Origin of the sequence: Cupriavidus cauae, from assembly GCF_008632125.1 — a bacterium.
Classification (GTDB): Bacteria; Pseudomonadota; Gammaproteobacteria; order Burkholderiales; family Burkholderiaceae; genus Cupriavidus; species Cupriavidus cauae.
In genome coordinates this window covers 167,725-223,552 of record NZ_VWRN01000045.1, presented here as the reverse complement: position 1 = coordinate 223,552, position 55,828 = coordinate 167,725, and the positions used below count along the sequence as shown (strand labels likewise).

General features: G+C 68.5%; 51 protein-coding genes (1 of these 51 cut by a window edge). 25 read left to right on the top strand and 26 right to left on the bottom strand.

Annotation, left to right across the window (positions count from 1 at the left end):
• From gtdA to F1599_RS17080, 5 genes are all read left to right on the top strand, one after another.
• Positions 1-860, top strand: the 3' portion of a protein-coding gene (gene gtdA, locus F1599_RS17100; RefSeq protein WP_149316023.1) for a gentisate 1,2-dioxygenase. Its footprint begins 187 nt before the window's first position; 860 of the gene's 1,047 nt are visible here — the last part of the coding sequence; the start codon falls outside the window, past its left edge; the stop codon is at positions 858-860.
• Between the two features lie 97 nt (positions 861-957).
• Positions 958-1,659, top strand: coding sequence for a fumarylacetoacetate hydrolase family protein (locus F1599_RS17095; RefSeq protein WP_150083863.1), 702 nt, complete (start codon positions 958-960; stop codon positions 1,657-1,659).
• A gap of 13 nt (positions 1,660-1,672) precedes the next feature.
• Complete coding sequence (gene maiA, locus F1599_RS17090) at positions 1,673-2,314, top strand: maleylacetoacetate isomerase (RefSeq protein WP_150083862.1); 642 nt, start codon at positions 1,673-1,675, stop codon at positions 2,312-2,314.
• Positions 2,315-2,352: 38 nt separating this feature from the next.
• On the top strand, positions 2,353-3,570 hold the full coding sequence (locus F1599_RS17085; RefSeq protein WP_150083861.1) for a 3-hydroxybenzoate 6-monooxygenase: 1,218 nt from the start codon (positions 2,353-2,355) through the stop codon (positions 3,568-3,570).
• Positions 3,571-3,696: 126 nt separating this feature from the next.
• Positions 3,697-5,043 carry an MFS transporter gene (locus tag F1599_RS17080; protein ID WP_149316027.1) on the top strand — a complete coding sequence of 449 codons (1,347 nt, stop codon included), beginning with the start codon at positions 3,697-3,699 and terminating at the stop codon, positions 5,041-5,043.
• Here the strand turns inward: F1599_RS17080 and F1599_RS17075 are convergent.
• Together F1599_RS17075 and F1599_RS17070 are read right to left on the bottom strand one after the other, a co-directional pair.
• Positions 5,040-6,455, bottom strand: a complete 1,416-nt coding sequence (locus tag F1599_RS17075; RefSeq protein ID WP_150083860.1) for an FAD-dependent oxidoreductase — start codon at positions 6,453-6,455, stop codon at positions 5,040-5,042. The genes F1599_RS17080 and F1599_RS17075 overlap by 4 nt on opposite strands.
• Before the next feature lie 13 nt (positions 6,456-6,468).
• Positions 6,469-7,452, bottom strand: coding sequence for a Bug family tripartite tricarboxylate transporter substrate binding protein (locus tag F1599_RS17070; RefSeq protein ID WP_223819706.1), 984 nt, complete (start codon positions 7,450-7,452; stop codon positions 6,469-6,471).
• A gap of 129 nt (positions 7,453-7,581) precedes the next feature.
• Between F1599_RS17070 and F1599_RS17065 the strand changes: the two genes are divergently transcribed.
• Positions 7,582-8,466 (top strand): LysR family transcriptional regulator, encoded by an 885-nt coding sequence (locus F1599_RS17065; protein ID WP_150083859.1) that lies wholly within the window; start codon positions 7,582-7,584, stop codon positions 8,464-8,466.
• Positions 8,467-8,803: 337 nt separating this feature from the next.
• Here the strand turns inward: F1599_RS17065 and F1599_RS17060 are convergent, their stop codons facing one another.
• From F1599_RS17060 to F1599_RS17025, 8 genes are all read right to left on the bottom strand, one after another.
• Positions 8,804-9,880, bottom strand: coding sequence for a FecCD family ABC transporter permease (locus tag F1599_RS17060; protein ID WP_149316029.1), 1,077 nt, complete (start codon positions 9,878-9,880; stop codon positions 8,804-8,806).
• Positions 9,877-11,214, bottom strand: a complete 1,338-nt coding sequence (locus tag F1599_RS17055; protein WP_223819705.1) for an ABC transporter substrate-binding protein — start codon at positions 11,212-11,214, stop codon at positions 9,877-9,879. Before F1599_RS17055 ends, F1599_RS17060 begins: the two co-directional genes overlap by 4 nt.
• Positions 11,211-12,218, bottom strand: a complete 1,008-nt coding sequence (locus F1599_RS17050) for an ABC transporter ATP-binding protein (RefSeq protein ID WP_150083858.1) — start codon at positions 12,216-12,218, stop codon at positions 11,211-11,213. The genes F1599_RS17055 and F1599_RS17050 overlap by 4 nt, the downstream gene beginning before the upstream one ends.
• The gene (locus tag F1599_RS17045; RefSeq protein WP_223819704.1) at positions 12,215-14,308 is read right to left on the bottom strand and encodes a TonB-dependent siderophore receptor; all 2,094 of its coding nucleotides are present in this window, start codon (positions 14,306-14,308) and stop codon (positions 12,215-12,217) included. Before F1599_RS17045 ends, F1599_RS17050 begins: the two co-directional genes overlap by 4 nt.
• Positions 14,309-14,527: 219 nt before the next feature.
• The gene (locus tag F1599_RS17040; RefSeq protein ID WP_150083856.1) at positions 14,528-15,052 is read right to left on the bottom strand and encodes a gamma carbonic anhydrase family protein; all 525 of its coding nucleotides are present in this window, start codon (positions 15,050-15,052) and stop codon (positions 14,528-14,530) included.
• Positions 15,053-15,124: 72 nt separating this feature from the next.
• Complete coding sequence (locus F1599_RS17035; RefSeq protein WP_223819725.1) at positions 15,125-16,069, bottom strand: tripartite tricarboxylate transporter substrate binding protein; 945 nt, start codon at positions 16,067-16,069, stop codon at positions 15,125-15,127.
• A 182-nt stretch (positions 16,070-16,251) separates the two neighbouring features.
• Positions 16,252-17,403, bottom strand: a complete 1,152-nt coding sequence (locus F1599_RS17030; RefSeq protein WP_150083854.1) for a CaiB/BaiF CoA transferase family protein — start codon at positions 17,401-17,403, stop codon at positions 16,252-16,254.
• A gap of 22 nt (positions 17,404-17,425) precedes the next feature.
• The gene (locus F1599_RS17025) at positions 17,426-18,451 is read right to left on the bottom strand and encodes a hydroxymethylglutaryl-CoA lyase (protein ID WP_150083853.1); all 1,026 of its coding nucleotides are present in this window, start codon (positions 18,449-18,451) and stop codon (positions 17,426-17,428) included.
• A gap of 277 nt (positions 18,452-18,728) precedes the next feature.
• Between F1599_RS17025 and F1599_RS17020 the strand changes: the two genes are divergently transcribed.
• A complete protein-coding gene (locus F1599_RS17020; protein ID WP_149316036.1) occupies positions 18,729-19,454 on the top strand; it encodes an IclR family transcriptional regulator in 726 nt (241 codons plus the stop codon).
• Here the strand turns inward: F1599_RS17020 and F1599_RS17015 are convergent.
• Positions 19,451-20,422: an HpcH/HpaI aldolase/citrate lyase family protein gene (locus F1599_RS17015; protein ID WP_150083852.1), complete on the bottom strand. Its 972-nt coding sequence runs from the start codon at positions 20,420-20,422 to the stop codon at positions 19,451-19,453. The genes F1599_RS17020 and F1599_RS17015 overlap by 4 nt on opposite strands.
• Before the next feature lie 214 nt (positions 20,423-20,636).
• Here F1599_RS17015 and F1599_RS17010 point away from each other — a divergent pair, with 214 nt between their 5' ends.
• The 7 genes from F1599_RS17010 to F1599_RS16980 all read left to right on the top strand — a co-directional run bounded on the left by F1599_RS17010 (position 20,637) and on the right by F1599_RS16980 (position 27,544).
• A complete protein-coding gene (locus tag F1599_RS17010; RefSeq protein WP_150083851.1) occupies positions 20,637-21,989 on the top strand; it encodes an MmgE/PrpD family protein in 1,353 nt (450 codons plus the stop codon).
• A 20-nt stretch (positions 21,990-22,009) separates the two neighbouring features.
• The gene (locus tag F1599_RS17005; protein WP_149316039.1) at positions 22,010-22,501 is read left to right on the top strand and encodes a MaoC family dehydratase; all 492 of its coding nucleotides are present in this window, start codon (positions 22,010-22,012) and stop codon (positions 22,499-22,501) included.
• Entirely contained in the window at positions 22,498-23,742 is a 1,245-nt protein-coding gene (locus F1599_RS17000; RefSeq protein WP_149316040.1) for an acyl-CoA dehydrogenase family protein, read from the top strand. Before F1599_RS17005 ends, F1599_RS17000 begins: the two co-directional genes overlap by 4 nt.
• Complete coding sequence (locus tag F1599_RS16995) at positions 23,739-24,230, top strand: MaoC family dehydratase (protein ID WP_150083850.1); 492 nt, start codon at positions 23,739-23,741, stop codon at positions 24,228-24,230. Before F1599_RS17000 ends, F1599_RS16995 begins: the two co-directional genes overlap by 4 nt.
• Before the next feature lie 13 nt (positions 24,231-24,243).
• Complete coding sequence (locus F1599_RS16990; RefSeq protein ID WP_150083985.1) at positions 24,244-25,470, top strand: CaiB/BaiF CoA transferase family protein; 1,227 nt, start codon at positions 24,244-24,246, stop codon at positions 25,468-25,470.
• A 61-nt stretch (positions 25,471-25,531) separates the two neighbouring features.
• Positions 25,532-26,455 (top strand): HpcH/HpaI aldolase/citrate lyase family protein, encoded by a 924-nt coding sequence (locus F1599_RS16985; protein ID WP_150083849.1) that lies wholly within the window; start codon positions 25,532-25,534, stop codon positions 26,453-26,455.
• Between the two features lie 69 nt (positions 26,456-26,524).
• The gene (locus tag F1599_RS16980; protein ID WP_150083848.1) at positions 26,525-27,544 is read left to right on the top strand and encodes a Bug family tripartite tricarboxylate transporter substrate binding protein; all 1,020 of its coding nucleotides are present in this window, start codon (positions 26,525-26,527) and stop codon (positions 27,542-27,544) included.
• A gap of 83 nt (positions 27,545-27,627) precedes the next feature.
• Here F1599_RS16980 and F1599_RS16975 read toward each other — a convergent pair whose 3' ends face one another.
• Positions 27,628-28,269, bottom strand: a complete 642-nt coding sequence (locus F1599_RS16975; RefSeq protein ID WP_149316045.1) for an HD domain-containing protein — start codon at positions 28,267-28,269, stop codon at positions 27,628-27,630.
• A gap of 271 nt (positions 28,270-28,540) precedes the next feature.
• On the opposite strand from F1599_RS16975, the gene F1599_RS16970 reads away from it, so the two are divergent.
• The gene (locus F1599_RS16970; RefSeq protein ID WP_223819724.1) at positions 28,541-29,497 is read left to right on the top strand and encodes a GlxA family transcriptional regulator; all 957 of its coding nucleotides are present in this window, start codon (positions 28,541-28,543) and stop codon (positions 29,495-29,497) included.
• A gap of 21 nt (positions 29,498-29,518) precedes the next feature.
• On the opposite strand, the gene F1599_RS16965 is transcribed toward F1599_RS16970, so the two are convergent.
• Positions 29,519-30,304 carry an SDR family oxidoreductase gene (locus tag F1599_RS16965; RefSeq protein WP_150083846.1) on the bottom strand — a complete coding sequence of 262 codons (786 nt, stop codon included), beginning with the start codon at positions 30,302-30,304 and terminating at the stop codon, positions 29,519-29,521.
• A gap of 171 nt (positions 30,305-30,475) precedes the next feature.
• Positions 30,476-31,069, bottom strand: coding sequence for a TetR/AcrR family transcriptional regulator (locus F1599_RS16960; protein ID WP_150083845.1), 594 nt, complete (start codon positions 31,067-31,069; stop codon positions 30,476-30,478).
• A 184-nt stretch (positions 31,070-31,253) separates the two neighbouring features.
• Between F1599_RS16960 and F1599_RS16955 the strand changes: the two genes are divergently transcribed.
• The gene (locus tag F1599_RS16955) at positions 31,254-32,489 is read left to right on the top strand and encodes a YbfB/YjiJ family MFS transporter (RefSeq protein WP_150083844.1); all 1,236 of its coding nucleotides are present in this window, start codon (positions 31,254-31,256) and stop codon (positions 32,487-32,489) included.
• A gap of 7 nt (positions 32,490-32,496) precedes the next feature.
• Here F1599_RS16955 and F1599_RS16950 read toward each other — a convergent pair whose 3' ends face one another.
• Both F1599_RS16950 and F1599_RS16945 read right to left on the bottom strand, forming a co-directional pair.
• Complete coding sequence (locus tag F1599_RS16950) at positions 32,497-33,357, bottom strand: alpha/beta hydrolase (RefSeq protein WP_150083843.1); 861 nt, start codon at positions 33,355-33,357, stop codon at positions 32,497-32,499.
• A gap of 83 nt (positions 33,358-33,440) precedes the next feature.
• Positions 33,441-34,061 carry a TetR/AcrR family transcriptional regulator gene (locus F1599_RS16945; RefSeq protein ID WP_150083842.1) on the bottom strand — a complete coding sequence of 207 codons (621 nt, stop codon included), beginning with the start codon at positions 34,059-34,061 and terminating at the stop codon, positions 33,441-33,443.
• A 198-nt stretch (positions 34,062-34,259) separates the two neighbouring features.
• Between F1599_RS16945 and F1599_RS16940 the strand changes: the two genes are divergently transcribed.
• Complete coding sequence (locus tag F1599_RS16940) at positions 34,260-35,078, top strand: metal-dependent hydrolase (RefSeq protein ID WP_150083841.1); 819 nt, start codon at positions 34,260-34,262, stop codon at positions 35,076-35,078.
• 51 nt (positions 35,079-35,129) lie between these two features.
• Here the strand turns inward: F1599_RS16940 and F1599_RS25935 are convergent, their stop codons facing one another.
• Positions 35,130-35,270: a hypothetical protein gene (locus tag F1599_RS25935; RefSeq protein ID WP_190286387.1), complete on the bottom strand. Its 141-nt coding sequence runs from the start codon at positions 35,268-35,270 to the stop codon at positions 35,130-35,132.
• Between the two features lie 348 nt (positions 35,271-35,618).
• Here F1599_RS25935 and F1599_RS16935 point away from each other — a divergent pair, with 348 nt between their 5' ends.
• A complete protein-coding gene (locus F1599_RS16935; RefSeq protein ID WP_150083840.1) occupies positions 35,619-38,093 on the top strand; it encodes a penicillin acylase family protein in 2,475 nt (824 codons plus the stop codon).
• 70 nt (positions 38,094-38,163) lie between these two features.
• Here the strand turns inward: F1599_RS16935 and F1599_RS16930 are convergent, their stop codons facing one another.
• Positions 38,164-39,021, bottom strand: coding sequence for an NAD(P)H-dependent oxidoreductase (locus F1599_RS16930; RefSeq protein ID WP_150083839.1), 858 nt, complete (start codon positions 39,019-39,021; stop codon positions 38,164-38,166).
• A 91-nt stretch (positions 39,022-39,112) separates the two neighbouring features.
• Here F1599_RS16930 and F1599_RS16925 point away from each other — a divergent pair, with 91 nt between their 5' ends.
• Positions 39,113-40,006: a LysR family transcriptional regulator gene (locus tag F1599_RS16925; RefSeq protein ID WP_190286386.1), complete on the top strand. Its 894-nt coding sequence runs from the start codon at positions 39,113-39,115 to the stop codon at positions 40,004-40,006.
• 45 nt (positions 40,007-40,051) lie between these two features.
• Here F1599_RS16925 and F1599_RS16920 read toward each other — a convergent pair whose 3' ends face one another.
• Positions 40,052-40,957 carry a LysR family transcriptional regulator gene (locus tag F1599_RS16920; RefSeq protein WP_150083837.1) on the bottom strand — a complete coding sequence of 302 codons (906 nt, stop codon included), beginning with the start codon at positions 40,955-40,957 and terminating at the stop codon, positions 40,052-40,054.
• A gap of 206 nt (positions 40,958-41,163) precedes the next feature.
• Here F1599_RS16920 and F1599_RS16915 point away from each other — a divergent pair, with 206 nt between their 5' ends.
• Entirely contained in the window at positions 41,164-42,528 is a 1,365-nt protein-coding gene (locus tag F1599_RS16915; RefSeq protein ID WP_150083836.1) for an SGNH/GDSL hydrolase family protein, read from the top strand.
• A 24-nt stretch (positions 42,529-42,552) separates the two neighbouring features.
• Here F1599_RS16915 and F1599_RS16910 read toward each other — a convergent pair whose 3' ends face one another.
• Positions 42,553-43,128: a TetR/AcrR family transcriptional regulator gene (locus F1599_RS16910; RefSeq protein WP_150083835.1), complete on the bottom strand. Its 576-nt coding sequence runs from the start codon at positions 43,126-43,128 to the stop codon at positions 42,553-42,555.
• Positions 43,129-43,282: 154 nt separating this feature from the next.
• Between F1599_RS16910 and F1599_RS16905 the strand changes: the two genes are divergently transcribed.
• The 4 genes from F1599_RS16905 (at position 43,283) to F1599_RS16890 (ending at position 49,300) form a co-directional block, all read left to right on the top strand.
• A complete protein-coding gene (locus F1599_RS16905) occupies positions 43,283-44,551 on the top strand; it encodes a Bcr/CflA family efflux MFS transporter (RefSeq protein ID WP_150083834.1) in 1,269 nt (422 codons plus the stop codon).
• Positions 44,552-44,726: 175 nt separating this feature from the next.
• Positions 44,727-45,494, top strand: a complete 768-nt coding sequence (locus F1599_RS16900; protein WP_150083833.1) for an SDR family NAD(P)-dependent oxidoreductase — start codon at positions 44,727-44,729, stop codon at positions 45,492-45,494.
• Positions 45,481-47,262, top strand: coding sequence for an alpha,alpha-trehalase TreF (treF, locus tag F1599_RS16895; RefSeq protein ID WP_150083832.1), 1,782 nt, complete (start codon positions 45,481-45,483; stop codon positions 47,260-47,262). The genes F1599_RS16900 and treF overlap by 14 nt, the downstream gene beginning before the upstream one ends.
• A gap of 238 nt (positions 47,263-47,500) precedes the next feature.
• Complete coding sequence (locus F1599_RS16890) at positions 47,501-49,300, top strand: methyl-accepting chemotaxis protein (RefSeq protein ID WP_150083831.1); 1,800 nt, start codon at positions 47,501-47,503, stop codon at positions 49,298-49,300.
• Between the two features lie 112 nt (positions 49,301-49,412).
• Here the strand turns inward: F1599_RS16890 and F1599_RS16885 are convergent, their stop codons facing one another.
• From F1599_RS16885 to F1599_RS16870, 3 genes are all read right to left on the bottom strand, one after another.
• Positions 49,413-49,892, bottom strand: a complete 480-nt coding sequence (locus tag F1599_RS16885) for a carboxymuconolactone decarboxylase family protein (RefSeq protein ID WP_149316061.1) — start codon at positions 49,890-49,892, stop codon at positions 49,413-49,415.
• 97 nt (positions 49,893-49,989) lie between these two features.
• Entirely contained in the window at positions 49,990-51,000 is a 1,011-nt protein-coding gene (locus F1599_RS16880) for an RNA polymerase sigma-70 factor (protein WP_223819703.1), read from the bottom strand.
• Positions 51,001-51,169: 169 nt separating this feature from the next.
• Positions 51,170-51,862, bottom strand: coding sequence for a putative glycolipid-binding domain-containing protein (locus F1599_RS16870; protein WP_150083830.1), 693 nt, complete (start codon positions 51,860-51,862; stop codon positions 51,170-51,172).
• Between the two features lie 788 nt (positions 51,863-52,650).
• Here F1599_RS16870 and oxlT point away from each other — a divergent pair.
• A complete protein-coding gene (oxlT, locus tag F1599_RS16865) occupies positions 52,651-53,973 on the top strand; it encodes an oxalate/formate MFS antiporter (RefSeq protein ID WP_149316063.1) in 1,323 nt (440 codons plus the stop codon).
• Between the two features lie 191 nt (positions 53,974-54,164).
• On the opposite strand, the gene F1599_RS16860 is transcribed toward oxlT, so the two are convergent.
• The 3 genes from F1599_RS16860 to F1599_RS16850 all read right to left on the bottom strand — a co-directional run bounded on the left by F1599_RS16860 (position 54,165) and on the right by F1599_RS16850 (position 55,788).
• Positions 54,165-54,434 carry a Txe/YoeB family addiction module toxin gene (locus F1599_RS16860; protein ID WP_150083829.1) on the bottom strand — a complete coding sequence of 90 codons (270 nt, stop codon included), beginning with the start codon at positions 54,432-54,434 and terminating at the stop codon, positions 54,165-54,167.
• Complete coding sequence (locus tag F1599_RS16855; RefSeq protein ID WP_150083828.1) at positions 54,431-54,694, bottom strand: type II toxin-antitoxin system Phd/YefM family antitoxin; 264 nt, start codon at positions 54,692-54,694, stop codon at positions 54,431-54,433. Before F1599_RS16855 ends, F1599_RS16860 begins: the two co-directional genes overlap by 4 nt.
• 194 nt (positions 54,695-54,888) lie before the next feature.
• A complete protein-coding gene (locus tag F1599_RS16850) occupies positions 54,889-55,788 on the bottom strand; it encodes a LysR substrate-binding domain-containing protein (RefSeq protein ID WP_150083827.1) in 900 nt (299 codons plus the stop codon).
• Positions 55,789-55,828 lie beyond the last annotated feature (40 nt).

Below are 55,828 nucleotides of genomic sequence, written 5' to 3'. Positions count from 1 at the left end.
GCGCCGAGGAAGCGGTACGCCGCGTGCTGGTGCTGGAAAACCCCGGCCTGCGCGGCAAATCGAGCATTACGTCGACGCTGTACGCGGGCCTGCAACTGATCCTGCCCGGCGAAATCGCGCCCAGCCATCGCCATACGCAGTCCGCGCTGCGCTTCATCGTCGAGGGCCAGGGCGCGTGGACCGCGGTCGACGGCGAACGCACGACGATGCATCCCGGCGATTTCATCATCACGCCGTCGTGGACCTGGCATGACCACGGCAATCCGCTCGAGGCGGACGGCGGCGAACCCGTGGTCTGGCTCGACGGACTGGATATCCCGCTGCTGCTGCAGCTCGATGCCGGCTTCGCCGAGAGCTATCCCGAAGCCGTGCAGCCGGTCACGCGCCCCGAGGGCAACAGCTTCGCGCGCTATGGCAACAACATGGTGCCGGTGCGCCATCAGCCGACCGGCGGCAGTTCGCCGATCTTCAGCTATCCGTATGCGAGGACGCGCGAAGCGCTGGACCAGCTCTACCGCCATGGCGAGCTCGACCCGTGGGACGGCGTCAAGCTGCGCTACGTCAATCCCGCCACCGGCGGCTGGCCGATGCCGACCATGGCCACCTTCATGCAGCTGCTGCCGGCCGGCTTCCAGGGCCGCACCTATCGCAGCACCGATGCGACCGTCTACAGCGTCGTCGAGGGCCGCGGCACCGCGCGCATCGGCGAGATGCAGTTCCAGTTCGAGCCACGCGACATCTTCGTCGCGCCATCGTGGCAGCCGGTGCAGCTGGCGTGCGTCGAGGACGCGGTGCTGTTCAGCTATTCGGACCGCCCTGTGCTCAGCGCATTGAATCTGCTGCGCGAGGAACGGCTCTGACCGCCTGCATTGGGACACCGGCGTGCGCGGGGCATACCGCCGCGCCCGTCATCCGCGCATTCCATTCCTGAACGATACGATCCTGCAAGGACTTCCCATGCCCTATGTTTTCGATCCGGCGCCCACCGTCGCCATTCCCGTTGCCGGCAGCGGCGACGACCGCTTCCCAGTTCGCCGCGTCTACTGCGTCGGCCGCAACTACGCCGCGCATGCCCGTGAAATGGGCTTCGATCCGGACCGCGAGCCGCCGTTCTTCTTCTGCAAGCCGGCCGACGCGGTGATTCCGGTGGCCTACGGCGACACGCTGTCGCTGCCCTACCCCTCGCAGACGCAGAACTATCACTACGAAGCGGAACTGGTGGCCGCGATCGGCCGTGGCGGCAGCGATATTCCGGTCGAGCAGGCGCTCGACCACGTCTGGGGCTATGCGGTGGGTCTCGACATGACCCGGCGCGACCTGCAGATGAAAATGCGGGAGATGGGCCGGCCCTGGGAAATCGGCAAGGCCTTCGATGCGTCGGCACCGATCGGCCCGCTGCATCGCGCTGCCGACGTCGGCCATCCCGAGCAGGCCGATCTGTGGCTGACGGTGGATGGCGAGACGCGCCAGCGCAGCAATGTCTCGCATCTGATCTGGTCGGTCGCGGAAACGGTGGCCTGCCTGTCGCAGTACTTCCGCCTGCAAGCGGGCGACCTGATCTTTACCGGCACGCCGGAAGGCGTCGGCGCGGTGAAGCCGGGACAGCAAATGGTGGCCGGCGTGCAGGGACTCGGCGAACTGTCGGTGCGCATCGTCTGAGCGGAAGCCGATCATGCAGCTGCACAGCTTCTTCAACAGCTCGACGTCCTACCGCGTGCGCATCGCGCTCGCGCTGAAGGGCCTGCCCTACGACTACGTGCCGGTCAATATCCGCAACGGCGCGCATCGCGACGCCAGCTATGTCGAGCGGATCAACCCCTCGGCCAGCGTGCCGGCGCTGGCCGACGGCGACCTGCACCTGGGGCAATCGCTGGCGATCGTCGACTACCTCGATGCGCGCCATCCGGAACCGCGGCTGATCCCCGCCGACCCCGAAGCGCGGGCGCGCGTGCTGGAGCTGTCGTATGCGATCGCCTGCGACATCCATCCGGTCAACAATCTGCGCGTGCTGCGCTATCTGCAGGACACGCTGGGCGTATCGCCGGAGCAGAAGGATGCGTGGTACCGGCACTGGGTCGACGAGGGCCTGGCCATGGTCGAACGGCTGCTGGCCAAGCGCGCGGCCGGCCCGTGGTGCTTCGGCGACCGGCCAACGCTGGCGGACTGCTGCCTGGTGCCCCAGATCGCCAACGCGCAGCGCATGGGCTGCGACACCGAGCGCTTTCCGCTGACGATGGCGGTCTACCGCCATGCGGCCGAGCATCCGGCCTTCCGCGCCGCCGAGCCGCGCCGGCAGCCGGACTATCAAGGCTGAGCGCCATGCGGCTCCGGCGAGCGGGACAGGAGACATCGATGAACACAACACAACAGGACCGCAAGGTCATCGTGGTCGGCGGCGGCATCGGCGGCCTGGCCGCGGCGCTGGCCCTCGCGCGGCAGGGCATCCGCATCGAATTGCTGGAGCAGGCCGAGCAGATCGGCGAGATCGGCGCCGGCATCCAGCTCGCGGCCAATGCCTTCGCCGCGCTGGACGCGCTTGGCGTCGGCGAGGCGGCGCGCAACCGCTCGGTATTCACCGACCATTTGATGCTGATGGACGCGGTCGATGCCAGCGAGGTCGCGGTGGTCGACGTCGGCGAACGCTACCGCGAACGGTTCGGCAATCCCTATGCCGTGATCCATCGCGCCGACATCCATCTGTCGATCCTCGAAGCGGTGCAGGACCATCCGCTGATCCGCTTCCGCACGGCCACGCGGGTGGAGGGCCTCGAGCAGGACGACAACGGCGTCACCGTGATCGACCAGCGCGGCGAGCGGCACCGCGCGGACGCCGTGATCGGCTGCGACGGCGTCAAGTCGGCCGTGCGCCAGGTGCTGCTGGGCGACGAGCCACGCGTCACCGGCCACGTGGTCTATCGCGCGGTCGTCGAACTGGAGGACATGCCGCAGGACCTGCGCATCAATGCGCCGGTGGTCTGGGCGGGTCCCCATTGCCATCTGGTCCACTACCCGCTGCGCGGCGGCCAGCAGTACAACCTGGTGGTGACGTTCCATAGCCGCGAGCAGGAGGTGTGGGGCGTGCGCGAGGGCAGCAAGGAGGAAGTGCTGTCCTACTTCGAAGGCATCCATCCGCGCCCGCATCAGATGCTGCATCGTCCGACCTCGTGGAAACGCTGGGCGACCGCCGACCGCGATCCGGTCGAGCGCTGGAGCTTCGGCCGCGCCACGCTGCTGGGCGACGCCGCCCATCCGATGACGCAATACCTCGCGCAGGGCGCCTGCCAGGCGCTGGAGGACGCGGTGACGCTCGGCGCCGCGGTCGAGCACTGCGACGGCGACTTCGAGGCCGCATTCGCGCTGTACGACAAGGTCCGGATTCCGCGCACGGCGCGCGTGCTGTATTCCGCCCGCGAAATGGGCCGGATCTACCACGCCAAGGGCGTCGAACGGCTGGTGCGCAATTCGTTGTGGGTCGACCGCACGCAGGAGCAGTTCTACGACGCGCTGGCCTGGCTGCATGGATGGCGCGCGCAGGATTGCCTGAAGGCTCCGGGCCAGCGCCCGGGCTAGCCCGGCTCGATATTTCGTCGCTCGACGTTTCGTTGAAGCTCTTGCTGGACCACGTAGTCCCGCCGCCTCCCCACGGAGACGGCGGCGCCCCAGCTCATCCATTCAAACCAGAATCCGGAGACAACCATGCCGCGCCCCGCCGCCATCGACGTAACGCGCTTCATCGACGAAGCGCCGTTATCGCCGTTCCAGATCCTGATCGTCGTACTGTGCTTCCTCGTCGTCGCCATCGACGGCTTCGATACCGCCGCGATCGGCTTCATCGCGCCCGCCATCCGCAGCGAATGGCAGTTGAGCCCGGCACAACTGGGGCCGCTGTTCGGCGCGGGCCTGGCCGGCCTGATGGGTGGCGCCTTCCTGTTCGGCCCGCTGTCGGACCGCTACGGCCGCAAGACGGTGCTGGTCTTCAGCGTGCTGTTCTTCGGCGTGGCCAGCCTGGTATCGGCCTGGTCGAACTCGCTGTGGGAGCTGATCGCGCTGCGCTTCATCACCGGCCTTGGGCTGGGCGGCGCGATGCCCAACGCGATCACGCTGACCTCGGAATACTGTCCCGACAAACGCCGCTCGTTCCTGGTGACGACGATGTTCTGCGGCTTCACGATCGGCTCGGCGCTCGGCGGGCTGGCCTCCGCGGGCCTGATCGAATCGTATGGCTGGCGCTCCGTGCTGGTGGTCGGCGGCGTGCTGCCGCTGCTGCTGGTGCCGGTACTGCTGGTGCTGCTGCCCGAGTCGGTCCGTTATCTGGTGACCGTGGGCAAGAAGCTCGATCGCGTCGCCGCGACGCTGCAGCGGATCGACCGCAACGCGGACCTGCGCGACGCCGGCTTCATGGTGCCGCCGCGCGCGCAGGCCGGCTCGCCGGTCTGGCATCTGTTCCGTCCCGATCTGTTGCGCGGCACCTTGCTGCTGTGGTTCGCCTTCTTCATGAGCCTGCTGGTGATCTACCTGCTGTCGAGCTGGCTGCCGACCGTGCTGCGCGGCACCGGCATCTCGCTGAAGCACGCGGCGCTGGTGACCGCGATGTTCCAGGTCGGCGGCACCGTGGGCGCCATCGTGCTGGGCTGGCTGATGGACCGGCTGAACGCGCACTACGTGCTGGCAGCAAGCTACACGCTGGCCGGCGTTTTCACCGCCCTGATCGGCAACGTGACCGCGAGCCCGGTGCTGGCCGCCGTCGCCGTGTTCTGGGCCGGCTTCTGCGTGTCCGGTTCCCAGGTCGGCGCCAACGCGCTGTCGGCGGCCTACTATCCGACCGATTGCCGCGCGACCGGCGTCAGTTGGGCCAACGGCGTGGGGCGCATCGGCTCAGTGGTCGGCTCCGTCGGCGGCGGCGCGATGCTGTCGCTGGGTCTGGGCATGCCGGCGCTGTTCGTGCTGGTCGGCATTCCGGCTGTACTGGCCGGCCTGACGATGCTGGTGCTCGGCCGCGGACATCCGGGCGGCCGGGCGGCGATACCCGCGGTGCAGGGCTAGGCGCGCTTCAAGCGCTCATATTTCGCTTCGCCGAGAAAGGCGCCCTGCTTGACCAGCAAGGCCTGCAGTTCCGCCACGTCGATGTCGTGCGGCGAACGGCCGTCGCGCACCGCCAGCGCGGCCGCGGTGCCGGCCGCCTGGCCCATCACGAAGCAGGCGCCGGACACGCGCGCGGCCGATTGCCCGTCATGCGTCATCGACGCGCAGCGGCCCGCCACCAGCAGGTTGTCGACGCCACCCGCGCTGGCGCGGCGAGGCAGCAGCATCCGGTATGGCAGCTGGTTGTAGCCGCGCGAATCCGGAATCGGCGGCCAGACCCATTGCACGTCGCCGGCCACATGCTTTTCCAGCGGCCAGCCGTTGACGCCGATCGCATCGGGGAAATCCGCGCAGTTAAGCACATCGTCGGCGCTCAGCATGGTTTCGCCGATCAGGCGGCGCGTTTCGCGGATGCCGAGCTGCGGCGCGATGTCGAGCGCGTAGGCGTTCTCGAAGCCCGGCACCCTGGTGCGCAGGAAGCGCAGGTACTCGACGATCTGGCGGCGGCCCTCGATCTCTCCTTCGCACAGCGACTGCGCATCGGTGCCGTCGGTTGCCGAGCCGTCGAGCTTGCGCAGCTGGGTCACGTTGACGCGCCACTCGTAAGGATGCTTCTGCGGGCGGACCACCGCGCCGCGCCGCGGGAAGCGGAATTCCCCGGCGGCCTCGGCCTCGTCCATCAACGCCGGGATCGTCTTCCAGGCCTCGCCCGCGCGCTGCGCATCGACATTGCCGACGCGGAACATCAGCGTGGGGTACAGCATATGTCCGTGGCCGTCGCCCTTCTCGGTCGGCACGCCGGCCCAGTGCGCGATGTCGGCGTCGCCCGAGCAATCGATGAAACAGCGCGCGCGCACCGCGACGCGGCCGGACTTGGTCTCGAGCAGCAGCGCATCGAGCGTGCCGTCCGCATGCCGCGCGACGCCGGCGGCCAGCGCATGGAACAGCAGATGAACGCCGTGATCGGCCAGCAGCGCATCGGCGGCGCACTTGAACGCCGACATGTCATAGGCTTGCGCGTGGATCTTGCCGAGCACGAGATGCGGTTCGTTCAGGCCGTCGAGCCGGCGCATCCGCATCAGCAGATCGTCGGCGACGCCGTGCACCACCTGGCGGATCTCGCCGAATACGTTGGCATGCAGCCCGCAGAAGTTGGTCACGCCGGCCGCCGTGCCCATGCCGCCGAGGAAACCGTAGCGCTCGGCCAGCAGCACGCGCGCCCCGTTGCAGGCCGCCGCCGCGGCCGCGCTGATGCCGGCGGGGCCGCCGCCCAGCACGACCACATCGAAGGGGCCGAGCACGGGGACATCGCGCGCCGCCTCGGTCAGCGTGTCCCCGCGAGAGAGCCCAGAGCGAGCAGAGAGACCTTCCATTGTCGTTGCCATGCTAGTCCAGCCGAATCCTGTGTTTTTCGATGACCGGCTTCCAGCGTGCGACGTCCTCCGCCATCACGCGGCGGAACGCATCGGGCGTGTTGCCGACCGGGTCCATGAATTGGAGGCGCAGCTTCTCGCGCAGCGCCGGTTCCGCCAGCACCGCGACGATCTCGTCGTGCAGCCGCTTGACGATCGGCGCCGGCGTGCCGGCCGGCACCACATAGCCGATCCAGGCGTCCGCCTGCACGTCGGCGATGCCGGCCTCCGCGAGCGTCGGCAGGTCCGGCAGCGAGGGCGAACGCTTCGCGCTGGCCACCGCCAGCGCCTTGATGCGCCCATTTCTGACATGCGGCATCACGGTGGCCGCCGGCAGGATTGCCATGTCGACGTCGCCGGCGATCACGGCGGTGACCGCCGCGCCGGAGCCGGGGTACGGCACATGGACCGGATCGGCCTCGCTGCGCGCGGCCAGCGCCGCCACTGCCAGATGCGAGATCGTGCCGGCGCCCATCGATGAATAGCTCAATGCCTTCGGTTGCTTCTTCAGCAGCGCCAGCAGTTCGGCGGCGTTGCGCGCCGGGACGCGATTGGCTACGACCAGCACCGCCGGCTGGCTGGTCGCGATGGTCACCGGCTGCAGGTCGCGCGCCGGGTCATAGGGCATCTTGCCGTACAGCAGCGAATTGACCGCCAGCGGACCGGCGATGCTGAGCCCGATCGTTTGTCCATCGGGTTTTGCCTTGGCGATGGCATCGGTGCCGATATTGCCGGCGGCGCCCGTCTTGTTCTCCACCACCATCGGCTGCCCCAGCCGTGCCGTCAGCCGTTCGCCGATCAGCCGCGCGGTGATATCGGGCGTCGAGCCGGCCGCGAACGGCACGATCACGCGCACCGGGCCGCTCGGCCAGTCCTGGCCATGGGAAAGCGTCGATACCGCGGCCGTCGCGGCCAGCGCGGTACAAGCGAGCCATCTCCCCAGCTTGCCTGTTTGCATTCAATGTCTCCAAGGATGTCTTGTTTGTATGCCGGCGCGCTATCCGGTGGCGCCTTGCGGCAAGATTAGGGCAATGGCACTATGGCGTCCATGCAATGGCTGACATAGGCGCAAGCGGGATTCTTAATAATGGATACGAAGCTGCTGGCGATCTTCGACGAGGTGTACAAGACGCGAAGCGTGTCGCGTGCGGGCGAACATCTTGGCCTGCCGCAGACCTCGGTCAGCCTGGCGCTTGGCCGCCTGCGCAAGCAGTTCGGCGATCCGCTGTTCGTCAGGACCGCCGAAGGCATGCTGCCGACCCCGCATGCGGAGACGCTGATCCAGCCGTTCCGCCAGGCGCTGGCGATCCTGCGCACCGCCACGCAGCAGCAGGTGGTGTTCGACCCGCCTCGATCGGAACGCACCTTCCGCATCAGCATGACCGATATCAGTCATCTGCAGTTTCTGCCGGGGCTGATGAACCGACTGCATGCGCTGGCGCCGGGCATTCGCGTGGAAGTGATGCGCATCTCCACGGACACGCCGAAGCAGCTCGAAAGCGGCGAGGCCGATCTGGCGGTCGGCTTCATGCCGGAGCTGGAGGCCGGCTTCTACCAGCAGCGGCTGTTTTACCAGGGCTTCGCCTGCGTGGTGCGACAGGACCATCCCCGCGTGGATCGGCGCATGACGGTGTCGCTGTTCAAGCGCGAGAAGCACGTTGCCATCACCGCGGCCGGCACCGGGCACGATCTGCTCGAGCGCGAGCTGGAGCGGCGGCGCGTCACGCGCAACGTCGCGCTGTCGCTGCCGACACTGCCGGGCCTCGGGAATCTGCTGGCCAATACGGACCTGGTTGCCACGGTGCCGGAGCGAGTGGCGCAGATGCTGATGGGCATCGCCAACGTCAAGGCGCTGGCCCCGCCCTTCCCGCTGCCGACGTTTTCGATCAAGCAGCATTGGCACGAGCGCTACCACCAGGACCCGGCCAATCGCTGGCTGCGTTCGGTGATCGCGGACCTGTTTCTCGATTAGGCCGTCGTGCCGCCGCGGATCGCCCGTATCATGCCGGCGATCCACACCACTCCTTACCCACACCGGCAGCGCCGGACGCTGACCCGCGATGGACTAGCTGTCAGCCTGTTCTGGGCATCGCGCGTGCGGCGGTGACCGGCGCGCGGCGACGATGCCGCAAGTGAAATCCGCGGCGGCTGTTGCCTGTCAGGTGGAAACCGCAGGCAGATCGCCGCGATGGACCACCTGGACCTTGTTGCCGTCCGGATCGCGCAGATTGCAGGCGGGCTTGGGAGTTGGGCGAAAATACTGGCGGTTAATTGCACTTATTCAGTGAAGGCCGCCGCCGCAGTAATCCTCATTCGGCGCGATGCAGCGCCTTTGTCCGGTACAGCATGTAGAGCGCCACCGGCGCGCCGACCAGGCCGATCACTGCGTTGAGGTGAAACACATGCCGGCTCCAAGGCAGATGCACCACCAGGTCGGCGGCAAGGCCGAGGACCGCGCCGACCAGCGCCGCACCGGGCAGCAGCACGCGATGGTCGGCGCAGCGCCACAGCGCGCGGGCCACCTGCGCGGAAACCAGTCCCAGGAAGGCCACCGGTCCGCAGAAGGCCGTCACCAGTCCCGTCAGCCATGCGGTGGCCAGCAACGCGGCGCGCTTGACCCGCGCCACCGGAATCCCCATCGATTCGGCATAGCGCTCCCCGAGCAGCAGGCCGTTGAGTGGCTTGACGAGCAGCAGGCTGCCCAGCAGGCCGATCGCCACGCCCGGCACTAGCAGCTCGAGCTGCCGGCGCGTGGCACCGGCAAAGCTGGCGTCGTCCCAGGCCTTGAACGCGCGCGCCTGCGTTTCGTCGATGAAGTGCATCGAGGCGCTGATCAGCCCGACCGCCAGATAGCCGAGCATCAGTCCGGTGATCAGCAGCGTCACCGTGCCGACCCGGCGCGACAGCACCGCAAGCAAGGCCAGCACGGCGGTGGAGCCCGCGATCGATGCCAGTGCCATGCCGAGGTCGCCGACCAGTCCGTAGCGCAGCAGGAAGGCATTGCCCGCGACGCCGGCGATGGTGACCAGCAGTGCCGTGCCCAGCCGCGCGCCGTGCACGATGCCGAGCACGAAGGGATCGGCCAGCGGATTGCGGAACAGCGTCTGCAGCAGCAGGCCCGACACGCCCAGGGCGGCCCCGCTGACCATCGCGTTGATCGCCCGCGGCAGGCGAAAGCCCAGCACGATCTCGCGCCAGACCTCGGCCTCGACCGGCTGCGCGGTCAATGCCTGCAGCACGGCCGGCAGCGGCACGGCCACCGCGCCCAGCGTGAGTTCGGTCAGCAGCAACACCACGATGGCCAGCACCAGGCCGGCGAAGATCAGCGGAGCACGCCGCATGGAGGTCCGCGGCATCGGCGCCGTGGCAGAAGTCAGGGTCGTCACGGTAGTTTCCGCAGGAATCGAGAGGGGGGATCGGAGGTCGGCGTGGCGGCTTGCGCGGCTGAGACGACCTCGGCCGCTTCGGATGCCAGTTCGGGATGCAGCGCCGCGATGGCCTCGGCGAGCTGGATATGCGGCCGTGTCATGCTCTGGTCCTGGTAGGGATACGCCCAGGCCCCGGTATAGCCGCGGTCCCATGCATGGACGTTGCGGCCGGCCGCCGCGGCAAAGCGCCCGTGCAGCGGACTGGCGGCAAGCCATGCTTCGAGATCGGCCCGCCCTCCCACCGTGCCGAGCCAGGCCGGCGCATCGACGCCGCGCGCATAGACGCGCTCGAAGGGCAGATAGACCAGGCTGCCGGTGCCGCCGCCGTCCAGCACATAGCGTCCGCCCGCGTCCGCAATCAGCCGCGCGCGCTGGTTGTCCGCGCCGAAGGTCTCGAAGCTCTGTCGTCCCGCGGCAAAGCCGGACATCACCGCGGGGAGGGTCGGCGCACGCGCCGCCAGCGCGGCCAGCCGGCGATATGCCGCCTCGATCGACGCGAACTGCGCGTTGGCACGCTGTTCGCGGTTCGACAGCAGCGCCAGCAGCTTGAGCCATTCCGCGCGCCCGAGCGGATGCGGCTCGTGATGGTCCGCCTGCGCGATCGCACGCACGCCCAGCTCCCACAGGCGCGGATGCATATTGCCCTGCGGATAGGCCGAATAGAAGCTGAGATAGACATCGGCCTGCGCCGACATCGCCTGCTCGATCGAGGCATGGCCGTAGCCCCACATATCATGGACCTTGCCCTGCTCGATCCGCGCCCGCACCGATGGCACGGTCACGCTGCGCACGTTTTCCGTGCCGTACAGGCGGTCCACCAGGCCCAGTTCGTCAAGCGCGCCAAGCATGGCCGCGTTGCCGGTGACCAGGCGCTGGATCGGCACCATGATCACCGGTACGTCGTCGCGATGCGGCGGCACCGGCGTACCGCACTGGACCAGCAGGTATTCGAGCCGTTCGCCGGTGCCCACGCTGGGCGTGAAGCGCACGCGCTTGTAGTGCGGGCCGTATTCGACCTCGAGCTGGGACGCGTGCGAGAACGTCGTCTTGTGCGGGAAATATTCGACTCCGGGCCGATAGTCGGCGACGCAAGCGGCATCGAGATTCGCGGTGGGCCCGGCAGCGCCGACGGCCTGCTTCGGCCACGTGGCGCGCGGCGGCGCTTCGATCCGCGTGCAGCCGCACAGCAGCACGGCCAGCGCGATGGCGGACGCGCTGGACCACGCGATCGCCGTCGCGGTCGCCGACGCGATGGCGGACCCGGTTGCGGCCGCGGTCCCGCGCCGGTTCACCGCGGCTCCCGTGCGAACGCTGCCGCGCTCGACGGCGTTCGCAGCGCCTCGACCAGCGCGCCGAGCGTCGGATAGCACGTCGCCGCGCCGCCTTCGCCGGCGACGGTATATCCCGCGGCATCGGCGCGCAGCGTCAGCGCGGCATCGGGATCGCGCACATACCCTGCCCGCTCGAGCGCCCGTGCGGCCCAGCTGGCGCGCAGCCCTCCGCCTTCCAGCCGGATCGCGCGGGTTCCTGCCGGTCCCACGCGCAGCTCCGCGCGTTCGAGATCGAAGGTCAGTCCGTCGGCGGCGAAGCTCGCCCCCAGCACGCCGTCGATGGCCAGGTCCTCCGGTGCGCCGACATGCAAGCGCCGCTGGCCGTCGATCAACCACAGCTCGTCGGCGTAGCGCAGCGCCAGTTCCAGGTCGTGCGTGGACAGCAGTACCGCCAGGCCATGCCGGTGTGCGAGGTCCAGCAGCAGCTGCATCGTGCCGACGCGACGCGGCAGGTCGAGGAAGGCGGTCGCTTCGTCGAGCACCAGCAGGCGCGGCTGCTGAGCCAGGGCGCGCGCGATCATGATCTTCTGCCGCTCGCCGTCGGACATCTCGGCAACCAACCGCTCCGCCAGCGACAGCGCGCCGGCGCTCGCCAGCGCCTCGTGCACGATGCGATGGTCTTCCGGGCTCAACCGGCCGGCCCAGCCCAGATAGGGATAGCGCCCCATGCTGGCCAGCTCGTAGCCGCGCATCAGCGTACCGTCGACCCGCTCGGTCAACACCACGGCAAGACGCCGCGCGCGTCGCGCGGCGGGCATCGCGTGGATCGGCTCGCTGTCGAGATGCACCTGCCCCGCCACCGGCGCCTGCATCGCGCACAGCGTGCGGATCAGCGTCGATTTCCCCGCGCCGTTCGCGCCCAGCAGGCAGACGAACCGCCCGCTCGGGATGGACAGGTCGAGCGGCCCGAGCAGCGGACGCCCGCCATGGCCGGCGACCAGTCCCGTGGTCGCCAACACCGTCACAGCGTCGCTCCGAAGCTGGCAAACACCATGCGCGGCGCGCCCGGGTAGGTAGGCACGAAGGCGCCGCCGGAATCGTAGTAACGGCGATCCCCCAGGTTCTGCACCGTCAGCTGCAGCTTGTAGCGCCGCGCCTTGCCGAAGCGGTAGGCGATATTGGCGTCCCAGCGCGTGTAGGACGGCAGAGCGAACGAGTTCTCCGTGTTGGCCTGCCGCTCGCCCACATAGGTCGCGCCGATGCCGACGCTCAGTCCCGACGCGGCTCCGGCGAAATCGTAGGTTGTCCAGATACTGGCGGTGCGGCGCGGCGCATTGGCCAGCAGCTTGCCAACCAGCGCCGGATTGCTGTCCGCGGCGATCTCGGCCTTGTATTGCGTGTAGCTCGCCAGCACGCGCCAGCGCGGCGTAATGCTGAACGGCACGTCGATCTCCCAGCCGCGGCTGCGCTGCTCGCCGACCTGGATCACATAGTTGAAATCCTCCGGATCGGAGACCACGCCGTTGCTGCGCCGGATGTCGAACAGTGCGACGGTCGGCTCCAGCCGGCCGTCCAGCAGGCTGAACTTGGCGCCAATCTCGGTCTGCTTGCCGCGCGACGGCGCGGGCAGCGTGCCGGCGCGCAGCATGCCGCCGGACGGCTCGGTCAGGAAGGATCGCGCCCAGCTGGCGTAGAGCGACACGGGCTCGACCGGCGTCCACGTCAGCCCCACGCGCGGCGACAGCGCATCGTCATGCCGCACCAGCGTGTCGGCCGCCTGCAGGTACTGGGCGCGCGCGCTGGTCCGCGAGCGGTCGTAGCGCAGGCCGAGCAGCAATCGCCAATGCGATCCGAACTGCAGCTCGTCCTGCGCGTACAGGCCGAGGTTGCGGCTGGCGTAGCGCGAGCCGTCGTACGGCAGCAGCGCGCCGGCGTTGGCGCCATGCACCGGGTGGTAGAGATTGATCGGCAGGTTCACCGGGAAGCCGCCCGGCCCCAGATTCGCCTGCGCGCTGAAGTCCCACTCGTCCCAGTTGTAATCGGCACCGATCAATACGCGGTGGCCGATGCCGCCGGTATCGAAGCGGCGCGAGGCCTCGGCCATCAGCGTGGTATCGGTCTGCCGGTCGATATTGCGCTGCTTGCGGCGATTGACCTGCGGGTCGGGCCCATCGGCGCCGCTGAGCGCGGGAAACCCATACGGGTACCAGACCGCATCGGTGCGCGCATGGGAGCGCAGCGCGCCGGCGCGCAATGCCCAGCCATTGTCGAAGCGATGATCGAGCACCAGCGAGCCCAGCGCGCTGTCGTTGTCCAGCCGCGCGTCCCGCTCGCCATAGTTGTAGTGGATCGGCACGTTGAGGAACAGCGGGCTGTTGCCGAAGCCGCGGTCGAAGGCGCCGCGCCGGCGGCCGAACTCGAACTCCGCGGTCAGGCGGGTCTGCGGTGCCAGCTTCCACTGCAGTACCGGCGAGACGAACAGCGTCTGCGCGTCGACGAAGTCGCGGAAACTGCGATTGTCCTGCCACGAGCCGGTGATCCGGTAGCTCAGCGTGTCGCTGATCGGCCCGGTGCTGTCCACCGTCGCGCGCCGGAAATCATGGCTGCCGCCGGTCAATTCCACGCTGTGCTGCGGCTTGTCCAGCGGCTTGCGGGTCACGATATTGACCACGCCGCCCGGCTCGAAGCGGCCATAGAGCGCGGACGCCGGGCCCTTGAGCACCTCGATCTGCTCGATGTTGGCCATCTCGTCGACCGGGGCGAAGACGCTGCGGCGAAAGCCGTTCTTCAGGTTCGCCGAGGTCGCGAAGCCGCGCAGGCGGAAGCGGTCGTTGCTGCCGCCCCAGCCGACCTGCGCCGTCACACCGGGGACCGTGCGGATGGCCTCCCCCAGCGTGAACACGCCACGGTCCTCGATCAGCTCGCGCGTCACGGTCTGGATCGAGAACGGCGTTTCCTTCAGCGCGGTATCGCTCTTGTTGGCGGTGGGTGCGACCACCGCACGATAGGCCCGCTCGCGCGTGCCGGTAACGGTCACCGCCTCCAGCTCGGCGGCCGGCCCGCCCTCCCCCTCCTGCGCCGCGCAGATGCCGGGCGCCGTCGCCAGCAATGCCACGGCGGCGCGCCGGTGCCATCGGATCGTGTTGGGTCGTGGATGCGGAGCGGCGGGCAAGATATCGTCCTGGTGTCGATCGGACGATAATGATATTGCATTATCATTAAAAATCAAATCGGCCTGCGTCCCCTGCCCTGTGGCACAGGCGGACCCGGAAGAGGCCGCTTCGGTCGGCATCCTGCCCACGCACTGCCGGGCCTCGTCCCGGGTAATGCCCGGTCAGGCCAGCTTCTTCAGTTGCTTCCTATAGTCGGCGCCGCGCTTCACGTAATCGGCGGCGTTGGCGCGCAGATTGCGCACTTCCTCGTCGCTCAACTCGCGCACGGCCTTGGCCGGCGAGCCGAGGATCAGCGAGCGCGGCGGGAAGGACTTGCCTTCGGTGACCAGCGCCCCCGCCGCGACCAAGGATTCGCTGCCGATGGTCGCGTTGTTCAGGATCACGGCGTGGATGCCGATCAGCGCGCCATCGCCGATGGTGCAGCCGTGCAGCATGGCCTGATGCCCGATGGTGACGTCGGTACCGATGCGCAGCGGGCAGCCCGGATCGGTATGGAGCACCGCGCCTTCCTGCACGTTGCTGCGGGCGCCGATCGCGATCGGTTCGTTGTCGGCGCGGATCACCGCGCCGGGCCAGACGGTGACCTGCTCGCCGAGCTGTGCGTTGCCGATGAGGGTGGCCTGATCCGCGATGAAGGCGGTGTCGGAGATGGACGGCGTCAGGTCGCCGAGCTGGTAAAGAGCCATGTTTCGATGATGCGTTGGTGGGGAGAAGGAAGGCCCGCGAGCCGCGTGTCGCGTACGGAATGCCGCGTGCCGCTATTCGACCGACACGTTGGCCTTCTTGGCCAGCGTGGCATAGCGCGCCGCCTCGCTGGCGAAGAACTTTGCCGCCTGCGCCGGCGTGGTCGGCCGCGTGGCGGTCGCCTGCTTCTTCAGGGCCTCGACCACCTCGGGGCTGGTGAAGGCCTTGGCGAAGGCGTCGTGCAGGCGCTGGACTTCGGCGGGCGGCAGGTTGGCCGGACCGACCAGGGCGAACCAGCCCTCGATGTCGTAGGCCGGCAAGCCTTGTTCGGCGATGGTGGGGATATCGGGCGCCGCCTGCGAACGGCTCGCGCCGCACAGGCCGATCGCGCGCAGCGTGCCGGCCTTAAGATGCGGCAGCACGGCGTTCAGCGCGACCACGCCCATCTGCACCTGCCCCGACAGCAAATCGGTGACCATCGGCCCGGTGCCCTTGTACGGGATATGGCGCGCCTTGACGCCGGCCTCCTCCAGGAACATCTGGCCGGCCAGATGAATCACGGTGCCGTTGCCCGACGAGGCGTAGTTGTATTCGTCCGGTTTGGCCTTCAGCAGGGCGACCAGCTCCTTGACGTTGCGCGCCGGCACCTTCGGGTTGACCACCAGCACCAGCGAGGTCGCGCCCAGCACGCTGATCGGCGTGATGTCCTTGATCGCATCGAACGGCATCGACTTGAACACGCTCGGATTGATCGCGTGGTTGTTCGACACCATGCCGAGCGTGGTGCCGTCCGGCGCCGCCTTGACGACCGCGGCCGTGCCCGTGATGCCGCCCGCGCCGGGCATGTTCTCGATCACGACCGGCTGGCCGAGCGCCTTGCCCAGCGCCGGCGCGGCCGCCCGCACAATGGCATCGACGCCGGAACCGGCGCTGATCGGCAAGATCAATCGGATCGGCTTGCCGGAGCCCGGCTGCGCCTGCGCGGACCGAGAGGGATACAGCGCCGGCACGCCCAGCATGCCGAGCGTGACGGCCGCCGCGGCCAGTTTGATCACATTGCGACGGATCGGAAGCGAGGGCGCGATGGCGCGCGAGCGGGGTGAATGCATGATGTCGTCTCCGGATGGGTATGTCCGGCCGCTGTGCCGCGGCCTGTTCGGGCCTGGCCGGCGCAGATCGCGCGCCGGCCGCCCCGGTGCTGTCAGCGCGCGCCCTTGCCCAGGCGCGCCAGGATTTCGTCGTTGTGCTCGCCGGCCTTCGGCAAGGGATGGCGCACGCCGGGGCGGCGGCCGCCCATCAGCAGCGGCAGCAGCACGGCCGGCGCCGTCGAGCCGTCGTCGGCCTGCATCGGCACCAGTCCCCCGCTTGCCTTCAGATGCACGTCGTCGAGCAGCTGATCGGGGCGCACGATCGGCGCGTACGGAATGCCGGCCGCCTCGAGCTTGGGCGCCAGCTCGGCGACGCGGTGATGCCGCAGGATGCCGCCGAGCTGCTCCAGCAGTTGCGGCCGTACCGCGACGCGCGAGGCATTGCTGGCGTACTCGGGCACGTCCAGCAGGTCCGGCCGCTCCAGCACCCTGCACAGCGTGACGAATTGCTTGTCGCTGACCGCGCCGATGAACAGTTGCTCGTCGTCGGCCAGCGTGAAGACGTCGTAGACGCTCCAGGCCGATACCCGCGAGGGCATCGGCGGCGGCGCCTCGCCCGTCATCGCGTACTGCTGCATATGCTGCGAGGCCAGGAACACGCAGTTCTCGAACAGCGCGCTCTGGATCTCCTGGCCGCGGCCGGTGCGATCGCGCTCGCGCAGCGCGGCCAGCACGCCGATCGCGCCGAACATGCCGCCCATGATGTCGTTGACCGAGGTGCCGGCGCGCAAGGGCCGCCCCTTTGGCCCGGTCATGTACGACAGGCCGCCCATCATCTGCACCACCTCGTCGAGCGCCAGCCGGTTCTCGTACGGCCCCGGCAGGAAGCCCTTGTGCGAGACATAGATCAGCCGCGGACAGGACTTGGACAGCGTGTCGTAGTCCAGGCCGAGCTTGCGCATCAGGCCGGGACGGAAGTTCTCCAGCAGCACGTCGCACTGCCCGGCCAGTTCCGCCGCGGTGGCGCGCCCCTCGTCGGTGGTGATGTCGAGCACCACGCTCTTCTTGTTGCGGTTGAAGGCGCGGAAAAAGCCGATGCCCAGGCCGGGCAGGTTGCGCGTCTTGTCGCCGCCGGGCGGTTCGACCTTGACGACCTCGGCACCGAGATCGGCCAGGATCATGCCGCAGGTCGGGCCCATGACCATATGGGTGAACTCGACCACGCGGATGCCCGCGAGCGGGAGGGATTCGTTGCTTTGCATCATGATATGACCCACTCGGTGGCGATCAGGCTGGGAAAGTCGGGATGGGCGTCGGGGACGGTGCCGTGCCACAGCGGCTCGGCGCGGCAAGGCCGGCATCGTCGTCAGCGCCGACACCGGGGAATGTCTTCGGCAAGCCGGCGCGCCACAGCATGCCGTGCAGGGTCTCGCCGGCGAGCCAGCCCGCCACCCGCTCGCGCAGGCGCAGCAGCGCGCCGATATCGAGGCCGGTGTCGATGCCCATGCTGCCCAGCATATAGGCCAGGTCTTCGGTGGCGACATTGCCGCTCGCGCCCGGCGCATGCGGGCAGCCGCCGATGCCGCCGAGGCAGGCGTCGAAGCGGTTCACGCCGGTCTGCATCGCGGCGTAGACGTTGGCCAGCCCCAGTCCGCGGGTATCGTGGAAATGGCCGCACCAGAACCTGTCGCCGGCCATCTCGACGGCGCGCTCGAACAGCGCGGCCACCTGCGCGGGATCGGCATAGCCCACCGTATCGGCAAGGCTGACGCGGTCCGCCCCGGCATCGAGCAGCGCCTGCATCAGGCGCAATACTTCGTCGGCATCGACATGGCCCTGGATCGTGCAGCCGAACGCCGTGCCCACGCCGCCCTCGATCAGCGTGCTCGCCCCGGCGGCGTTGCGGGCCGCGCGCATGCGGGCCACCTCGGCCACCACTTCGTCGGGGGTCTTGCGCAGGTTCGCCAGGCTGTGCGCATGGCTTGCCGACAGCGGCACCAGCATCAGGTCGGCACCGTGGGCAAGCGCCAGCTCGGCGCCGCGCAGATTCGGCACCAGCACCGAGCAGAACAAGCCCGGCAGCGTCCTCGCGAAGGCCAGCAGCTCGGCCGTATCGGCCAATTGCGGCAGCAGCCGCGCCGGCACGAAGGAGCCGATCTCGATTTCGCGCTGGCCGGCGTCGTAGGCGGCGCGGATCCATTCGCGCTTGTGTTCGGTCGGCACGATGGTCTGCACGCTCTGCAGGCCGTCGCGCAGGCCGACCTCGCGGACCACGGCACGGCTGGGCAGGGAAGGAAGTGGGCTGGCTTTCATGGCTCTGGCTGGCTCTCGCGGGGATGCGGCCCCGGAGATCGGCGATCTCTTGCGGCAGGGTGGGAGCAATGTATGCCATTCCCGAATCGAGCTACAGCGATGATTCGTGCACGTTTCGATTCCATATCGGAAAGCCTTGGCGGGCGACCCATCGCGAGGCTGTCCTGCCGGAACGTCATGCGCGGCGGGTGCTACGGCCGGCGTACCATACGGCAGTTCGGCAATTCGACCGGCGGCGCGACCGCCCGGCAAGGGGAGACAGGCTGTGGATGCAGGCATGGTGAAATCGGCGAACCGGGTCTTCGATCTGCTCGAGCTGTTCGAGCGCGAGCGGCGGCCGCTGCGGGTCGGCGAAATCGTCGAGAAGCTGGGGATACCGCAATCGAGCGCGTCGATGCTGGTGCGCACGCTGGTAGGCCGGGGCTATATGGAATTCGATGCGCAGGCGCGCACCTTCTGCCCTTCCGTGCGGGTGTCCTTCCTTTGCGACTGGACCACGCGCAAGCATGGCACCAGCGCGACCGTCCACGATGCCATGCGACGGCTGTCGGCGGACACCGGCGAGACCGTGCTGCTGGGACGCCAGAACGGCATCATGCTGCAGTACCTGTCGGTCATCGAATCGCCCCACGCGCTGCGGCTGACCGCCGTCTCCGGCGCGATGCGCCCGATGCATCTGACCGCGATCGGCATCATGCTGATGAGCCGGATGAACGACGACGAGGTGGGCCGCCTGCTGCGCCGCTATAACGCCGAGCACAAGAGCGCATGGCCGCCGGCGCGGCTGGCCGATACCATGCGCGCCGTCCGGCAGGCGCGCGAGCAGGGTTACTACGAATCGGCCAATCTCGCCACGCCCGGCGCCGGCGTCCTGGCCACGCTGCTGGCAACACCGATCCGTGGACAATGGCTGGGCATCGGTACCGGCGGGCCCGTGGCCCGGCTGCATGCGCGCCGCAAGCAGTTGCTGCCCGCGGTGCTGGCCGTCGCGCGAAACTGCTAGACCTTCGCCGCGTTCGCTGCATTCGCTGCATTCGCAGCGTTCGGAGCGTTCGCGGCAGTCGCAGCCGCCCCGCCCCGCCGCTGCTCCGCCTGCACGATTGCGCGGTGGCGAGCCAGCAGCCGCAGCGCCTGTTCCAGATGCAGCCGTTCGACCATCCTGCCATCGAGATTGATCACCCCCGCGTCTGCGTTCTCGTTCGCCGCGAAGGCGGCGGCAATCCGCTCGGCTTCCGCGACCTGCTGTGCCGACGGCGCGAATGCCGCGTTGGCGGCGTCGATCTGCGACGGGTGGATCAGCGTCTTGCCATCGAATGCCATCCGCACCGCTTGGGTCAGTTCCGCGGCATAGCCGGCCTGGTCGCCGAAGTCGTTCCAGACGCCATCGAGAATGTCGACCCCGTAGCGTTTCGCCGCCAGCACGGCCTGCATCAGCCAGGGCATCAGATAGCGGCGCTCCTCGCCGGCAAATACACCGGTGTCCTTGGCCAGATCGTTGGTGCCGATCACCAGGCAATCGAGGCGCGGTGTCGCCGCACGCCCGGCCGCGACGATCGCGTCGAGCCGATGGATCGCCTGCGGCGTCTCCACCATCGCCCATAGCGCCGGCGGCTTGTCCCATGCCAGCGCCGCGCAGGCGCGGGCGAACGTCACGACATCGCTGTCGTCGCCGACTTTCGGCAGCAACACCGCGTCGACGCGCGCGCTGGCGGCGAGCATCAGGTCCTGCGCGAACTCGGCGGTGCCCAATGCATTGACGCGCAGCACGATCTCCTGGCCGGCAGACCGTCGCCCCGACAGCGCTTGCCCAAGCTGCGCGCGCGCGGCGCTCTTCATCGCGGGCGACACCGCATCTTCCAGGTCGAACACGATCGCATCGCATGGCAGCGCGGCCGACTTGTCGATGGCGCGGGCGTTGGCCGCGGGAACATAGAGCACCGAGCGGCGCAGGCGGAGGGAATCGTCGGTCATGGTCTCGATCTCGAAGTGGTTGGCGGACAGGCGGTGCGGGACCGCGCGACATGCAGTCTGCCTCTCCGCCCGGCGCCCCGCCATCACATCCATGATGATTTGCTGCCGTCGTCATCCATCACATATGTGATGCCCGCCGATGCCGCGCGGGCCGATACTGCCTCCACCCGCAACAACCGTCGCCCGCCAAACCGGGCGCATCGAACAGGTGGACATGGAACGATCCGAGCAGGCGGCACCCGGCTATACCGGCGCGATGGCGCAGTGGATCAGCACGGTCGACGACACGGCGATCGGGCCGGCGGCCCTGCTGTGGGCGCGCCACGCGCTGCTGGACTGGCTGGCGGTGGCGATCGCCGCCAACGGCGAGCCGCTGGTCACGATGCTGACTGCCGAACATGGCGGCGACTCGACCGCGCCGTGCACCCTGCTGGGCGGCACCCGCGCGCACGTGGCCGACGCTGCGCTGATCAATGGCGCGGCCGGCCACGCGCTCGACTTCGACGACGTCGCTTCCGCGATGCGCGGCCACCCCACCGTACCGGTCGCTCCGGCCGCGCTGGCGGTGGCCGAGCTGCAGCGCGCCGGCGGCATCGATCTGCTGCGCGCGCTGGTGATCGGCCATGAGGTGGAATCGCGCATCGGCGAGCGGATTGGCGACGCGCAGTACCGCTTCGGCCTGCATCCGACCGGCACCACCGGCGCGATCGGCGCGGCGGCGGCGTGCGCCCGGCTGATGCGGCTGGACCCGGATCGCAGCGCGCACGCGCTCGGCCTGGCGGCCACGCAGGCGGCCGGCCTCAAATGCATGTTCGGCACGATGGCCAAGCCGCTGCATGCCGGCAAGGCCGCGATGCATGGCGTGATGGCGGCCCGGTTGGCGGCGCGCGGCTTCACCGCCAACACCGCGGCGCTCGAATGCGCACAGGGATTTGCCGCCACGCAGGCGCCGGACGGCGATCCGCTGCCCGCGCGGTTCGAGCCGCGAAACACCATGGCGATCGAGAAGACGCTGTTCAAGTACCACGCCTCCTGCTACCTGACCCACTCCACGCTCGAGGCCGTGGCACAGGCGCGCCGCAAGCACGGCATCGGCCTGGACGACATGGAGACGATGGCCATTCTCGTGTCCGGTCCCCATCGCGGCGTGTGCGACATCGCGCAGCCGCGCACCGGCCTGGAGATCAAGTTCTCGATCCAGCATCTTGCGGTGATGGCCCTCGATGGTGTGTCCACCGCCTCGCTCGACAACTACACCGACCGGCAGGCCACCGATCCGCGCCTCGCGCGCGCCCGCGAACGCGTCGCGCTGCACACCGACCAGGGGGGCGACCGCAACGCCGCCGTGGTCGAGATTCGCACCCGCGATGGCCGCACGCTGCGCGAAAGCGCCAATGTCGCGGTGCCGGCCACCGATCTCGATCGGCAATGGCAGCAATTGCTGGCCAAGGCCGAGGCCATCGTCACGCCGGTGCTGGGCGGTGCGCGCTTTGGCCGCCTGGTCGATGCGGTGCAAGCGCTGGACCGGCTCCCTTCCCTTGACCCCCTGTTCGAGGCAATCCGATGACATCCCAGGACACCGCTTCCGTGGACCCCACCGTAGCCCGGCTCAAGGCCGAGGCGACGCTGCGCGTACGCGGCAATCGCTACGAGGACTTCGAGCCCGGCCGCGCCTTCACCCATCACTGGGGCCGCACCGTCAGCGAGGCCGACAACACGCTGTTCTCGGTGCTGACGCTGCACTACAACCCGCAATACACCAATGCGGCAATGGCGGAGGCCGCCGGCCATCCGCGCATTCCGGTCAATCCGCTGCTGGTGTTCAACACCGTCTTCGGCCTGTCGGTCGAGGACCTGTCGGAAGGCGGCGGTCCGTTTCTCGGCGTCGACGAGCTCAGCTTCGTGGAGCCCGTCTATCCCGGCGACACGCTGTACGCCAGCTCCGAGGTGGTGTCGCGCCGGCTCGCCAGCAATCGCCCCGGCTACGGCATCGTGACCTGGCACACGCGCGGCACCAACCAGCGCGGCGAAGCGGTAATCGCGTTCAAACGTTCGAATCTTGTGAGGACCAGGGCATGACCATATCGGCAGACGGCAAGGGCTACATGACGGAAGAGCGCCAGATGATCCGCGAGGCGGCGCGCGAGTTCACCATGAAGGAGGTGCTGCCCGTCGCCAATGCCCTCGACGGCCCCGACGCCGAGATCCCGATGGATCTGCGCGACAAGATGGCCGAGATGGGGTATTTCGGCATCACGATTCCCGAGCAGTACGGCGGCCTGGGCCTCGGCATCTTCGAGTACTGCCTGATTTGCGAGCAGCTGTCGCGCGGCTGGATGTCGGTCGCCTCGATCGTCGCGCGCGCGCAGGGCGGCTGGATCATGAAGGCGATGCCCGAGGACATGCGGCAGGCCTATCTGCCGCGCGTGGTGCGCGGCGAATTCCTGAACGCCAGCGCGCTGTCGGAGCCCGACACCGGCTCGGACCTGGCCTCGATCTCGTGCCGCGCCGAGCGCGACGGCGACGAATGGGTGCTGACCGGCAACAAGTACTGGTGCACGTTCGCCGATGGAGCCGACTACCTGATCCTGTTCGCGCGCACCTCGCCGCCGCCGAGTCCCGACAAGCGCTGGGAAGGGATTTCCTGCTTCATGATCGAGAAGGAACGCGGCAGCTTTCCGCCGGGCATGACCGGCTCGCCGATTCCCAAGATCGGCTATTTCGGCTGGAAGACCTTCGAGCTGGCACTCGATGGCGTGCGCGTCCCCGCCCGCAACCTGATGGGCGGCGAAGGCAAGGCCTTCCTGCTGATGGCCAAGGGCCTGGAAGGCGCCCGCGCGCATACCGCGGCCCGTGCGATCGGACTGGCCCAGGGCGCGCTCGAGGACGCGATCGCCTACTCGCTGGAGCGCCGCCAGTTCGGCATGCCGATCGCCGAATATCAGGCGATCCGCTTCAAGATCGCCACGATGGCCACCGAAATCGAGGCCGCGCGCCAGCTGCTGTACTACGTCTGCAGCGAGATCGACAGCGGCCGCCGTTGCGACAAGGAGGCGTCGATGGTCAAGTACTTCGCGTCGGAGATGGCCGAACGCGTGACCTCGACCGCGCTGCAGATCTTCGGCGGCGCAGGCTATACCAAGCTGTTCCCGGTCGAGCGCTACTGGCGCGACGCGCGGCTGACCAAGATCTTCGAGGGCACCTCGGAAATCCAGCAGCGCATCATCGCCAACAGCCTGCTGGGACGTTCGGAGGTCGAAGCGATGATTGCCAGCCGGGCCTTCGACCAGCGCCAGGGCGCCGGGAGGGCAACGGCATGAAGACGCATGCGCTGACCAGCCACGACGGCTACTTCGAGGATTTCTCGCCCGGCATGCTGATCCGCCATGCGCGCGGCAAGACGGTGACCGAGATGGACAACGTGCTGCTGACCAATATGGTGATGAACACCGCCGAGGGCCATTTCAACGAGGACGCCATGCGGCGCGCGGCAAACGGCATCTTTTCGCAGCGGGTGGTATTCGGCGGCATCAATCTGTCGATGGTGCTGGGCCTTGCCGCGCAGGACACCGCGGAGCAATGCCTGCGCGAAATCGGCCTGGACAAGATCCGGCTGTCGCATCCGGTCTTCCATGGCGACACGCTGTACGCCTACTCCGAGGTGCTGGCGGTAGAAGACGCGCCCGACCGCGCGGATGCCGGCCTCGTCCGCTTCCGCCACTACGGCATCAACCAGCACGACAAGCTGTGCGTGCAGGCCGAACGCACGGTGCTGCTCAAGCGCAAGAGCCATTGGGGTGAACGATGACCAGGGGCGAGCGATGAGCGGCGACGAGCGCCCCGCCGGCGCGCTCGACGGCCTGGTCGTGCTCGACCTGACGCAGATGCTGGCCGGGCCGTATGCGTCGATGATGCTGGCCGACCAGGGCGCGCGGGTCATCAAGATCGAGCCGCCGGGCGGCGATCTGACGCGGCGCAACGGTCCGCATCTGGATGGCGCGCTGCGCCTGGAGCAGCGCGGATACGGCGCCTACTTCGGCTCGATCAACCGCAACAAGGAATCGGTGGAGCTGGACCTGAAGCGGCCCGCCGGGCGCGAGGCGCTGCTGCGGCTGGCACGCCAGGCCGACGTGCTGGTCGAGAACTACCGCGTCGGCGTGATGGACCGCCTCGGGCTGGGCTACGAGACGCTGGCCGCCGCGAACCCGCGGCTCGTCTACGCCACGCTGCGGGGCTTCGGCGATCCGCGCAGCGGCGCCAGCCCCTACGCCGACTGGCCGGCCTATGACCCGGTCGCGCAGGCCATGGGCGGCATCATGGGCATCACCGGCGCCCGCCGCGGCGGCCCGCCCACCAAGATCGGCCCGGGCGTCGGCGATATCGTGCCGGCGATGTTCCTGGCGTACGGCATCGCGGCGGCCTGCTGGCGCGCACAGCGTACCGGCCAGGGGCAGTTCGTCGACGTGGCGATGGTCGACGCGGTGCTCGCGGTCTGCGAGCGGCTGGTGTTCCAGTACGGCGTGACGGGCAACGCGCCGGGGCCGGAAGGCAACGGCCACCCGCTGCTGTGCCCGTTCGGACTGTTTCCCGCCGCCGACGGCTACGTCAGCCTGGGCGTGCCGAACGACCGCTTCTGGGCCCTGCTGGTCGCGCGCATGCAGCGGCCCGAGCTGCAGCACGATCCCCGCTTTGCCAGCAACGACGCCCGTGTCGCGCATCGCGAAGAGGTGGACGAGCTCGTCTCCGCCTGGACCCGGCGCTTCACGAAGCAGGAACTGGCGCGCGAACTCGGCGGCGAGATCCCGTTCGGTCCGGTGTTCGATGCCCGCGACATCTTCGCCGACCCGCATTTCCGCGTGCGCGACATGCTGGTCGAGGTCGAGCAGCCGGGCGCGGCCCGGCCGTTGACGGTCGCCGGCACGCCGGTGCGAATGAGCGCGACGCCGGGCGCGGTGCGCCGCCGCGCCCCGATGGTCGGCGAGCACACCGAACGGACGCTGGCCGACTTCGGCTTCACCGCGACCGAGATTGCCGCGCTGCGGCCCTGACAAACCGGATCGCCATGGTTCGCCTGGCGACAGCGCATACCACCAAGGAGCAAACACAGCGATGCAAAGGGATGCACAACAACGACCGCGGCGGCTGCGCCGCTGCCAGCTTTCGGTGCCGGGCTCGAGCGAGAAGATGATGAGCAAGGCCGCCGCGATGGACGTCGACTTCGTCTTTCTCGATCTCGAGGATGCCGTCGCGCCGGCCGAGAAGCGCCCCGCGCGGGCAAGGATCGTCGATGCGCTGAACGGGCTAGACTGGGGCAGGACCACCCGCTGCGTGCGCGTCAACGACGTGACCACCGAATACGCCTACGAGGACATCATCGAAGTGGTCGAGGGCGCGGGTGCCAACCTCGACGTGATCATGCTGCCCAAGGCGATGAGCGCCGCCGACGTCCAGTTCGTCGACAAGCTGCTGACGATGATGGAGATCAAGCTCAAGCTGCCGCACCGGATCGGCATCGACGTGCTGATCGAAGAGGTCGAGGCCATGATGAACGTGGAAGCGATCGCGGCCTCCACGCCCCGGCTCGAATGCCTGATCTTCGGCATGGGCGACTACTCGGCCAGCCAGGGCGTCTCCGTGCGGGACATCGGCGGCAGCGGCGGCTATCCGGGCGATATCTGGCACTACCAGCGGCACCGGCTGACGATCGCCGCGCGCGCCAACCGGCTCGACGCGGTCGACGGCCCCTTCGCCGATTTCCGCGACCCGGACGTCTATCTGCAGGAAGCGCGGCGCGCGATGATCCTCGGCATGGTCGGCAAGTGGGCGATCCACCCGTCGCAGGTCGAACTTGCGCAGCAGGTGTTCTCGCCCTCGCCCGACGATGTCGCCCGCGCGCGCGACATGATGCGCGCCTACGATGCCGCGCTCGCACAGGGCCTGGGCGCGGTCCAGTACGACGGCAAGATGATCGACATCGCGTCGATCCGCATCGTGCGCAATCTGGTGGAGCGGGCCGCGTTGATAGGCATGTAGCAGTCGCGGCGGCGCGGACCGCGGCCGCGGCTCACCGCCGGGCAGTGATAACAACGACACGGAGACGATATGAAGGCTGAGATTCCACCCCCATGGCTGGTAGACGGCCGGCGCCGTCGCTTGTTGCGCGCCGGCGCGGCGCTCGCGGTGCTGCCGTGGCCGTTCGCGTCCGCGCGCGCCGCCAACTGGCCGGCCCGGCCGATCCGCATCATCGCGGCGCAGGCCCCGGGTTCCTCGAACGACAGTACCGCCCGTGCCTTCGCCGAGTATTTCACCAGCGTGCTGAAGGTGCCCGTGGTCGTCGAGAACAAGCCCGGCGGCGTCGGCATGATCGCCGCCGAAACGGTCGCACGCAGCGAGCCCGACGGCTACACGCTGCTGTTCACGCTGCACAGCCAGCTCGCGCAGGCGCCGGTGCTGCTGCGCAAGCCGCCGATCGATCCGTCGCGCGACCTGGTGCCGATCGCCGCGGTCAGCACCGGCGTGGGCGTGATGGTGGCCAACAAGAACCTGCCCGCCAACAACTTCAAGGAAGTGCTGGCGCTGTCCCGCAAGCGGCCGGTCTCGGTCGGCAACTACGGCGTAGGCTCGGGCTGGCAGCTGATGGTGGCCCAGTTGAAGAAGGAGACCGGCGCCCAGCTCGACATCATCAACTACAAGGGCACCGGCGCGATGATGGGCGACCTGCTGGCCGGCCATATCGACGTCGGCGCGGGCTCGCTGCTCGGCATGTCGGGCGGCCTGCAGTCCGGTGGCCTGAAGCCGATCCTGATCATCTCCGGCCCGCGCAGCGACCGGCTGCCCGGCATCCCGACCTGGGCCGACGAGGGCTTCAACAGCCCGGTGTTCCGCAACCTGACCGAATGCAACATGCTGCTGGGACCGGCCGGGCTGCCACCGGAGATCGGCGCGCGGCTGGCCGAGCTGGTGACGAAATCGATCACCGAGTCCGAGCAGGTCAAGATGGTCCGGCAACAACTCGGCAGCCAGGACACGCCGTTGACCGGCGATGCGCTGCGCCAGTTCATCGGCCGCGTGTGGCCCACCTACCAGGCCGCGACCAAGGCGATCGGGCTGACGCTGCAATGACGCAGGGAGCGGCGTGCCTGTTGGGGTAAGGCACGCCCGTATGCCGTATCGCAGACCGTCCGGCGCCATGGCACGGCCTGGGCTCAGGTCGGCCAGGCCGATCCCAGGATGATGCTGCAGAAGTTCAGGCGCTGGTAGTTCGGATCCTTCAGCGCCAGCACGTCGGCCTTGACGTTGCCGAAGGTCGTCAGCGGCTTGCGGCGCGTGCCCTCGGCGAAATGGTCGATGATGCTTTCCTTGAAGTTGTGCTCGCGCGGGTGATGCCGGCAGACGTGGTCGCGCTGCTCGCCGGTGAAGTCGTGATAGCACAGTCCCAGCACGTCCATCTCCACGCCCGCCGTGACCAGCGCCACCGTCGGGCGCATATGTTCGGGAACGCCCGGCGTCGTATGCAGCGCGATCGCGGCCCAGACATCGTCGATATCCCGCTCGGCAATGCCATAGCCCTTCAGGAAGTCGCGCGCCGCGTTGGCGCCGTCCACCTCGAAGCGCAGATTGTCGCTGGCATAGCGCTGCGTCAGCCCCATATCGTGAAACATCGCGCCGATATAGAGCAGCTCGGGGTCGTAGGCCAGCGCCTTGCGCTCGCCGGTCAGCGCGCCCCAGAAGAACACGCGGCGGCTGTGGTGGTACAGCAGGTCGTCCTCGGTATCGCGCACCAGCTGGGTCGCGGCGCGTGCCATCGCGCTGTCGGGTACGCGAATGCCGGCAATGATTTCGGCCATCTTGATTGCTCCTGAAGGATCGGCATGGCGGTCATCGGCAAGGCGCACGATGCGGTCGCCATCGCAAGAGTGAGAAGGGAACTGCCAGCCGGGGCCGCCGCCGTCCTGGGTCGTCCTGGGTCGTCCTTGGTCGCCTTCGGTCGCCACAGCGGTCCCGGTCTCGCGCTTTCATTCTGGTCTGCGCCGTGTTTGACTACAATGACGCCATTCCGTCAGATCCGGACATCGTGACGGCGCTTGAAGACAGCCGCAGGAAACCCATCCCATGAGCGTGACCACCGTAGCCATCCTGATGCTCGACGGCGTGCAGGCGCTGGACGTCGCCGGGCCGGTCGACGTCTTCGCCGAGGCCAATGCCTTTATCGGCCGCAAGGACCGCTATGAAACGGTGCTGGTGGGCAGGACGCGCAAGCCGCTGCGCGCGTCGAACGGCATGCAGCTGATGCCGGACCTGTCGCTGGGCGACGAAGCACCCCGCTTCGATATCGTGCTGGTGGCCGGCGGCCCCGGGCTGCCGACCGCGCCGGCGGACGCCGCGGTGTCGAAGTGGCTGCGTACCGCGGCGTCGCGCGCGCGGCTGCATGGGTCGGTCTGTACCGGCGCCTTTGTGCTGGGCCATGCCGGCCTGCTGGACGGCCGCACGGTGACGACCCATTGGCAGAATGCCGCCCACCTCGCGGAGCGCTTTCCCGCCGCCACGGTCGAGTACGACCGCATCTATCTGCGCGACGGCAAGCTGGTCACCTCGGCGGGCGTCACCGCCGGAATCGACCTGGCGTTGGCCATGGTGCGGGAAGACCATGGCGCCGCGGTGGCGCTGGCGGTGGCCAAGCGGCTGGTGGTGGTGGCGCAGCGCCAGGGCGGCCAGTCGCAGTTCAGCCCGTATCTGGCCGCGACGCCAAGCCGGGCCGATTCGCCGGTGGCGCGGGTGCAGGCCTATGTGATGGCCAATATCGGCGCCAGGCTGACGCTCGACGCACTGGCTGCCGAAGTCGGCATGAGCGGACGCAATCTGGTCCGCCTGTTCGTCGCGGATACCGGCATGACGCCGCATGCGTTCATCGAGCGGGCGCGCATCGATATCGCGCGTAATCTGCTGGAAGGCAGCACCCTGCCGCTGAAATCGATCGCCTACAAGTGCGGCTTCGTGACGGTCGACCGCATGCGCGTACTGTTCCAGCAGCGGCTGGGGATCTCGCCGGCGCAGTATCGTGCGAGCTTCCGCTAGCGCCGGCGAGATCGCCGCGCATCAGATCACGCCGCCGTTCGCGCGCAGCGTCTGCCCGTTGATCCAGGCGCCATCGGGACCGGCGAGGAAGGCCACCGCATTGGCGATGTCCTCGGGCTGGCCAAGCCGCTCCAGCGGCGCCAGCCTGGCGAGCCGCTCGATGACCTCCTCCGGCTTGCCGTCGAGGAACAGCGCGGTCGCGGTCGGACCGGGCGCCACCGTGTTGACGGTGATATTGCGGCCGCGCAATTCCTTGGTCAGCACGTGCGTCATCGCCTCGACGCCGGCCTTGGTGGCCGCATAGATGCCGTAGGTGGGCTGATACAGGCCGACCACGCTCGACGACAGATTGATGATCCGCCCGCCGTTGCGCAGCCGCCGCGACGCCTCGCGCAGCGTGTTGAAGGTGCCCTTCAGGTTGATGGCGACCTGGCTGTCGAACAGGGCGTCGTCGCTGTCGGCCAGCGTGGCCAGCCGCATGATGCCGGCGTTATTGACCAGCACATCGACGCCGCCGAAGGCGGTCTCCGCCGCGTCGAACATGCGCCGGACCGCGGCGCTGTCGCTGACGTCGGCCTGCGCGGTGATGGCGCGCCCGCCCTCCTGCTCGATCTGCCCCGCCAGCGCCTCCGCCTCGCGGGCGCTGCCGGCATAGTTGATGACGACGGTGAAGCCGTCGCGGGCCAGGCGCTGCGCGATCGCGGCGCCGATGCCGCGCGAGGCGCCCGTCACGATGGCGACCCGGCTTGCGGCGCGGTCGTTGGCGCTGTCGTTGGTACCTTCGTTGGTGCGGTCGTTGGTGCTCATGTCAGTTCTCCGTTGGAAGGTCGCGGAAAGAAGGGAATGCTTGCGACATGGGAGAACTATGCGCGGCGGCGCCGAAAAGATCATCGCCCCGGCATTGGCAGGACTGTTGGCCGGTCTTGAACAATGGTGCCGCCTTCGCAATGGGGCTGGCGGGTCGATTCGGCTGACCCGCTATGCAGCGCGAAGCAGCACCGCGACCAGATTGTCCGCCGCCGCGCGCAAGCGCTTCTCGTCCTGATAGACCCGTTCGACCACCACCAGCCCCCGCGTGAAGGTGACGATCAGCCGGGCCGCCTGCCGCGGCGGCAGCGCGAGCTGCGACGGTTCGCCTTCTCGTGACAAGCGCTCGAACAGCACCTGCTCGATATCGTCCAGCAAGGCCTTCAGGGCCGTGCGCAGCGGCCCGTCCAGATCTTCGGTGCCCACCGCGGTCTTGGTGCTGAGGCAGCCGCGGGTCGGCATCCCGCTGCCCATCGAAGTGGTCATCGAAACAATCACACAGCCGAAGAAGCTGCGCAGCGCGTCGCGCAGCCTGGGCTTGTCCAGCGCCTCGCGCATCTGGCTAACGAAGCGCTCGCGATAGACGTCGAACACGCGCAGGAACAGCGTCTCCTTGTCGCCGTAGGCGTTGTACAGGGAGCCGCGCTGCACCCCGGTGGCCTCGGCCAGCTCCTGCATCGAGGTCGCCGCATAGCCCTTCTGCCAGAACAGCGCCAGCGCCTTGTCCAGCGCGAGGCTTTCATCGAATTGGCGAACGCCAGCCATCTGTTTCTCCGAATGCCGGGGCGTCAAATGCCCCTGGAAGACATGCTGCCATTTAAGCGCATGATTGACATCTCCGTCAATCTTGACTATGTTGTCAAACATGACACGAGTGTCAAACATGACACGTCCATCGCGTTGTCGCTGGACGTTGGCCTCCCTCCGCCCTCCCTCAACAACCGAACGAATGACCAAGCCATCCCCCACCTTCACGCCGGCACAGCTGGACCGCGCGCTGGTCTGGCGCTATATCTTTGCCGGCCTGTGCGCCAGCCTCGACAGCATCGGACTGGCGCGTTTCGCCTTCACGCCGCTGATTCCCGAACTGATCCAGGCGCACTGGTTCCCGGCCTCCAGCGTGATCTATCTGGGCGCCGCCAATCTGGCCGGCTATGTCTGCGGCGCGTTGATCGGCCGCGCCGTCGGCGCACGCCTGGGCAACGAACGCACGCTGCGGCTGATGATGGTGTGGATCACCGCCGCCTTCCTCGCCTGCGCCGTGCCGCTGTCGTTCGGCTGGTATTTCTCGTGGCGCTTCATGTCCGGCATGGCGGGCGGTGTGGTCATGGTGCTGGTAGCCGGCACCATCCTGCCGCACGTGCCGCCGGCGCGCAAAGGCGCCGCGGGCGGGGCGATCTTTCTCGGGCTGGGGCTTGGCATTGCGGGATCGGGCACGCTGATTCCGCTGCTGCTGGAACTGGGCCTGGCCCAGACCTGGATCGGCCTGGGCATTCTGTCGGCGCTGCTGACCGCCGCCAGCTGGTTTGCCTGGCCGCCGCGGCAACTGGATCATCCCCACCCGGCGGCGGCCAAAGCCCCGCCATCCGCGAAGGCGCATTTCGGCGGCGCCGTCTGGATGCTGTACCTGCAGTACGCGCTGATGGCCACGGCGGCCGTGGCGCCGATGGTGTTTCTGGTGGACTTCATCGCCCGCGGCCTGGGCGCGGGAACGCATCTGGGCTCGGTGTTCTGGGCGATCTATGGACTGGGCGCCATCGCCGGGCCGCCGCTGTACGGCTTTCTCGCCGATCGCCTCGGCGCCAGCCCGAGCATCCGGCTGGTCTCGCTGGTGCTGGCGATCGTGCTGGCAGCGGTCTACATCACCGACAATCTGCTGGTGCTGGGCGCCCTGACCGTTGTCATCGGCACCTTCGCGCCCGGCATGGTGCCGTTGGCGCTGGCACGCGTGCACGAGCTCGTGCCCGAGCATGCGCCACGGCAGAACATCGCGTGGAGCCGCGCCAGCATCCTGTCGGCGGCGGCGATGGCGGTCGCGGGTTATGCCTATTCCGCGCTGTTCAACGCGAGCGGCGGCTCGCACCGGCTGCTGTTCCTGACCGCGGCGGCGCTGCTCGTGGTGGCGTTGCTGGCGGACCTCTGCTTTCCGGCCAGGGCGAGGGATGCGCGGATGGCCCGCTCCTGAGCGCCGCTTACGCGGTCGCCTCGATCATCGCCAGCACGGCCGCCGTCAGCTCGCTCTGGGCATCGCCCAGCGGCTCCAGCGCGTCGAAATGGTGGCCGTGCGGCTGCACGACGATGCTGACGGGCACGCCGCGTTCCCGGAGCAGCGCGGCGTATTCGGCCTGCTGGCGGTGATACTCCGCCGATTCGTCGCCACCGACGGTCAGGATCATCGGCAGCGTGGTGGTGGGCGGATGGTGCATCGGGCTGTAGGGGGCGACATCCGTTTCGATCAGGCCGATCACGCGATTGAGATAGCACAGCCGGATCGGCTCCAGATCGTAGAGCCCGCTGATCGAGCAGCCGCCCTTGAGCACGTCCGCCGGCAGGCCCAAATCCTCCCACCGTGTGCCGGCCAGCATGCCGACCAGCTGGCCTCCCGCCGAATGGCCGGAGACGAAGATGCGATTGGCATCGAAGCCCAGCACGCGCGCGTTCCGGTGCAACCACACCACGGCACTGCGGTTGTCGCGCACGATCTCGGCCATCGTCGCGTCCGGTGCGAGCCGGTAGTTCAGCATCGCCACGTCGATGCCGCGCGCGAGATACGGGGCGGCCAGATGGCTCGAATCGGACTTGTCCAGGGCCTGCCAATAGCCGCCGTGAATGAAGATCAGCAGCGGCCGGCCCGGTCCCCCGGCGGGGAAATAGTCCAGCGTCTGCTTCGGATCGCTGCCATAGGCGAGGTTTTCCTCGACCGCATGCGCCTGCCGGAAGGCCGCGGCATCCGCCGCCCACCGCGCCAGGATGGCCGGGTGCTCCGGCACTGCGGCCCGGTTGTTGTACTGCTTGTCCAGCGATTCCTGATCCAGGTTGCGAAACACGGGCATGGAGCGAAACCTCCGTATTGGTGAGCGGCGGCGGACGGTGGGTGGACGGCGGGCGGTCGGGGATGACGCCCCCCTTGACGATATCAGCTTGCGGCGCGCCGCTCTTCCCCGACGATGCGGCGCACCAGATCGCAGACCGTCGGCACCAAGGCCTCCAGCCGCGCCGGCCCTGCTCCCTCGATGCGCTCGAGCACCAGTTCGTGCACCGCGCCCACCAGGGCCAGTGCGCTCTCGTAGGGCAGGCGCTGCCGGCGCCGCTGGTCCGTGCCGACGGTGCGCTGGATGAATTCGGCCAGTTCGCGGTGGATCTGCCGGCGTACCGCCAGGCCGGGACCGCCGAGGCTCAGGATCTCGATGAACAGCGTGCGCAGCAGCGCGGGGTTGCCCGCCATATAGCCGAGGTAGGCGCGCATCGCGCCTTCGACCTGGGCGGTCCACGGCTGGCGCGGGTCGATCGCGTCGCGCAGCACCTGCAGCGCATGCCGGCTGGCGCTGACGTACAACGCCATCAGGCAATCGGCCTTGGAATCGAAATGCTCGTAGAAGGTCCGGCGTGAGACGTTGGCCTCGGCGACGATATCGGCGATGGTGACCTCCCCATAGCCTTTGCGCGCGACGGCGCCGGCCATGCCTTCGAGCAGGCGGCGTCGGTGTTCGCTGCGGTCCGGCGCGGTGCCGGCGGTCAGGATCGCGGTTGCGTGCATGGGCGGCTCGTGGTGGGTCGCTCGTGGTGGGTCGCTCGTGGTGGATCGCCCGTGGTAGATCGCCCGTGGTAGGTCGCTCGTGTTGGGTCGCTCGTGGCGGGTCGCGCATTATCCGCCGCCATGGTACTTGACAGTACCGATCCACGCCATCATGATCGGTACTCCGCCGTACCACCCACCCGCACCCGGGAGACCACCGTGACGCACCTCGTCGTTCGCCGCCTGCTCGTCGATATGGAAGCGCCGATCCCGCGGCATTGGTGCGCGGGCGATCCGTTCCGCACCGCCTTTCTGAATGCGCTGTCGATGAGCTTTCCGGTCGGCGAGCAATTCTTTATCGATGCGGTGCGCAATGGCCTGAAGGCCCTGCCGCCCGAACAGCAGGACCGGTTCCGCGCCGAGGTGCAGGGTTTCGTCGGCCAGGAGGCCACGCATCGCCGCCTGCACGGCCTCTACAACGAGCATCTGCGCAGGCAGGGGCTGGTCAACGCGTGGGAGGTCCGATCGAAGGAACGGCTGAAGCAACTGGAAGGGGTGGACCCGCGCCACCCGCTAGCGATCACGGCGGCGTTCGAACACTTCACCGCGATCTTCGCCGACTGGATGCTGCGCAACGCAGACATGCTCGGCGAGCAGGATCCGCGCCTGGCGACGCTATGGCTGTGGCACAGCGCCGAGGAAACCGAGCATCGCAACACCGCCTTCGACCTGTACCAGGCGCTGGGCGGCTCCCACGCATGGCGCATTACCTGGTTCCGCCGCATCAGCATCACCTTCCTCGGCGATGCGCTGCGCCAGACCATCGACAATCTGCGCCGCGACGGCACGCTGTGGCAATGGCGGACCTGGGCCGGTGCGGCGCGATTCCTGTTCGGCAAGCGCGGCCTGATCCGCCAGACGTTCGGCGCGTGGCGCGACTACTTCCGGCGCGACTTCCATCCGACCGATCACGACGCCAGCGCTTCGGCGCAATGGCTTGAGGCCCACCGGGACAAGTACGTGCCGGTAGGCGCCTGAGCGAGGCAGCGACAGACCAGGCCGCAATGCCGGTCTTGCCGCGTCGCCGCGTTACCAGTACGACAACACCAGCAGCCCAATCAGCACGATCGCGATGAACACCCACAGCGTCGGACGTGCGATCAGGTGGCGGCCACGCGTCGATGCGCGGGCGGCCTCGGCGTTGGTACCGTACTCATCTTTTCTCGGCATGGCGGTGACTCGAAGGGCTTGATATAACCGGGTGACGCACGGATCGTGCCGAGTGCGACAGCCTCGCCCGGTGCAGCGCGCCATGCCCCGGGCGCGTGCAATTTTGACAACGGCATGACCGCCTTGACTGCGTGCCCGCCGCACCCTCCAGGTACGCCCGCGGCACGCCGCGCCGCAAGCCCCGGCGCCAGCACCGTCGCACGCGCCCCCGTCCCGCCCGCGATCCGTGCGATCACCGTGCACGCCTTCCCCATCCCGCCGCCCGCTCGGCTATGCTTCGGTGGCCGGATTCCGCTGAGCCAGCCTCCGGCACGCGCTCCACCAAGACCAACAAAGCAAGGAGACCCGATGCGCATCGTCCGCCGGCGGCCCGCCGCCACCCTGCTCCGCCACCTCGCCCTCGTCGCCGCTGCCCTTCCCGTGCTGGCAGGCACCGCGTCGGCAGCGCCGCCCACCGACCGTTATGCCGCCCCCGGCCTGGAGAAGCCGGCCAGCATCCTGATCGATCGCTGGGGCGTGCCGCATATCTACGCCGGCACGCTGTACGACGCCTTCTACGCGCAAGGCTTCATCGCCGCGCGCGATCGGCTCTGGCAGATCGACCTGTGGCGCAAGCGCGGGCTCGGCGAGATGGCCAGGGACTTCGGTCCGACCTATGTCGACGGCGACCGCATGGCGCGGGCGGTGCTGTACCGCGGCGACATGTACCGCGAATGGCTGGCCTACGGCTCCGACGCCAAGCGCGTGGCCGAGGCCTTCGTCGCCGGCGTCAACGCCTACGTGGCGCTGACCGAGGCGCAGCCCGAACTGCTGCCGCGCGAGTTCAAGCAGCTTGGCTACAAGCCCTCGCGCTGGCGCGCCGAGGACATCGTCCGCATCCGCCACCACGGCCTGACGCTGAATTTCACCGGCGAGGTCGACCGCGCCACGCTGTACTGCCAGGCCAAGGAGCAGGCGGCGCGCGCGGACTGGCTGCGGCGCGAGCTCGATCCGCCGATCACGCCGACGCTGCCCGAGGGACTGGATCCCTGCGCCGTGCCCGCCGCCGCGCTGAAGAAGGCCTATACGCTGGCCACCGCCGCGGCGAATTTCCCCAAGGAAGCCTGGCAAAAGGCGAGCGCCGATGCGGTGCCGGTGGACCAGCTCTACGCCGCCGTCGACGCGAACAGCGACACCGGCCGCAGCCTGGGATCGAACAACTGGGTGATCGCCGGCAGCCGCACGTCCACGGGCCGCCCCATCCTCGCCAACGACCCGCACCGGGCGCACGGCGCGCCCAGCCTGCGTTATGTCTCGCATCTGAACGCGCCCGGCCTGTCGGTGATCGGCGCCGGCGAGCCCTTCCTGCCGGGCATCTCGATCGGCCACAACGGCACCATCGCCTTCGGCCTGACGCGCTTCTACATGGACCAGGAAGACCTGTACGTCTACGAGACCGATCCCGCGCAGCCCAAGTCCTACCGCTATCGCGGCCGCTGGGAGCCGATGGAGACCATCACCGAGAAGATCGCTGTCCGCGGCGAGGCCGAGCCGCGCACGGTGACGATCGACTTCACGCGCCACGGTCCCGTGCTCCATGCCGACGACGCCAGCCATCGCGCCTGGGCGCTGCGCGCGGCCTGGCTCGATACCGGCATGGCGCCCTACTTCGGCTCGATGGACTACATGCGCGCGACCAACTGGGACCAGTTCCGCGCGGCGATGAACCGCTGGGGCGCGCCCGGCGAAAACCAGGTCTATGCCGACCGCAACGGCAATATCGGCTGGATTCCGGGCGGCCTGACCGTGATCCGCCCCAACTGGGACGGCCTGTTCCCGGTACCGGGCGACGGCCGCTACGAGTGGGCCGGCTACCGCAACATGGACGAGCTGCCGTGGGCCTACAACCCATCCACCGGCCATATCGTCACGGCCAACGAGAACAATATTCCGCCGGATCATCCGGCCGCGAAGCTCGGCGTCGGCTACGAATGGAGCGACAGCTCGCGCGCGCGCCGGCTCAAGAGCCTGGTCGCCGCCGCGCCGGTCAGCTCGCTGCGCGATTCGATCGCCTGGCAGAACGACACCGTGTCGCTGCCCGCGCAGCGCACGCTGGCCGTGATGCGCACCGTCGGCAATGCCGGCGCCGCGGCATCGCTGCTGCAGGACCCGCAGGTGCAGCGCGCGGTCGCGCTGCTGCGCGGCTGGGACGGCAATGTGCGCGCCGACAGCGTGCCGGCCGCGCTGTTCGAGATCTGGTTCAGCAACCATCTGCGGCAGGCGGTGGTGCGCGCCGCGCTGCCCGAGGACGCGGCCAAGCTGGTCGGCGCCGGCGATGCGGCGCGCGTGCTGGCGGTGCTGGAACAGCCGGACACGTGGATGCCGACGGCGCGGCGCGACGAAGTCATGCTGACCTCGCTGAAGGCCGCGATGGCCGAGCTCGAGCGGCGTTCGCCCTCGCCGGAAAAACTGGCGACCTGGGGCACGCTGCATCGCGCGATCTTCCGCCATCCGCTCGCCAACATCGTCGACGACGCGACGCGCGCCCAGTACAACGTCGATGCGGGCGGCATCGGCGGGTCTGCCTTCACGCCGATGAACACCAGCTACCGCAACAGCGACTATCACCTGACCGCGGGCGCGTCGTTCCGCATGGTGCTGGACGTCGGCAACTGGGATCAGGGGCGCGTCGTCAATACCCCGGGCCAATCGGGCGATCCCGGCAATCCGCACTATCGGGATCTCGCACCGATCTGGGCAAAGGGGCAGACGTTCCCGCTGGTGTATTCGCGCAAGGCGGTCGAACGTGCCGCGGAGAAGCGGATCGAGCTGACGCCGCGGTAAGGCGTCACCACCGCATCGATTGACGTCGAAGATGCGGCAAGCGGGCGTGCCTTGTGCACGCCCGTTTTTTTTAGCCCACCGCCTGCAGGGACGGCGGCGCGACGGCTTCCTGCGAGGGCCACAGCGACAGCGACGGCGACTCCGCAGGCGCTGGCGAGACATGCACCCCAAACCCCGTCCGGCCCGGTGCCAGGTCATCCCGCAAGGTCAGCTGCGGAATCGCATAGTCCCCGCCGTTCTGCCGGCGGAACGGAATCGGCGGCGTCGTGTCCAGCCGATCCAGCCGCTGGCCGAGTTCCTCCCGGATGGTGGCAAAGCGCGCCGCATCGACGCGGCCGGTCCGGTAGACCACGTAGGGCGGCAACACATCGAAGCCGGGGTAATGCAGGATCCCGTGCTGGATCGGGAACAGGATGTCGTCGATGGGCCCGTTGATGCCGCGCGGGCTGTAATGCGACTCCCATCCGCCGGCGGTGACGACCAGCATCGCCCGCTTGCCGGCCAGCGTGCCCTCACCGTAGCGGTCGCCCCAGCGCGCATCCGAGTGTTCGCCCACGCCATAGGCAAACCCGTAGGCATAGACCCGTTCCACCCAGCCCTTCAGGATCGCCGGCATCGAGAACCACCACAGCGGAAACTGCAGGATTACCGCATCGGCCCACAGCAGCTTGCGCTGCTCGGTGGCGATGTCCTCGCTTTGCCTGCCATGTTCGAAGGCGTGTTTCGAGTCGAGCGACGCATCGAAGCGCTCGCCGGCCCGATGGTCGAGGTTGTCCGCGGCGTCGAGCGTGGCCTTCCACTGCATCGCGTAGAGATCGGATACCTGCACCGTATGACCGGCCGCGTTCAGCCGCTGGACGGCAAAGTCGCGGATCGCCCCGTTCAGCGAGCGCGGTTCGGGATGCGCATAGACCAGAAGAACATTCATCGTGAGCCTCCATTGCCCATTGCAAGAGGAGGCCAGCTTAGGGTCGCGTCCGCTATATTGGAAATGAATTTCTGAAATTCCAGGTATTGTCATGAACAATTTCGGACGGCTGGATCTGAACCTGCTGATCACGCTCGACGCCCTGCTCGCGGAGCGCAATGTCACGCGTGCGGCCGAGCGGCTGCATCTGTCGCAGCCCTCGGTCAGCGTGCAGCTGGCCAAGCTGCGCGAGACGCTGGGCGACCCGCTGCTGCTGCCGGGCCCGCGCGGCATGCGGCCAACCGCCCGTGCCGAGGCGCTGCGCGAACCCTTGCGCGAAGCCCTCGAGGCGCTGCAGCGGGCGGTATCTCCGCAGGGTCCGTTCGATCCGGCGCTGGCGACCGACACCTGGCGCATCGCCGCTTTCGACTACGCCGAATCCACCATCGTGCTGCCGCTGCTGCGCGGCCTGCGCGCGATGGCCCCCGGCACCCGCCTCGCGGTCGTGCAGGCGGTGCCGTCGCTGCTGGCGCGGCAGGCCGAACAGGGACAGATCGATCTGGCTTTCCATACGACCGAGGGGGCGCCGCAGGGGCTGCATCGCCGGCCGCTGTTTACCGAGCGCTACGTGCTGGTCGGCCGCGCCGGCCACCCGGGTCTGAAGCGCAAGCCGACGCCGGCACAGTTCTGCAGGCTCGAACACGTGATCGTGTCGCCCAATGGCGGCGGTTTTCATGGGCCGACCGACGAGGCGCTGGCCGCGCGCGGTCTGTCGCGCCGGGTCGTGCTGTCGGTGCCGCATTTCCTGTTCGTGCTGTCGGTGCTGGCCAGCACCGATCTGGTCGCGATGCTGCCGTCGCGCCTGGTGCGCGATGCCGCCGGTCTGAAGGTGGTCGAAGCCCCGATCGAGATACCGGGCTACGAGATGTCGATGCTGTGGCACGAGCGCGTCCATCGCGACCCCGCGCATTGCTGGCTGCGCGACACCATCGTGGCATCGGTGTAGTTCCCGGCCCGGGCAGCCTTGCCCGGGCAGCTTGCGCGGGCAGCCTTACACCGGCTGCATACCGGGCAGCAAGGGCATGCGCTCGGCAAGGAAGTCCATCAACACGCGCACGCGGGCCGGCTGATAGCGGCGGCTCGGATAGACGAGGAAGGCGTCTTGCGCGCTGCCATGCCAGCGTGGCAGCACGCGCACCAGCGTGCCGTCGTCCAGCAGATCCTGCACCAGCCAGGCCGGCGTCAGTCCGAAGCCGGCGCCGTCGACAAAGCCCTCGCGCATCGCCAGCGAGTTGTTGACGCGATAACGGCAGGGCGCCTCGATCGTGGCCGGGCCGTTCGGCCCTTCCATCACGATCGCGTCGCCACCGGCCAGCCACGTGAAACGCAGCATGGGCACCGACGCCAGGTCCGCAGGATGGCGGACGCGCTTGTGCCGCGCCATCAGCGTGGGGCTCGCGACCAGCATGCGTGGCGACACGGCGATGCGCCGCGCGACCACATTGGGCGGCAGTTGCGCCCCGAGCCGCAGCGCCAGATCGACGCCCTCGGCCACCAGGTCGACATAGCGGTCGTCGAACAGCAGTTCGACCTCCACCTCGGGATAGCGCTGCTGGAACGCCAGCACCAGCGCGTTCAGGCGCAGCACGCCGAAGCTGACCGGCGCGCTCAGGCGGACCAGTCCGGACGGACGCTCGGCCTGCCCCTGCGCATCGCCGACGGCCTCGCCGAATTCCTCCAGCACGCGCCGCGCACGCTCGTAGAAACGGCGCCCGGCCTCGGTCGGGGACAGGCTGGTGGTGCTGCGCTCGAGCAGCCGTACGCCGAGCTGCTTCTCCAGAGCTGCCACCACCTTGCTGATGGTGGGCTGCGACGCCTGCTGTTCGCGCGCGACGGCCGACAGGCTGCCCAGTTCGACGGCCCGGACGAAGGTCTGCATTGCGCGAATGGTGTCCATGAAGGAGTTCCTGACAGGGTTGAGCCGCAACGCGCGTAGCGGGTTGCGGGTTGCGGGTTGCGGGTTGCGGGTAACGGATCGTGGGTCGCTCATTCCAACATCGAATGACCGACATGCCATTCTGCCATCTTCTGCAAGATGTCGGCATACCGTAGCTTGGCGCCTGTACCGGCTTGCGGCCGGGCTTCCACAGGACGATTCGAACCATGCCGACCTCATTTGCTCATGCCCTTCCCCGTGCCTTTCCCCGTGCCCTTGCCCGTGCCTTTCCCCGTGCCCTCCGCCAACGCTGGCTGCGCACCTGCGCCGCCATCGCGCTGGGCACCGCGGCGCTTGCCGCGTTCGCCACCGAAACGCCCACGGCCCACTGGCTGCCGACCTGGACCGCCAGCGAGCAGCCGGTCTGGCAGGCCGGCGAACTGCCGCTGCCGACCGGCGTGCCGGCACGGCTCGACAACCAGACGCTGCGCCAGATTGCAAGGATCAGCGTCGGCGGCGCGCGTGCACGCCTGGTGCTGTCGAACCGATACGGACGCGAGCCGGTGACGATCGGCGCGGCGCGGATTGCGCTCGCCGCCGGGCGCGGCGGCATCGATGCCAGAACCGATCGCGCGGCGACCTTCGGCGGCAGTCCGTCGATCACGATCCCGGCCGGTGCCACCGTAACGAGCGACGCCATCGAGCTTGCACTGCCGCCGCTGAGCGAACTCGCGGTCAGCCTGCACCTGCCAAAGCCGTTCCGGCCCGGCGGTTTTCATTGGGATGGCCGGCAGACCGCGTGGCTGGCACCGGGCGACGCCACGCGCGATGCCACGCTGCCGGATGCAACGTCCTTCAGCGGCAGGCTGCTCCTCGCCGCCATCGAGGTAGAGGCGAGTCACGGCGCGGGGGCCGTGGTCGCGATCGGCGATTCGATCACCGAAGGCAATGGCTCGACGGTCGACGCCAATCGCCGCTGGCCCGACGGGCTCGCCGCACGGCTCGCGCCGCAGGGCCTGGCGGTGCTCAATGCCGGCATCTCGGGCGGGCAGCTGTTGCGCGACGGCATGGGCGAGTCCGCGCTGGCGCGCTTCGAGCGCGACGTTCTCGGCCAGACGGGCGTGCGCGCGGTCATCGTCGCCATCGGCATCAACGACATCGGCTGGCCAGGCTCGACCTTCGCCGCGCGGACGCCGCTACCGGACCCCGCCGCGATGATCGAGGGCTATCGCGCGCTGATCCGGCGATCGCACGAACGGGGCATTCGCGCGATCGGCGCCACCATCACGCCGTTCGCCGGCGCGCTGGCCGGCACGCCGATCCGCGGCTACGACGCGCCGCCGCGGAAGGAAGCGCTGCGGCAAGCCATCAATGCGTGGATACGCGACAGCGGCGAATTCGATGCCGTCGCGGATTTCGATGCGGCGCTGCGCGACCCGGCACGCCCGGAGGCAATGCTGCCGCGCTACGACAGCGGCGACCATCTGCATCCGGGCGATGCGGGCTATCGACGAATGGCGGAAGTCGCCGCAGCTGCGGTCGCCGGGGTCGCCGTGGGCGCAGCGGTCGCACCAAGCGCCGCGACCGACTGAACGGCGTTGCCGGCGCCGCGCAATCTATCGGCGATCGTCGGTCAACCTCGCCACCGCCGCCTGCAGGATCTCGTCGGACAGCGCCGGCTCGTCGACCGCGCGCGACAGCATCAGCGCGCCGACGATCTGCGACAGCACGGCCAGCGCCTCGGGGCGCGACATCTCCACGCCCGCCTGCCGCTTCATCTCGGTCAGCAGGCCGGCATAGTCCTCGACCGCCTTCGAGAACACGGCCCGCACCGGTTGCGCGCGATGGCGCGTATGGCCGCTGCACGCGGCGAGCAGGCAACCGCGGTCCGCCGCATCGCGGTGCGTCGCCGACAGATAGCGCTCGACGAAGGCGGCGAAGGCCTGCTCGCCGCCCTGCTCGCGCATCCGCTGCCAGAACGCCAGGTTTTCCTCCAGCGCCTGCTCGCTCGCCTCGCGCGCGAGCCCCTCCTTCGAGGCGAACTGCTTGTAGAAGCCGCCCTGCGTCAGGCCCGCCGCCTTCATCAGGTCGGCAATGCCGATGCCGTCGAAACCATGCTCGCGAAACAGCCGGCTCGATGTCTCGACGACCCGCCGGCGGTTCTCCTCGGCCTGTGCGCGACTGACCCGCATCTTGCTCTCCTGTCATATGGCGCGGTCGCCGCTTCGGCGCTCCGCCCAAAAATAGATGTTGATCTAAATCTAAAACGCATTTAGATTGCGATCACCATCATAACCACTTGCCGACGCCGCTGACCAGCGTGCCGGGAGAAACAGGATGCAGAACATGCCAGCCGACGCGGGCGCCAACGCCATCACCGCTGCCAACGCCGCCGCGACCGCCGCCAGCCCCGCCACTCCTACCGCTCCCACCACCCGCACGCTGACCGGCAGCACGCTGGCGATGCTCGGCGGCCTCGCCGCGCTGGGCGCGCTGGCCACCAACATCATCCTGCCGGCCTTCCCCGCGATGGGCGCCAGCCTCGGCGTGCCGGTGGCCGAACTGGGGGCCGCGCTCAGCAGCTTCTTCCTGGCCTTCGCGATCGGCCAGCTGGTCGCCGGTCCGCTGTCCGACCGCTGGGGACGCCAGCCCCTGGTGCTCGGCGGCCTGGCCGTCTTTATCGCCGGCAGCCTGATCTGTGCCGCCGCCGATACGCTGGGCATGCTGATCGCCGGCCGCGTGGTGCAGGCCTTCGGCGTCTGCGCGGCCTCGGTCCTGTCCCGGGCGATCGCGCGCGACCTGTTCGATGGCGCCGCGCTGGCGCGCGCGCTCGCCTTGACGATGGTGGCGATGGCCGCCGCGCCGGGCTTCTCGCCCTTGATCGGCAGCGCGCTCGACAGCCGGCTCGGCTGGCGCTCGGTCTTTGTCGCGCTGGCAGTGGCGGGCGCGGCATTGGCGCTCCACTACCGGCTTTCGACCGGCGAGACCCACGCACCCGATCGCCGCCAGGCGGTGTCGATGGGCAAGGTCCTGCGTGGCTATCTCGCGCTGCTGGCCGACCGCCGCTTCATCCTGTCGGCGGGCGCGGTGGGCCTGATGACCGGCAACACCTTCACCTTCTTCGCCGCCGCGCCGCGCGTGCTGATGGGCAAGCTCGGCTTGTCTTCGCTGGCGCTGGGGCTGTTCTTCGCCATCACGGTGTTCGTCGTGTTTGCGGCCGGCTTTCTGGCGCCGCGGCTCGCCAAGGCCCGTGGCCTGCGGGCGGTCGCCTTGTCCGGCATCGTGATCGCGGCCGCCGGCGGCGCCGCGCTGATGGCCGTGCCGGGGACATCGCTGGCGGGCTTCGTCGGCGGGATCGCGGTATTCCTGTTCGGCATGGGGCTGGTCAATCCGCTGGCCACCGCGATGACGCTGCAGCCCTTCGGCCGCGAAGCCGGTGCCGCCTCGGCGTTGCTGGGTTTCCTGCAGATGTTCTGCGCCGCGCTGGGTACCGCGCTGGCGTCCTTGCCCTCCGACGCCCCGGCACGCCTGCTCGGCATGGTCATTGCAACGGCCTCGGTCCTCGGTCTGCTGCTGTTCCTGCAAACCCGCAGCCCGGTGAAAGCCGGGCAATAGCACCGCCTGAGGCCTTTCTCAGCCATTTTCCGCCAGGCTCAGCCGGTCTCAGCCAGTCCCATCCTTGCCCGAGCGGGCCGGAACTTCACGCCGGCGCACCGACTCACACCGGGATACCTGTCCCGCAGGATCGGCCGCTTCCGTTTCGGCGGCCTCACCGTCAAGAGGTGCGCAGATGAGACTGCAAGGCAAGACTGTGCTGGTGACCGGCGCCGCCTCCGGCATCGGCCGCGGCATCGCGCTGCGGCTGGCAAGCGAAGGCGCCAACGTGGTGGTGGCGGTGCATCGGCTCGACGAACGCTCCGAGCAGGTGTGCAAGCAGATCCGCGAGGCCGGCGCGCAGGCATGGCCGGTGCAAGGCGATGTCGCCGGCGTGGGCGAGGTCGAGCGCCTGTTCCGCGAGGCCACCGCTGCCGCCGGTTCGATCGACGCGCTGATCAACAACGCCGGCATCGAGATCCGTGCCACGTTCGGCGAGGTCACCGAGGAAGACTACGACCGCGTGCTGAACGTCAACCTGAAGGGCCCGTTCTTCCTGTCGCAGCAATTCGTGCAGCATTGCCGCCAGCAGGGCCGCGGCGGCAAGATCGTCAATATCAGCTCGGTGCACGAGGACCTGCCCTTTCCCAACTTCACCAGCTACTGCGTCAGCAAGGGCGGACTGCGCATGCTGATGCGCAACCTCGCGATCGAGCTGGCGCCGCTCGGCATCACCGTCAACAACATCGCGCCGGGGGCGATCCAGACCCCGATCAACAAGGGCTTGCAGCAACGCCCCGACCAGCTGCGCGCGCTGCTGGCCAATATTCCGCTGGGCCGGCTGGGCGAGCCGGGCGACGTGGCGGGGCTGGCCGCCTTCCTCTGCAGCGCCGACGCGGACTACATCACGGGGGCCACGCTGGTGATCGACGGCGGGCTGCTGTGGAACTATGCGGAGCAATAGAGACGCGATCCGCGCGGCGCAGGACAGCCCCTCCGGCACCGCGCATGCCGTCCCGCCCGTCACGCCGGCCGCGCCGGACGGGCCCAATGCGCAGGCTGTCGCCGAGGGCGTCCATCCCGCCGCGGAAGCCGCCACGCGCGAGCCGGCGGTCACCCGGCTGCCCTGCCCGCCGCCGCACCGGCTCGAGGGATGCGCGCATGCCGATGCGCTGTCCCCGGCCGAACGCTATGGCGAGTTGTTCGTTCGCGTGCAGGCCAGCGGCATCTTCGCCGACAGCAAGACCTTTCCCGATTGCCTGCCCCTCGCCCCGCCCGAAGAGATCCTGGCCCGGTACCAACGGCAGCGCGATCTTCCCGGCTTTTCGCTGGAGGCCTTCGTCGCCGAGCATTTCGCGCGCAGCACCGTGCCGGACAGCCACTACGTCTCCAACCCCGACCAATCCCTGCGCGAACATATCGACAGCCTGTGGCCGGTGCTGACGCGCGATCCGATCGACCATCCGCCGTGGTGCTCGCTGCTGCCGCTGCCTCACCCCTATGTCGTGCCCGGCGGCCGCTTCGGCGAGCTGTACTACTGGGATTCATACTTCACGATGCTGGGCCTCGAGGCGAGCGGCCGCCACGATCTGGTGCGGGCGATGGCGGACAACTTCGCCTATCTGCTCGACAGCTACGGGCTGGTGCCCAACGGCACGCGCAGCTACTACCTGAGCCGTTCGCAGCCGCCGGTGTTTACGCTGATGACGGAACTGTTCGAGGCGCAGGGCGTGGAACCACCGCATGCGTACCTGCCGCATCTGCGCACCGAACACGCGTTCTGGATGGACGGCGCCGAACGATTGTGCCCCGGCACCGCGCATCGGCGCGCGGTGCGGCTGCCGGACGGCAGCCTGCTGAACCGCTACTGGGACGACCATGCGCGGCCGCGCGAGGAATCGTTTCTCGAGGACGTCGTCACCGCGCACCGCGGCGACCGGCCGGCCCACCTTGTCTTTCGCGATCTGCGCGCCGCCGCGGAATCGGGCTGGGACTTCAGCTCGCGCTGGCTCGACGAGTCGGCCCCCGGCACGCCGGCATCGCTGTCGACGATCCGCACCACCGCGATCCTGCCGATCGACCTCAACGCGCTGCTGTGGCATGCCGAGACGCGCCTGGCGACGCTGTGCGAACGCGCCGGCGATGCCGATGGCGCGGCCCGCTATGCCGCGATGGCGCACGCACGGCGCGAAGCCATCGAGCGGCATCTGTGGCATCCGGAACTGGGCGCCTTCGTCGACTACGACTGGCATCGCGGCGCCCGCCGGCAGTGCCTGACCGCGGCCACCGTGATGCCGCTGTTCGTCGGGCTGGCATCGGATGAACAGGCGGCCGCCATCGGCGCCACGCTGCGGGCGCGACTGCTCGCCGAAGGGGGACTGGCCACGACCTGCGTGCGATCGGGGGAGCAGTGGGACCAGCCGAACGGCTGGGCACCGCTGCAGTGGCTGGCGATCCAGGGCCTGCGCCGCCATGGCGACGAGGCGCTGGCGCACGAGATCGCCGACCGTTGGCTGTCCACCGTCGCCGGCCTCTATCGGCGCGAATACAAGCTGGTCGAGAAATACCGGCTGCGCCGCAAGGGCCGCCATGCGCTTGGCGGCGGCGGCGGCGAATATCCGCTGCAGGACGGCTTCGGCTGGACCAACGGCGTGGTGGCAATGCTGCTGCAGCACTATCCGGAGCATCCGGCGGCGGGGACGCGGGCCGGGGTTGGCGCGAACGGCAACTAAGAAGCGGCAAGCAAGGAACGGCGGCCAGGGGCAGCGTTCACTGGCATCCGCGCTGCATCGACCGGTGCTCGGGGTGTCATGCGCAACTCGTCACACCGAATCATTGCATAGGCAATTCCATACAGAAGCCAGGGTGAAGTTTGGCCAATCCCCGCCGTTAGCCATCGCGTCTGCTACCGCAGGCCTCGTCAACCGGCCGGCGCCATCGATGGCGGCCCCTTCCTGGAATTTGCTTCGTATGTTCTCCTCCATCCGCGCGCGCATCGTCGCGCTGTGCGTGGGCATTGTCGTGGCCGCGCTCGCGGTCAATGCCGCCGTCAATTACGCGGTCGCCGACTCCTACAACGACACCGCGATCGACAGTTCGCTGAGCGCGCTGCAGGCCGGCCATGCCGGCGCGATCGCCGACTGGGTCGACGGTCATGGCCGGATGATTGCCTCGCTGCGCGACGCGGTGCTGCAGGCCGATCCGTCGGCCGCGTTGAAGCAGGTCGCGGACGCCGGCGGCTTCGTCAACGTCTATGTCGGCTATGACGACAAGCGCGCGATGTTCTCCAATCCGACCGGGATTCCGCCGGACTACGATCCGACCGGCCGTCCGTGGTATCGGCAGGCCGCCGCGGCGGGCAAGCCGGTGGTGACGCCGCCCTATGTCGATGCCGGCAGCGGCAAGCTGGTGGTGGCCTTTGCCGCGCCCGTCGTCGCCGATGGCGGTGTCAAGGCGGTGGTGTCGGGCGACGTGGCGATGGACCGGGTGATCGCCAACGTCAAGGCGATCCACCCGACGCCGTCGAGCTTCGGCATGCTGGTCACGCAAGGTGGGCTGATCGTCGCGCATCCCGACGACAAGCTGACGCTCAAGCCCGTCGCCGATCTGGTGCCGGGTCTCGACGCCGCGCAGCTCGCCGCGCTGCTGACGGCCGCCGCGCCGACCGAAGTGCAGGTCGGCGGTGCCGCCAAGCTGCTGCGCGCCCGGGCGATTCCGAATACCGACTGGATCGCGGTGATCGCGCTGGACAAGACCGAAGCGACCGCGGGCATGCGTTCGGTGCTGATGGCCTCCGCACTGACGCTGATCGTGATCGCGCTGGTCGCCGCCGCGCTGGCCGGCATGGCGACGGCGGCCTCGTTCCGCCGCCTGTCGCAGGTGCGCGACGTGATGGACGCGATCGGCTCGGCCGATGGCGACCTGACGCGCCGCCTGCCGGCCGACGGCAAGGACGAGGTCGCGCAGATCGCGCGGGCGTTCAATACCTTCGTCGACAAGCTGTGCACGGTGATGCGCCAGATCCGCGATGCCAGCGAATCGGTGCGCCACGCGGCCGACGAGATCGCCGCCGGCAACCTGGATCTGTCGCAGCGCACCGAGTCGGCGGCGGCCAGCCTGCAGCAGACCGCCGCGTCGATGGAGCAGATCACCGCGACCGTGGCGCAATCGGCGACGTCCGCCAGGCAGGCCGACGATTCCGCGGTCGCCGCTTCGCAGATCGCCTCCGAAGGCGGCGTGGTGATCGGCGAGGTCATCGGCACGATGGACAAGATCGAGCACGCGTCGGCCAAGGTGTCCGACATCATCGGCGTGATCGAGGGCATCGCCTTCCAGACCAATATCCTGGCGCTGAACGCGGCCGTGGAAGCAGCCCGCGCGGGCGATCAGGGCCGCGGTTTCGCGGTGGTCGCCGGCGAGGTGCGCGGGCTGGCCCAGCGCAGCGCGCAGGCCGCCAAGGAGATCAAGACGCTGATCGAATCGACCGTCGGCGAGGTGGCCTCGGGCTCGAGCCAGGTACGCAAGGCCGGCGAGACGATGACGGCGATCGTCGGCAATGTCTCGCAGGTCAGCACCGTGATCTCCGAGATTTCCAATGCAGCGATCGAGCAGACGCGCGGCATTCAGGAGGTCAACCAGGCGGTCGGCCAGCTCGACGAGATGGTGCAGCAGAACGCCGCGCTGGTGGAGCAGTCGTCGGCGGCCGCGTCGGCGCTGCAGGCGCAGGCCAACAAGCTGGCGGGGGCGGTGGGATTGTTCCGGCTGGCTTGAAGCGGATCACGACGTCCCCCGCGCAGGCAGGAACCCCGCGTCTTGCGACGCCCCGGGGTTTCCCGCTTTGGCAGGGGGGGACGGATCGGTTGGCCGGCGTTGCCGGCGCGGCTTATTCCAGCCCGGCCTTGTCCAGGCCGAACGCCTTGTCCGCCGACCCCGGCACCGTGCGGAACGCGACGTTGGCGCGATTCCAGCCGTTGATGCCCATCACCGCGAAGGTCAGGTCGGACAGCTCCTTCTCCGACAGCTGGGCCCGCACGCGCTCGTAGACGTCGTCCGGCACGCCGTGCGGCGGCAGCTGCGTCAGCGTTTCGGTCCATTCCAGCACCGCACGCTCACGCGGCGAGAACAGCGTCGACTCGCGCCAGATGGCGACATGGTAGACCCGCAGCTCGCGCTCGCCGTGCAGCTTGGCCTCCTTGACATGCATGTCGAGACAGAACGCGCAGCCGTTCAGTTGCGAGGCGCGGATCGATACCAGATCGAGCAGCGATCGCTCGATCGCGCCGCCATCGATCGCGTTGCTGAAATTCAGATAGGCCTTGAACAGCTCGGGCGATTGCTGGATGTAGTTCAGGCGTTGGGTCATGGCTTTCTCCTGGTCGAAATGGCTGCGCACCGTTCGGGGCGCAAGGGTTATCACGGCGGCGGCCAGCGGCCGCCCGCCTCAAAAAACGTGGGCTCGCTCAGCAGGCGCCGCGGGCCAGCGCGATGCGCAGCAGCTTGTCCGGATTGCGCTGCGCGTGGATGCGGACGATGCGCTCGCCGTCGGTCTCGTAGCACTGCGCCGATTCCAGCTGTCCGTCGATGAAGCGCAGCACGGCCCAGTCGCCATTGAGCAGCGCCAGTTCGGCGCGTACTGTCTGCCCGTGGCGCTGCGGCCCGACCGCGAACACCTTGGCGATGCGCCAGCCGCCGACCAGCGGCTTGGGGAAGCTCGGCACCTTGCCGCCGCCGTCGCCGATCAGCTCGGCGTCCTCCGCCAGCATCGACTGCAACGCTGCCATGTCGCCGCGCTCCATCGCCTGGGCAAAGCCCTGCAGCAGGCGCAGATGCGTCTCGCGGGGGACGGCAAAGCGCGGCCGCTCGTCGCGCAGCTGCACCCTGGCGCGGCTGACCAGCTGACGGCACGCGGCTTCGCTCTTGCCGATCGCGCGGGCGACGTCGGCGTAGTCGGCGTCGAACACCTCGCGCAGCAGGAAGGCAGCGCGCGCCTCCGGGGTCAGCCGTTCAAGCAGCAGCAGGAATGCCACCGACAGGTCGTCCGCCCGCTCGGTCAGTTGCTCGGGGGTGGCGGGCGATTCGGTCAGTTCGGGTTCGGGCAGCCAGATGCCGGCGTAGTGCTCGCGCTGGGTCTTGGCCATGCGCAGCCGGTCGATCGCCAGCCGCGTGGTCACGGTGACCAGCCAGGCCTCGGCGTTGTCGATGCTGCCGCGGTCGGCCTCATGCCAACGCAGCCAGGCGTCCTGCACCACATCCTCGGCTTCCGCGACCGTGCCCAGCATCCGGTAGGCGATGCCGTGCAGGCGAGGCCGCAGCCGGGCGAAGGTCAGCGTGGCGGGGTCGGCGGGGGCGGCCGTTGCAGCCGTAGCCGCCGTAGCTGCGGTGGTGCCCGTATCTGCCGTGGTGGCCGTGGTGGCCGTGGTGGCCGTGGTGGCCGGGTCCGGCCGATCGCGGGTATCGGGTGGGCGGGTCATCGCGTTCGATATCGTCAAGGGTCAATGCCATGGCACAACCGTGGCGCCGCCACGGTGCCGGCGTGGCACTGTAGCAGTCAGTTCAAACCCAAGACGTCTGGCGCGGGCCGTTTGTGACAGCGCTGCCGAGCCGCGTCGGAGAAAGCCCGTATCGCCCGCCGCCCCGCGGTCAGGCGCCGTGCTCCGCCAGCGCCCGTGCGGCCGGCATCCGGTCCCAATATGGGGGATAGCTGATCACCAGACCGGCGGCGTCGACCACCAACTCGGCGGTGAATGCGGAGTCCTGGCCGTGATAGCCGCTCAGGCCGGTACCGGACGCCTGCCGTTCTGCCGCCGGCCCGAGCGTCTCGTAGCGGAAGCGGCGGCGGCCGTCCGCTTCCGTGGCCAGCAAGGTGTAGCGCTGCCGGACCGGCTCGACCGTCAGCTCGGGCAGGCGGACATAGGCCATCGTGAAGACCTGGCTGGCGCCCGGCTGCCAGCTGGCGTAGCACACCGGCAGCGTGTTGGTGATCGGCGTGGCCATGATGTCGATGTAGGCGGCGTCGGCGAGGTCATCGCGCGGACCGTGCCCATCGGTCCACTGCCCGCCGTCCCACGCGAGCTGCAGGGTCCGCGTGTCGCGCTGGTACACGGTGCGGGCATCGAGCCGGACAAAGCGCCAGTCCGCTCCGCATTCGAGCCGATAGGCCAGCTCCAGCGGACCGTCGTCCCACTGCGCCTGCATCCGCCCTTCGACCCGTACGCGATCCGGGGCGTGGATCACCGCGGCGACATCGAGGCCGGTCCGCGTCTGCCAGGACCACGCCACCAGTTGCACATCGGCGGATTGCATCTTGCCGGCCGGGGATGTCGATGGATTCATGATCGTCCTCCTTGTTGCGCAGACAGGCCTGGGCGCGAGGGCGCCCTGCACGTGGCGCCGGCCCTTGCCATCAAGACCGTCAATCTACCGCGACATCGGCCGGCCGGTGATGCGCAATCGGTATCGATTCCGGGTATTGATTTATTTTTGTCCGACCCGACACATAATGACCGCGAATATTATTCATAAATGGCCGCATGGTAAGCCGTTCCGCCGTCAATTAATCCTTCCATATTGCACACAATGGCACCGCGCATTGCGCAAAGGCGTCACGCAATACGCGTCGTCCGCCATTTTATTGGTGCGCCTTTTTTGTTTTTCATAATCATTCGATAACCACCTGAAGCGGCGCAGCATAGTGATTCCGGGAATGAATCCCTGCTGGTGAAAACCCTGCCATCCCTTTCACTTGACTTAATTGATATATCACATACCTTGTAACCCATCGCCACACCCAATGCGAGCGGGGCGATGACCGTGATGGCAACCGGCACCCCAACAGAGGGACACCAACGGCAAGGAGGAACGCATGGAAATCGATTCGACCGGGTCGTCCATCGCCGCCAGATCAGTTTAAGCAAGCCCGCTTCGCCCCATCCTTCAGTTCCGATCGCGCCTGCCGCCCCCGGCAGCGCAATAGCGTAGGGTTTTTTGTTTCAGGAGCGGATGTGTAACGGACATAGAAGCCAACGATACAGGAGACATTGAAATGCTAGCGACGATATCCGAGCCGAGGTGCGGCACCGCACATTCGGACAGGAAGAATCAAACGATTGAAGGAGTGCGCCATGAATAATTCGTCGACGGCGGCATTCCGCCCCAATCCCGAGGTCTCCGAAAAGACGCGCTGGATACAGCTTCTCGTTGGCGTCATCTGCATGATCGCCACCGCCAACGTCCAATACGCCTGGACGCTGTTCGTTCCGGAAATCCAGGAAACCTTCGGCTGGTCGCGCGCCAATATCCAGATCGCCTTCACCGTGTTCGTGCTGGTGCAGACCTGGCTGGCGCCCATCGAAGGCTATTTCATCGACAAGTTCGGTCCGCGCATGATGGTGGCATTCGGCGCGGTGCTGATGGGTGGGGCGTGGATCATCAATTCGCAGGCCACCACGCTGATGGGCTTCTATATCGGCGCCGCGGTCGGCGGCCTGGGTGTCGGTTCGATCTACGCGACCTGCATCAACAACGCGATCAAGTGGTTCCCCGATCGCCGCGGCCTCGCGGTGGGCCTGACGGCCGGCGGCTACGGCGCCGGTTCGGCCGCCACGATCCTGCCGATCGCCGCGATGATCGAGTCGTCCGGCTTCCAGCACACCTTCCTGTTCTTCGGCGTGCTGCAAGGCTCGCTGGCGTTCGCCGCCGCATGGTTCCTGCGCTCGCCGAGGGCCCACGAGGTCAAGGCGTCCCAGAAGCTGGTGCAGGCCACGCGCGACTACACGCTGAAGGAAGCGATGTGCACCAAGCTGTTCTGGCTGATGCTGGTGATGTTCGTGCTGGTGGTCACCGGCGGCATGATGGCCGTGGCGCAGCTCGGCGTCATCGCCAAGGACCTCGGCGTCAAGGACTTCCAGGTCGACCTGCACTTCTTCGTGATGGCCGCGCTGCCGCTGGCGCTGATGCTCGACCGGATCATGAACGGTGTCTCCCGGCCGCTGTTCGGCTGGATCTCCGACCATATCGGCCGCGAGAAGACCATGGTGATCGCGTTCTCGCTGGAAGGGATGGGCATCATCGCGCTGGGGTATTTCGGCCACAACCCGTACGCCTTCCTGATCCTATCGGGCGTGGTGTTCCTGGCCTGGGGCGAGGTCTACTCGCTGTTCTCGGCGCTGGCCGGCGATGCTTTCGGCACCAAGCACATCGGCAAGATCTACGGCGTGCTCTACACCGCCAAGGGCATCGGCGCGCTGTTCGTGCCGATCGGCAACCTGATCATGGAGGCGACCGGCACCTGGTCCACCGTGCTCTACACCGTGGCGACGATGGACCTGATCGCGGCGTTCCTGGCTTTCATGGTGCTGCGGCCGGTGCTGGCCGGACACGTGGCGGCGTCCAGGAGCCTGTTCTCGAAGGAGGCAGCGGCAGCCGGCACACAGGTCCCGGCCTGACCGGACCCTCACCCGCCGGCAACGCCGGGCACACGCCAGGCACGCCGGCACCCTGCACGGGCTTCTTCGGAAGCCCGTTTTTCCTTGCAGCAGTCTTGTTCAATACAGCGCCAGGAGATGGGTCGCCGCCTGCGCCATCATTCAATCCGGAGCGCAACGATGGCGACTTTTGCACTGAGCTTGCTGCAGTCTTACTTGTCGCCGTAGTGAAGACGGCAGGCAATGATGGCCAGCTCGTCATCGTTGGCGTAGTACACAAGCCGGTTCGTATCGTCGATACGCCGTGACCGATAACCGGATAGTGTGCCCTTGAGCGGCTCTGGCTTGCCCAGGCCTTCGAAGGGATTCCGCTGCGCGTCCTGGATCAGGGCATTGATCCGTTTCAGCGTTTTTTTATCCTGCCCCTGCCAGTAGATGTAGTCCTCCCAGGCGGCAGGCATGAAGGTGAGGTGGCGCGTCATTCAGCATCCGGATCGATCAGATCATGCTTCACGCCTTTGCCGCTCCGGTGCTGATCAATTGACTGCATCAGCCGCTTTGCGTTGGCCGGATTGCTCAGCAGGTACATGGTTTCCACCCAGCTGTCGTATTGCTCTTGCGACATGATCACTGCGTTGGGTGCGTCGCGTCGCGTGATGAGGATCGCGTCGTGATCGGCAATGGCTTGATCGATGACCGCCTTCAGATTGTTGCGGGCATCGGAGAAGTGGATTGTTCGCATGGCCTTCTCCATAGAGTTGTCCAACTAATTGAACAAGTATAGCAGAGAGGCATGCGACCTTGCTCGGCGGTACATCCGAGTGTACTGGCCAGAAGTGCAGCAACCTATGCCCCGCATTCTCATTCCTTGCACCTGCCCGGCGAACTGCCAGTAGAGCCCAGCGGCCTGAGCGCAACGCGGCCCGGTCGCGTTCCCTATCGCGCAGCGGCCTCGCCGAACTCCGCCCGCACCCACTCCCGCACCAGCCGCGTCGCCGGCCGCTCGGCGGCGCGCGGGCTGTAGACCAGGTCGTAGCGAAAGCTCTCCAACGACAACTCGAACGGCTGCACCAGCACGCCCGAGGCCAGTTCTTCGGCCACCAGCGTCAGGCTCAGCAGGCCGACGCCCTGCCCCGCGACCGTGGCCTGGATCGCGTGGATCTCGTCGGTGAAGGACAGCCCGGCGGACGCATCGATGTCGCCGGCGCCGGCGCCTTCCAGCCAATGCCCCCACACCGCGGCGCGCGGGTCCTGCCGTACGCCGGCGCCCCACTCGAAATGGATCAGCGGTGCGTGCCGCAAGTCCTTCAGCGACGACAGCCGCAGATGCGGGCTGCAGACCGGCGCAAAACGGTCCTGGAACAGCGGCTCGACCGTCAGCCCCGGATAGTGGCCGCCGCCATAGCGGATCGCCACGTCGGCATCGCTGTCGAGATCCACCACGGCATTGGAGGCGTCGAGCCGCAGCGTCCATTCCGGATGCGCGGCGCGAAACGACCCCGCGCGCGGCGCCAGCCGCTTGGCGACGAACGCGACGGTGGACGACAGCGTGGCGATATTGGCCGCGCGCTGGCGCTGCACCAGCTGCACCGCGCGTTCGAAGCCGTCGAGCCCGTCCCGGATCGCCGGAAACAGCATCCGCCCGCTCGCGGTCAGATCGACCTTGCGCGTCTCGCGCTCGAACAGCCGCACGCCCAGCCATTCCTCCAACAGCCGGATCTGGTGGCTGATCGCGGTCGCGGTCACGTTCAGCTCGTCGGCCGCGCGCTTGAAGCTCAGGCGCCTTGCCGCCGCTTCGAAGGCGCGCAGCGCGCTCAATGGAGGAAGGCGTCTCATGACGACTCCATGAATGAGTTGAACTCATCCATAACGTGAG

What these genes read in the sequence shown, in the direction of transcription:
- F1599_RS16935 (WP_150083840.1), top strand. Translation starts at nt 35,619, where the DNA reads ATGCGCATCGTCCGCCGGCGGCCCGCCGCCACCCTGCTCCGCCACCTC.
- F1599_RS17035 (WP_223819725.1), bottom strand. Translation starts at nt 16,069, where the DNA reads ATGCTGGGCGTGCCGGCGCTGTATCCCTCTCGGTCCGCGCAGGCGCAG.
- F1599_RS16945 (WP_150083842.1), bottom strand. Translation starts at nt 34,061, where the DNA reads ATGCACGCAACCGCGATCCTGACCGCCGGCACCGCGCCGGACCGCAGC.
- F1599_RS25935 (WP_190286387.1), bottom strand. Translation starts at nt 35,270, where the DNA reads ATGCCGAGAAAAGATGAGTACGGTACCAACGCCGAGGCCGCCCGCGCA.
- F1599_RS16980 (WP_150083848.1), top strand. Translation starts at nt 26,525, where the DNA reads ATGAAGGCTGAGATTCCACCCCCATGGCTGGTAGACGGCCGGCGCCGT.
- F1599_RS16900 (WP_150083833.1), top strand. Translation starts at nt 44,727, where the DNA reads ATGAGACTGCAAGGCAAGACTGTGCTGGTGACCGGCGCCGCCTCCGGC.
- F1599_RS16870 (WP_150083830.1), bottom strand. Translation starts at nt 51,862, where the DNA reads ATGAATCCATCGACATCCCCGGCCGGCAAGATGCAATCCGCCGATGTG.
- F1599_RS17010 (WP_150083851.1), top strand. Translation starts at nt 20,637, where the DNA reads ATGGAACGATCCGAGCAGGCGGCACCCGGCTATACCGGCGCGATGGCG.
- F1599_RS16925 (WP_190286386.1), top strand. Translation starts at nt 39,113, where the DNA reads ATGAACAATTTCGGACGGCTGGATCTGAACCTGCTGATCACGCTCGAC.
- F1599_RS17070 (WP_223819706.1), bottom strand. Translation starts at nt 7,452, where the DNA reads ATGCAAACAGGCAAGCTGGGGAGATGGCTCGCTTGTACCGCGCTGGCC.
- F1599_RS17030 (WP_150083854.1), bottom strand. Translation starts at nt 17,403, where the DNA reads ATGATGCAAAGCAACGAATCCCTCCCGCTCGCGGGCATCCGCGTGGTC.
- F1599_RS17000 (WP_149316040.1), top strand. Translation starts at nt 22,498, where the DNA reads ATGACCATATCGGCAGACGGCAAGGGCTACATGACGGAAGAGCGCCAG.
- F1599_RS16905 (WP_150083834.1), top strand. Translation starts at nt 43,283, where the DNA reads ATGCCAGCCGACGCGGGCGCCAACGCCATCACCGCTGCCAACGCCGCC.
- F1599_RS17095 (WP_150083863.1), top strand. Translation starts at nt 958, where the DNA reads ATGCCCTATGTTTTCGATCCGGCGCCCACCGTCGCCATTCCCGTTGCC.
- F1599_RS16955 (WP_150083844.1), top strand. Translation starts at nt 31,254, where the DNA reads ATGACCAAGCCATCCCCCACCTTCACGCCGGCACAGCTGGACCGCGCG.
- F1599_RS16950 (WP_150083843.1), bottom strand. Translation starts at nt 33,357, where the DNA reads ATGCCCGTGTTTCGCAACCTGGATCAGGAATCGCTGGACAAGCAGTAC.
- F1599_RS16930 (WP_150083839.1), bottom strand. Translation starts at nt 39,021, where the DNA reads ATGAATGTTCTTCTGGTCTATGCGCATCCCGAACCGCGCTCGCTGAAC.
- F1599_RS16975 (WP_149316045.1), bottom strand. Translation starts at nt 28,269, where the DNA reads ATGGCCGAAATCATTGCCGGCATTCGCGTACCCGACAGCGCGATGGCA.
- F1599_RS16965 (WP_150083846.1), bottom strand. Translation starts at nt 30,304, where the DNA reads ATGAGCACCAACGACCGCACCAACGAAGGTACCAACGACAGCGCCAAC.
- F1599_RS17080 (WP_149316027.1), top strand. Translation starts at nt 3,697, where the DNA reads ATGCCGCGCCCCGCCGCCATCGACGTAACGCGCTTCATCGACGAAGCG.
- F1599_RS16995 (WP_150083850.1), top strand. Translation starts at nt 23,739, where the DNA reads ATGAAGACGCATGCGCTGACCAGCCACGACGGCTACTTCGAGGATTTC.
- F1599_RS16890 (WP_150083831.1), top strand. Translation starts at nt 47,501, where the DNA reads ATGTTCTCCTCCATCCGCGCGCGCATCGTCGCGCTGTGCGTGGGCATT.
- treF (WP_150083832.1), top strand. Translation starts at nt 45,481, where the DNA reads ATGCGGAGCAATAGAGACGCGATCCGCGCGGCGCAGGACAGCCCCTCC.
- F1599_RS17020 (WP_149316036.1), top strand. Translation starts at nt 18,729, where the DNA reads ATGGTGAAATCGGCGAACCGGGTCTTCGATCTGCTCGAGCTGTTCGAG.
- F1599_RS17065 (WP_150083859.1), top strand. Translation starts at nt 7,582, where the DNA reads ATGGATACGAAGCTGCTGGCGATCTTCGACGAGGTGTACAAGACGCGA.
- F1599_RS16860 (WP_150083829.1), bottom strand. Translation starts at nt 54,434, where the DNA reads ATGACGCGCCACCTCACCTTCATGCCTGCCGCCTGGGAGGACTACATC.
- F1599_RS16855 (WP_150083828.1), bottom strand. Translation starts at nt 54,694, where the DNA reads ATGCGAACAATCCACTTCTCCGATGCCCGCAACAATCTGAAGGCGGTC.
- maiA (WP_150083862.1), top strand. Translation starts at nt 1,673, where the DNA reads ATGCAGCTGCACAGCTTCTTCAACAGCTCGACGTCCTACCGCGTGCGC.
- F1599_RS17085 (WP_150083861.1), top strand. Translation starts at nt 2,353, where the DNA reads ATGAACACAACACAACAGGACCGCAAGGTCATCGTGGTCGGCGGCGGC.
- F1599_RS17075 (WP_150083860.1), bottom strand. Translation starts at nt 6,455, where the DNA reads ATGGAAGGTCTCTCTGCTCGCTCTGGGCTCTCTCGCGGGGACACGCTG.
- F1599_RS16990 (WP_150083985.1), top strand. Translation starts at nt 24,244, where the DNA reads ATGAGCGGCGACGAGCGCCCCGCCGGCGCGCTCGACGGCCTGGTCGTG.
- F1599_RS16885 (WP_149316061.1), bottom strand. Translation starts at nt 49,892, where the DNA reads ATGACCCAACGCCTGAACTACATCCAGCAATCGCCCGAGCTGTTCAAG.
- oxlT (WP_149316063.1), top strand. Translation starts at nt 52,651, where the DNA reads ATGAATAATTCGTCGACGGCGGCATTCCGCCCCAATCCCGAGGTCTCC.
- F1599_RS16985 (WP_150083849.1), top strand. Translation starts at nt 25,532, where the DNA reads ATGCAAAGGGATGCACAACAACGACCGCGGCGGCTGCGCCGCTGCCAG.
- F1599_RS16910 (WP_150083835.1), bottom strand. Translation starts at nt 43,128, where the DNA reads ATGCGGGTCAGTCGCGCACAGGCCGAGGAGAACCGCCGGCGGGTCGTC.
- F1599_RS17025 (WP_150083853.1), bottom strand. Translation starts at nt 18,451, where the DNA reads ATGAAAGCCAGCCCACTTCCTTCCCTGCCCAGCCGTGCCGTGGTCCGC.
- F1599_RS16915 (WP_150083836.1), top strand. Translation starts at nt 41,164, where the DNA reads ATGCCGACCTCATTTGCTCATGCCCTTCCCCGTGCCTTTCCCCGTGCC.
- F1599_RS16850 (WP_150083827.1), bottom strand. Translation starts at nt 55,788, where the DNA reads ATGAGACGCCTTCCTCCATTGAGCGCGCTGCGCGCCTTCGAAGCGGCG.
- F1599_RS16880 (WP_223819703.1), bottom strand. Translation starts at nt 51,000, where the DNA reads ATGACCCGCCCACCCGATACCCGCGATCGGCCGGACCCGGCCACCACG.
- F1599_RS17015 (WP_150083852.1), bottom strand. Translation starts at nt 20,422, where the DNA reads ATGACCGACGATTCCCTCCGCCTGCGCCGCTCGGTGCTCTATGTTCCC.
- F1599_RS16960 (WP_150083845.1), bottom strand. Translation starts at nt 31,069, where the DNA reads ATGGCTGGCGTTCGCCAATTCGATGAAAGCCTCGCGCTGGACAAGGCG.
- F1599_RS16920 (WP_150083837.1), bottom strand. Translation starts at nt 40,957, where the DNA reads ATGGACACCATTCGCGCAATGCAGACCTTCGTCCGGGCCGTCGAACTG.
- F1599_RS17040 (WP_150083856.1), bottom strand. Translation starts at nt 15,052, where the DNA reads ATGGCTCTTTACCAGCTCGGCGACCTGACGCCGTCCATCTCCGACACC.